Genomic DNA, 52,305 nt, shown 5'->3' with positions numbered 1-52,305 from the left:
ATAATGTTGCCATTTATGATTATAGCAAAGAATCAATATTTATTCCATACCTATTAAGAAATAGTTTTTCTAATAAAATCATCGGAGTCATCATCTTTTGTATCTTCATTTATTTCTTCGGAAAGTTGAAGAAAGATATCTGCCAGATCTTCTTTCTTCTGTTCTGGCGCCATTTCCTCGAATGCTTCTAATATTGATTTTTTTAATTCTTCTAATTCATCCATAACATGACCTCCTGCACCATTAGAATAATACATATTCGGAGAAAATAGGAGCGGTAATATATGGAAATAAAGCAAGTTGAAATCTCATATTCCTTCCATTATAATGAGATGTAGAGTTACAGTCTATATAAGCCAAAGTAATCGGATGATACGTGGATTACGAGATAATTGAAAGATAGAGATATTTAATGATTGGAGAAAGGTTATGAAAAGAAATGGACCAAGGAAGGGCATGTCTAAGACTGTTTTTTTCCTCAGTTGGACTATTTGGCATTTTGTGCTGATGACAGTTGTAGGTTGTGGAGTAAATCTGATGGGAAAGGACTATCTGTCGGTGAACCAGGAGATGACACGTCTTGTGCGTTGGTTTGCGTTTTATGGTGCAACAGTGTTGTCTTACTGGATGTTCATTGCGCTGCCTCTTATCTACGTGATTCATTATGGGGTGAGGAAGAAGTTAAAACCTTTGTTCCGAGTATTCTGGGAGCGCTGGTATCTGTATCTGTTTATAAGATTGTTTTTCGGGATGATGTTATGGATTCTTATGCTGCTTATTTTTAATAAAGTAAGTCCGGGGAGCAGAGGGGGATATTATCTGTATATGGTCTTATACTATTCCACAATAGTGTTTATTGGATTGCTTGTTCTGGAATGGATTTTAGCGATAGGTTTTGCAATTTTGAATTACGTATGTTCATTGCGGAATCGGCCATTGATTGCGCTGGAACATATGCCGGAATTTTGGGAAGGTGAAAATCAAAGAGAAGATGTGAAAGTATCGGATTTCTCTTTGGATAAGGAACAGGAGACGTTTATGCTTTCGGACGATGATCGGAAAAAACGTCCGCTCAGAGCTGTGATTGCATGGGGATTAACTACAGGATTCCTTCTTGTGATGTGGTATATTGTTTTTTATCTTCCACGTGCGGAACAACTGGTTTTCTCAGGGGGGATTATAGGGGCTCTCGTTGCTCTGACTATGATGGCAACTGTTCAGTTGTTTTGTCTGATTGGTACTTTACGGAGAAGGAAAGAACTTTATAAGGTGCATGTATATAGCACGGGAAATGGCTGCGCGGGCGAGGAGGAACAGGATGAGAAATAGAATGATTCGTATTTTTGTCAGTTCCACGTTTCAGGATTTTAAGTCTGAGAGAGATCTGCTGGCGAAAGAAGTGTATCCGGAACTTGAAGAATTGTGTAGGAACAATGGATTCTCCTTTCAGATTATTGACTTGAGATGGGGCGTGTCCCAACAGAATTCAATGGATAATCGCTCTTTACAGATCTGTTTTGACGAGATTGAACGCTGTCGTAAGATTTCTCCTAAGCCGAATTTTCTTGTGCTTTCGGGATGGAGATATGGATGGATTCCACTTCCCTGTTCTATTGCGGAAAAAGAATGGGAGATATTGGTTAATGGATTGTCGGAGGACTCCAGAGAATATAGTCTTCTGAGTAAATGGTACAGGCAGGATTGTAATGACTGGGACAGATTGTATATATTACAACCGAGAACAGGGGAGTATCAACAGGCAGATGTATGGGCGCAGACTGAGAAAGAACTGAAAGAGGTATTATTTGCACTGGCAAAGGAACGGCTTTCGGAGGATTCTCTGGTGCAATATGGGCTGTCGGCAACAGAGCAAGAGATTTATCATGGGTTATTTTGGGCGCAAGATGCGTGCAGTCATACACTTGTCTTGATGCGGGAAGGAGCGCCGGGCGAGTGTCAGGATGAGTCGGATCTTATACCTGCAAAATTCCTTCAGGAGAAGATACGGACATTTTCTGATGGGGAGGTTGCGCCAAAGATACTGCCTTATCGTATAGACGAGGAAATACCGCTTAAAGCGGCAAAGGAATATCTGAAGAATATCATTGAAGAGCAGATTGCTGCGGTTACAGACCTGTCATTGTATGAGCAGGAATGTAATGCGGTGGATGCCGAACTTCGGAAAGTAATGGATACTTATATTCCGGTGTCGGATAACAATGAGCGTTTTCAAGAATTTGTGGAAAAGGACAGGGGGAGAGCCGTTGTAGCAAAAGGACTGTCCGGAAGTGGTAAGACTACGATGCTAAAGTACTGGCATGGGAATCACCGGGAGAATTCAGTGGCGGTGTTTGCAGATGTGCAGCCACAGTGCAGAAGTATTCTACACGCGCTTCGATTCTGTATCAGGCGGTTGACAGAGATGGGATATATCGCCTCGGTAGAGGAAGTGCTTGACTATGATAATTGTCTGGAGTGGTTCGAAAAGCAGTTGAGTCAAGGACGAGGGAAGATGCCGCTGACGGTTATTCTTGATTCTGTGGACCAGATGAGTGATTGGAAGCAACTTCGAAGAAGTATATTCCAAATGAAACTTCCGGAGAATATCACGCTTGTGATCAGCTGTATTTCAGAAGATTCACTTACAGAGTATGATAAACGATTAAGCGTGCCAACCTTTGAGATGCATCTTCTCGGTAAGATGTCTGCAGTACAGATGCTTGAGGCAAAACTTGCGATGATGCACAGGCGTCTGTCGAATACATCGGAAAATGCACAGAAAAGTATCATTGAAAAAATGCTGCCAGAGGAGGTATCACCTCTTTATATTCAATTTCTCGGAAGCCTCTGCTATAAACTTCACAGTTATGACAGACCGGATTTTCCGAAATTTGCAACAATAAAAGAACTTATCCGATATGTGATAGAGCGGCAGAGTGTAGATAATTACCCGGTGCTTTATCAACATACACTAGGATATTTTTTGCTTGCAAAAGATGGATTTAGCGAACAGGAGATTCTTGAGATATTGTCTCTTGACAGACAGGTATGCGATGAGATTAGAAGTCAGACTGAGTGGGATTTTAAAGGGAAAGTACCGTCTGTTCTGTGGGCACGCCTCTATTGTGAGATTGATGATTTTCTGATGGAAGTGGATAGTGGAGGAATCAGGCTGTTTCGATTTAGTCATGTACTGCTTAACGATGTGCTAAGAGAATTTATCGGAGAGGAAACGCTTGCTCAGTTAGCGGGAAATATAAAGCAATTTTTTACAGAGCAGCCACTGACCTACCGGGAGCAAGATGGCAGTCTGCTGGTAAATACACGAAAAATAAATGAATTATATCCGATTCTTTCTTATCTGCAGGATTGGGAGGAGATCGGAGAACTTCTGAAGAATCCTATATATATCGATTGCTATATCCGGTGCGGCATGTATCAAGAGATTCTTGCACAACTTACAAGGCTGAAAAGTACATCCCAGTTTACAACGGCACACAATCGGATATTGAAGATTCTAAAGAAGAATTACATTCTCTTGCAGACCTGGAATGATTGCTTTAGACAACTCATGTGTGGAGAAGGTTTAGCCGAGCCTTCTATATTGGAGGAGGTTGGTCAGAAGTATTTTCTTAAAAGAGAACGTGTTTCTAGAGCAGAAGAGAGTCAGTTGTACGACCAGGCAGTGTTCATACCGGATAGTTCGTCTCGGAAAAAGGCATTAAGAGGTGATGGGATAATAGCGATTTTGTCAGATGGAATGATTCAGATGTTTGACTGGAATAAGGGTGTAATGTTACCTGTCACTTGTGAGGTTGGAGCAGAATACAGTGATATATATTGGGAGGACGATAAACTGGTTGTGCGCGGTGAATATTGTCGTAAGATTCTGTGTTTTGGCGGAGAGGAATTGTATGTAACGGAACAGATGACGTGTGAGTCTGTGTATAATCTTCGAAAAGAAGGCGGACAAGAAGAGGTTGTAAAACATGCCGGCGGAATGTGGGAATCGGATATTGTTTTGTGGCAGGGGAGACCGGTATTTTTTTATTACACGGGGAAAAAGTTGAAAAAAACGGAGTTGTTTTATCCGAATGATATAACTCTGCGAATCTATCTGAATGGTTCGTTGGCTGCTGTGTTGATTGATCTTAGGCGGATTGAGATTGTTGATTTGGACAGGCGGAGAGTTCTTCAGAGTTTTGATCTCGGATGTGTCTCGAATATTGCGTGGTGCCAATCGGGGGAACAGATTCTGGTAAGTCTCGAAGATGATAGGATTCTGGTGCTTTCGGTAGAACTATCTGCAGAAGGAACTGAGTTAACCGGTCCTGATGAAGGTTATGCGGCATATCAGCGTCGTTATAAATATTCATTTTATCAAAAGGAAGCACAGCAGATTGTGTCTGCTTTTTCTGAGCAGATATGGAACGAATCGTTGCCGGTAAAACAGGAAGTGGATAATTGCATTCCGATATTGGCTGCATTTTCTGTGGAGAAAGATTGGGTGGCATATTATTATAATTATTACAATCAAGGAATTGTGCGACTGCATCGATTGTCTGACGGAGAAATTCTTGGAGAAAGCCAGGTAGATATGGTGTTCCAGGCAGATGCCGTAAGAACGGCATTTTACCCGGCATGTAGTGGAAAGAAACTGGTTCTTATATCGAAGGGGCGGGCACATGTCCTTGATATAGGTAAGATGAAGTGGAAAGAAGAGAACGGGGAAGCGATGGCGGGGGAATTGTATCCTGCGCTTCCCAAGGCTGCAGAAGAATTACTTAGGCATCAGTATCCGGAAGAGATAAGAAATTGCTATCCTCCGGAGAGGGGAGAAGATACGCTTTCCGTTGGATTGCCGTGGCGTACTAAAATTATGGAAAAATGCTTGGAAATATGCATGGAGATAGTTGTATCTATATTATCAATTGTTTCTTTGCGTCCATTCCGAAAAATGATTAAGATGAGAAAGAATTCCCTGGTGTGGCAGTTTCGGCAGTTGGAGAATTTGCCGGTTTATGGATTGGGTGGGTTCTATGTCATGCCGAATACATCCAGAGGGCTGCTGCACGTATGTGATTCTGCCGGAAACTGGATTTGCCATGAGCAGTTTGAACGACCGATATGGGCGGTGGATATAGTAAATGATGAAATTCATGTTTTACTTCAGAATTCTTTAGTACCGGTGGTAATGAAACTTGAAAATATTTGATATAATTAGGTTGTTCACGGAGTATAGTAATTTGTTTGTAGTAATATATGGGAAAATGTGAATCATAAGGAGGAGACAAGATATATGATAGGAATTATCGGAGCAATGGAAGAAGAGGTTGCAGCACTGAAGGAAGACATGGACATCCAGGAGACGGTAGAGCAGGCATCCATGGTGTTCTGCAAAGGAACTCTGTGCGGCAAGGACGTAGTAGTAGTAAGAAGCGGAATTGGCAAAGTAAATGCGGGAATCTGTGCACAGATTCTGGTGGACAAGTTCCAGGTAGATACTCTGATCAATACTGGAATTGCAGGTTCTCTTGATGCAAGAATTGATATCGGGGATATGGTAATCTCCACAGATGCGCTGCATCATGACATGGATGCTACGCTATTTGGTGATGCGCTGGGACAGGTGCCGAGAATGGATACGCTGTCATTCCCGGCAGATGAAGCCTTGGTTCAGAAGGCAGTACAGGCGAATGAGAAGGCGAATCCGGATATTCATACATTCACCGGAAGAATTGCAAGCGGCGACCAGTTTATTGCATCAAAAGAAGTGAAAGAAAGGATTGTGAAGAATTTCCACCCATTATGTGTCGAAATGGAAGGGGCAGGAATTGCCCACGCAGCCTACCTGAATAAAGTTTCGTACGTCATAATCCGTGCCATTTCGGACAAAGCTGACAACAGCGCCACCATGGATTACCCGACCTTCGAACGCAAGGCAATCGCCCACAGCGTAAGGCTTATGAAAGAATTGCTGGCAATGATCTAGAGGGATCGCAGAAGAAAATTCTTTCGAATCTGACAGTTTACCCCATCTGTGGATGCGGAATCTGTAGAACGGTTTTTGAGCTCTCCTTTGGAATTTCAGTTATAATTCTAATCAGAAGGAGGGCTTTTTTATGTTAGAAATCATATTGGAAAAGTACGTATTATTCGTACTAATGGGAATCCTGACAGCCATAGGGATTGTGAGTAAATGTATTGTCAATGTCACCTTGAAGAAACTGGTGCGTGCAGCGGGAAATATGAGTAAGAGCAACCATCCGCTGATGCGTCTGGTTCGTGCCAAATTCGAACATGCCAGCATGGTGAGTGACAAGGTGGAGAATGTCAGGGTATTTGTGGACAAGTACTTATATGAGTACAAGGTACTGGGGATGAAACTTCACGGTTGGAGAAGATTAGAGAAGGTGGCGGCTGGCTTATGTCTGCTGGTCGGAGCAGCGGGAGCATTGCTGGAATACAGTGTGAATGGCATGAGTGACATGGTGCTGGAGACTGGGGCTACGGGGGCAGGGCTTGCCATACTGGTTTATCTGGTACATCTGACTACAGATGAGAACTACCGGATGGATGCAGTACAGAATTATATGGTAGATTACCTGGAGAATGTCTGCCGTCACAGATATGAGAAGACCTACCAGAGGGAACTCAAGGTTCTGGCACAGGATAATAATCAGATGGGAGCGGCGGAATTCGGAGCGATGCCGGACGAGCAGTCTGGGGCAGAAGGAGAACTTCGGGCAGAGAGAGTGCAGAAGATAGCGGGAGAGAGTTATGCACAAGGCAGATCGGAGCAGAAGATAGCGGGAGAGAATTATGCACAAGGCAGATCGGAGATGACGAAATCCTATGAATCTGCAAGAGACTATGGTCAGGAAAAAGACCGCGGCGCGGTGGACGAACTGAGTGCGGCCGGAAGATTGTATGCAATGGAGACGGCAAAGGGTGATAAGGAGCCGAAGCCGTCAGACGCGACGGAGATTCCGGGTCAGATACCAGAACCGGAAGTGCCAAGACCAATCCCACAGCAGTCGCCGCAGGTTCTGGCGAAAGCCAAGGATAAGAAGTCCAGAAGAGAGAGGGTGGAAGAAGAGATTGACAAAGATGTGGTCATCCGACGGATACTAGAGGAGTTTATGGCTTGATTAAACCTTCCTGATTTGATAAAATAACAATGTATAGATTTTTACGATGGAAGGAAATAGAAGAGTTATTAAAAAGATTATAATGCGTACAATATACGACAGACTAACAGAGTATAGCAATTCGGATTATTATGGGTTCCACATGCCGGGGCATAAGAGGAATCTTAACATGCTGGGAGGGTCGAAGCCCTATGAGATTGACATCACGGAGATCGAAGGATTCGATGACCTCCATCATGCAGATGGAATTCTTGAAGATGCCCAGAGGCGTGCGGCGAAGGTGTATCATGCGGATGAGACGCATTTTCTCGTAAATGGAAGTACCGTAGGAATCCTAAGTGCTATTGCAGGTGTAACAAACAAAGGAGATACCATACTTGTGGCAAGAAATTGCCACAAGTCTGTGTATCATGCCATATATATGAATGAATTGAAGCCGGTGTATCTGATGCCGGCATTCGATTCAGATGCTCAGCTGAATACAGAGGTTTCTGCGGATGATGTTAGGGAGGCTTTGGAGAAGAATCCGAAGATCCGGGCGGTGGTGATTGTGTCGCCTACCTACGACGGAGTCGTGTCAGATGTAGAAGCCATAGCAGAAGCGGTCCATGAGAAAGGCATTCCCATCATTGTTGATGAAGCCCATGGAGCGCATTTTGGCTTTCATCCGTATTTCCCGGAGAATGCGAATGTGCGGGGCGCGGATATTGTAATCCATAGTCTTCACAAGACGCTGCCATCATTGACACAGACGGCACTTCTTCATATGAATGGAGAGATTGTTCGGCGGGAGAAGGTCAGAAGATACTTGCATATGCTTCAAAGCAGCAGTCCGTCTTATGTGTTGATGGCAAGCATTGATGCTTGTGTGGATATGCTTGAGAACCAGGGAGAAGAGTTGTTCGATCCATATGTGGAGATGCTTAAGAGAACGAGGGATCGGCTGACGAGGCTTCAGTATCTCAGAGTGATTCAGACAGAGCATTTTGACAGGTCGAAGATCGTGATATCTGTGAAGGATACAGATATGGAGAGCGGGCAGTTGTATCGATTGCTGCTTGAGGTGTATCATCTGCAGATGGAGATGGTGGCAGGGACATATGTCCTGGCAATGACATCGGTGGGAGATACGGAAAAAGGCATGGAGCGGCTGGCGGATGCACTGGAAGAGATTGATCTGCGGATTGGGAAGCAGATGCCGGAAGAGAGAAAACTGGGAGGTAAGGCGGCTCGGGAGAGTGCCAGTCGGGCAATCGGTGAGCAGACAATGCAATCCGGAATGCCTCTCGATATGCGAATGCCAATGCCGGAAGTTGTATATAGTATAGCGGATATGGAAAACTTGCCGGATGATGTGGCAGAAAAGCCGGAAGATCATTTGCCAGTGGGAGAGATCAGGAATCTTCCGTGGAAAGACAGTGTAGGATATGTGGCAGCAGAATATGCCTACCTATATCCACCGGGGTGTCCGCTGATCGTGCCGGGAGAAAGAGTGTCACAAGAGACGGCAGATATGTTACAATGGTATTATGATCAGCGATTTGCCATTGAAGGCTTGAGAAAAGAAGGCTATATTGAGGTATGGATACATGGGTAAGATCTACTATATGATGGGAAAAAGTTCGTCGGGGAAGGATACGCTTTTTAAAGAAGTAAAAGAAGCGCTGCCGGAACTTAAGACGATCACACTCTATACAACCCGACCGATCCGGGAAGGAGAACAGGAGGGTGTGGAATACTTTTTCGTATCAGAGGACACATTAAATACATACGAGAAGCAGGGTAAGATTATCGAATTTCGGGCATATGACACTGTACATGGAGTGTGGAAGTATGCTACTATTGATGATGGACAGGTGGATCTTGAGAATGCAGATTACCTTGTGATAGGAACATTGGAGTCCTATGATAAGATAAGGAGATATTATGGCGCGGACAGGCTGGTGCCGATCTATATTGAAGTAGAGGATGGAGAACGGCTGATGCGCGCGCTAAAGCGTGAACAGGAGCAGGAGGCTCCGAAGTACGCAGAACTCTGCAGGAGATTCCTTGCAGATACGAAAGATTTTTCAGAAGAGAATCTTAAGAACTTCGGAATTCAGAAGAGGTTCAAGAATGATGACAGAACACGATGCTTAGAAGAGATTATAGGGGAAATACGACATGGGAAGCTTTAAAGATGTGGTAGGCCACAAAGACATTATTAATTATATCAGAAATGCAGTAAGGGAAGATCAGGTATCTCACGCTTATATACTGAATGGAGACCGGGGAGCAGGGAAGAAACTGCTGGCGAATCTTTTTGCAACGACACTGCTGTGTGAGAAGGGCGGACCGAATCCTTGTAATGAATGTCATTCCTGCAAGCAGGCAGAGAGCGGCAATCATCCGGATATCATTAGAGTGACACATGAGAAGCCGAATTCTATCGGTGTAGATGATATTCGTGAACAAGTGAATAACACGATTATGATAAAGCCTTACCAGGGACCATATAAGATCTATATTATTGATCATGCAGACCTGATGACGCCGCAGGCGCAGAATGCGCTTCTGAAGACGATTGAGGAGCCGCCGGCATATGCAGTGATCATGCTGCTTACCGAGAATGCACAGGTGCTGCTTCCAACGATTAATTCCAGGTGTGTTATGCTGAAACTGCGTTACATCAAGGATACTTTGATCAAGAAATATCTGATGGAGACGATGGAAATCCCGGATTATAAAGCAGATGTGTGTACTGCATTTGCCCAGGGCAATATGGGGCGCGCGATCATGCTGGCGAATTCCGAGCATTTTAACGAGATCCGCGAAGAGGCGGTTCAGTTGTTAAAATACATCCATGAGATGGAATTAAGCGAGATTGTGCAGGCTGTGAATAAGATTACAGTCTATAAATTAGAAATCACAGATTATCTGGATATTATTATGATATGGTATCGGGATGTCTTGTTATATAAAGCAACAAAAGATATTGATAAGGTCGTATTCAAAGACCAGATTAGTTATATTAAGGAACAGGCAAAGAAGAGTTCTTATGAAGGAGTTGAGCAGATCTTAAAGAGCCTTGAGACAGCGAAAGCAAGACTGAAGGCGAATGTTAACTTCGATCTGGTAATGGAACTTTTGTTCCTGACGATAAAGGAGAATTAACAGTATGACAAAAGTTATTGGAGTAAGATTCCGTCCGGCGGGCAAGATCTATTTCTTCGCGCCGGGGAAATACAATATTAAGGCGGGGGACAAAGTAATCGTCGAGACGGCTCGGGGCGTTGAATTCGGTTCGGTCGTTACGGGTCAGAGAGAAGTCGAAGATGATAAGATTACCCAGCCTTTGAAACCGGTCATCCGGATCGCGACTCAGGATGATATCCGTAAAGAGGAGAAGAACCGGGAGAAAGAGAAAGAAGCGTTTGGAATCTGTCTTGAGAAGATTCGCAAGCATGGGCTTGAGATGAAACTGATCGATGCAGAGTATACATTTGACAATAATAAGGTGCTCTTTTACTTTACTGCGGATGGAAGAATTGATTTCCGTGAGTTGGTAAAAGATCTGGCAAGCGTGTTCCGTACCAGGATTGAACTTCGTCAGATTGGTGTAAGAGACGAGACGAAGATCCGGGGAGGAATCGGCATCTGCGGGCGTCCGCTGTGCTGTCATACGTACCTGACGGAATTCGCGCCGGTATCCATTAAGATGGCGAAAGAACAGAATCTGTCCTTGAATCCGTCTAAGATATCGGGTGTGTGTGGAAGACTGATGTGCTGCCTGACGAATGAAGAAGAGACTTACGAGGAACTTAACAGTCACCTGCCATCTAATGGGGATCATGTAACAACACCGGAAGGACTGAAAGGTGATGTGCAGTCTGTGAATGTGTTGCGTCAGCTTGTGAAAGTAATTGTGACTCTGGATAACGATGAGAAGGAGATCCGGGAATATAAAGCTGGTGAACTTAAGTTTAAGCCAAGACGTAAGAAGAAGGATATGAAGTTGTCCAAAGAAGAGATGGCACAGTTGAAGGCATTGGAAGAGAAGAATGGGGCGTCTAAGTTAGATGATGAATAATATGAGTGGAACATTCTTAAAACCCGGGGAACGTTTGGATGATCTTCAGATAAAAGGTTACGAAATTATACAAAGTCCCGGGAGGTTCTGTTTTGGGATGGATGCAGTCCTTCTGTCATCTTATGCGAAGGTGAAGAAGAACGAGAAGGCATTGGATCTTGGGACGGGGACTGGAATTCTCCCGATTCTTCTGGAAGCAAAGAATGAAGGTTTGCATTATACCGGGCTTGAGATCCAGGAAGAAAGCGCCGATATGGCAAGAAGAAGCGTTGCATATAACAGACTTCAGGAAAAGATAGAGATTATAACAGGAGATATCAAAGAGGCAGCAGGAATATTCGGTGCTGCCTCTTTTGAGGTAATTACGACGAATCCACCGTATATGATTGGTGAGCATGGGCTTAAGAATGACAATGAGGCACTGTATATCGCACGGCATGAAGCGTTGTGCACGCTGGATGATATCCTGCGGGAAAGTTCCAGGTTACTGAAGCCAAAAGGGCGACTCTATATGGTTCACAGGCCATTTCGTCTGCCAGAGATACTGGCGAAGATGATGGAATACCGGATTGAGCCCAAGAGGATGCGACTGGTGTATCCTTATGTGGACAAGGAGCCGAACATGGTGCTGATTGAAGGGCTGCGAGGCGGGAAACCCAGAATGACGGTTGAGCCGCCGCTGATTGTGTATCAGAAGAACGGAGAATATACAGAGGAATTGGTAAGAATCTATGAAATGCAACCAGATACAAACTGAATGACAGGATAGTGTCGGATAGTATATAGTGTAATATATCTCCATATACGTGTAAATAGAATATTTTGGTGTGATAGTGCTTATGATAGTAGTATAAAAGATGTCGTAAGGAGTATAGAAATGGACGGACAGAATAATGGCATGAAGCAGCAAGAAGATTCGTATGATCGATGTGTCGTGTGTGGGGAATATACGGATATGCAGAAGGACTGGACCTTGGAAATGAGGGAGCATTATGTGGAAGGGGCAGGACAATTGTGTGGAAAATGTTATCGGGAATTATATAAATAAGGATAATAAAGTAAGTGAAGAGGGAGTCGGCCATTTCCATAGCGACTCCTTCCTACCAGTCAATTTCCTGTTCCATCAACATGAATCATTCTATCCATTTACTCCGCCAAAACAGCGTTTACAAATACTACTGTCGATGAAGGAATATCTTTGATTTTGGTACAAACAGAAAAAGATCTGTTTTTTTCTCATGTAATTTAGTTTAAATAAAAATATTGTTTATCTAGCCATCGTACCAATGATTTGGTACAATAAAAACCTAGAGAAAATATAATAGAAAGACAATACCATAGAAAGGTAAAAGATCATATGTGTGGAATAGTAGGATTTACAAGCAACAATATCAATGTGGCCCCCATCCTTCTAGACGGTCTCTCCAAGTTAGAGTACCGTGGCTATGACTCCGCAGGCATCGCCGTACGGGATGGAAGTTCTGAGCCAAAGATTGTAAAAGCGAAAGGCAGGCTAAGGCTCCTGTCTGAGAAGACGAACGGCGGCGCGGCAGTACCCGGCACCTGCGGTATTGGACATACACGCTGGGCTACCCACGGAGAGCCAAGCGAGACGAATGCCCATCCGCATTGCACGGATGATGGGAACGTAGTTGGTGTCCATAACGGCATCATCGAGAATTATGTAGAACTGAAGGAGAAATTAACTCGAAAGGGATATACTTTTTATAGCCAGACAGATACGGAAGTAGCGATCAAAATGGTCGATTATTATTACAAAAAGTATAATATGGGACCAATCGATGCCATTGCAAAGACTATGGTAAGAGTTCGTGGCTCCTATGCGCTGGCTGTTATGTTTAAGGAATATCCGGGCGAGATATATGTGGCAAGGAAGGATAGTCCGATGATTATCGGCGTAGAAGAAGACGAGACATATGTTGCGTCTGATGTTCCGGCTGTTTTGAAATATACCAGACAGGTTTACTATATTGGCAATTTAGAGATGGCAAAGTTGTCTCCGGGTAATGCCGTGTTCTATAATCTGGATGGAGATGAGATAGAGAAGGAACTTGTGGAGATCAAATGGGATGCAGAAGCGGCTGAAAAGGGCGGATATGAGCATTTCATGATGAAAGAGATCCATGAACAGCCAAAGGCAGTCAAAGATACGATCAATTCTGTGGTAACCGTAGATGAATCATCAGGTGCGCAGATTGATCTGTCTTCAGTCGGGCTTACAGAAGAGGAGATACGTTCTATCTCTAATATCTATATCGTAGCCTGTGGCTCGGCATATCACGTGGGAGTGGCTGCCCAGTATGTCATCGAAGATCTGGTGAAGGTTCCGGTGCGAGTAGAACTGGCATCCGAGTTCCGTTACAGAAAACCGCTTTTGGATAAGAATGGCCTTGTGATCATTATAAGTCAGTCCGGAGAGACCGCAGATAGCCTGGCTGCGCTGCGTGAAGCAAAAGCAAAGGGCATCCGGACGCTTGCAATCGTGAATGTGATAGGCTCTTCTATCGCGCGGGAAGCGGATAATGTCTTCTATACTTTAGCTGGACCGGAGATTGCGGTGGCAACAACCAAAGCGTACAGTACTCAGTTGGTCGCGTCCTATCTGCTGGCGATTCAGTTTGCGTATGTACGCGGAGAACTGAATATGGACAAATATAGAGAACTGATTACGGAATTACAGACCATTCCGGATAAGATCAGCAGGGTTCTGGAAGATAAAGAACGGATTCAGTGGTTTGCAAGCAAATTCTCCAATGCTAAGGATGTGTTCTTTATCGGACGCGGCATTGATTATGCAATCTGCCTGGAAGGTAGCCTTAAGATGAAAGAAATCTCTTATATACATAGTGAGGCATATGCTGCAGGCGAGTTGAAGCACGGGACGATTAGTCTGATTGAAGATGGAACGTTGGTAATCGGAGTGATGACGCAGAGCGAATTATATGAGAAGACGGTGAGCAATCTGGTCGAGGTTAAGAGCCGCGGAGCGTATCTTATGGGATTGGCTCCATATGGCAAATACGAGATTGAGGACACGGCTGATTTTGTAACGTATGTTCCAAGAACAGATGAGCATTTTACGCCAAGCCTGGCAGTGATTCCATTACAGTTGATGGGATATTATATCAGTGTGGCAAGAGGATTGGATGTAGATAAGCCGAGGAATCTGGCGAAGAGCGTTACTGTAGAATAAGAAGTTAGAGTTGTTAATGGATTTTAACAGATGAATTAATGAAGATAAGAGGGAAACGCCATGCCAGGAACACTATACCTATGCGCAACGCCCATCGGCAACCTAGAAGATATGACCTTGCGCTGTATCAGAATATTAAAAGAAGTGGATATCATCGCGGCAGAAGACACCCGCAACAGTATCAAACTCCTGAACCACTTCGAGATCAAGACGCCCATGACCAGTTATCACGAATATAATAAGATAGAAAAGGGACATAAGTTAGTGGAGCGCCTCCGAAATGGAGAGAATATCGCGCTAATTACCGATGCTGGTACGCCGGGAATCTCCGATCCGGGAGAAGAGTTGGTGAAGATGTGCCAGGAGGCGAACGTCCCGGTAACAGCGGTTCCGGGGGCATCAGCCTGTGTCACAGCGCTTACGATATCAGGGCTTCCGACGAGACGTTTTGCATTCGAAGCATTTCTTCCAACGGATAAGAAAGAGCGGCTGGCGATTCTTGAAGAGATGAAGGAAGAGACAAGAACCATGGTGGTCTATGAAGCACCGCACAGACTGGTAAGAACTCTGAAAGTGTTAGGTGAGACGCTGGGCAACCGCCGGATCAGTATCTGCCGGGAACTGACCAAGAAGCATGAGACCGTATTTGCCACTACAATAGAAGAAGCGCTTGATTATTATGAGAAGCAGGAGCCAAAGGGCGAATGCGTAATGGTAATTGAAGGAAAGAGCCGGGAGGAGATTCGTGCCGAGGAGAAGGCTCATTGGGAAGAATTGAGTATTGAGGAGCACATGGCACACTATCTGAATAACGGCATGGAGAAGAAAGAAGCCATGAAGCAGGTGGCGAAGGACAGAGGCGTCAGCAAGCGGGATATTTACCAGGCGCTGCTATAAAATGTATCAGATCGGGAGCCTTGGTCAACTTGTATAGAAAATTGCAAAAAGATTGTTCAACTTGGGCATAGCAGAAATCACGCTTTTTTTATATACTTTTAAACAGAACGAAACGGTATCACAGATACAACATTATAATATTATTGGAGGAAAAGCAAAATGGCAAGTTTATCATTAAGACACATTAACAAAAAATATCCAAATGGATTTGAAGCCGTAAAAGATTTCAACCTTGAGATTGAAGATAAAGAATTTATCATCTTCGTAGGACCTTCAGGATGTGGTAAATCTACAACACTTCGTATGGTAGCTGGTCTGGAAGACATCTCTTCCGGTGAATTATATATCGGTGACAAACTGGTTAACGACGTAGAGCCTAAGGACAGAGATATCGCGATGGTATTCCAGAACTACGCTCTGTATCCACATATGACAGTATATGATAACATGGCATTCGGTCTTAAGTTAAGAAAAGTACCGAAGGATGAGATCGACAAGATGGTTCGTGAAGCAGCTAGAATCCTTGACCTGGAAGCTCTGTTAGATCGTAAGCCAAAGGCTTTATCAGGTGGTCAGAGACAGCGTGTTGCTATGGGACGTGCAATCGTTCGTAGCCCTAAGGTATTCCTTATGGATGAGCCTCTTTCTAACTTGGATGCAAAACTTCGTGGACAGATGCGTGTTGAGATCTCCAGATTACATCAGAGATTAGGTACAACAATCATCTACGTAACACATGACCAGACAGAGGCTATGACACTTGGTACAAGAATCGTAGTTATGAACGCTGGTGTTGTTCAGCAGGTAGATACTCCACAGACACTGTACGATCACCCATGCAACCTGTTCGTAGCAGGATTTATCGGATCTCCACAGATGAACTTTGTTGATGCAACATGTAAGGTAAAAGGCAATGATGTATACCTTGTAGCTGGTCCTTCAGAGATTAAACTTGCTGCTGATAAGGCTAAGAAGTTAATTGAGGGTGGATATGATGGAAAGACAGTTGTTCTTGGTATCCGTCCGGAAGATGTACATGATGAGCCAGAATTCCTTGCTAAGTCTCCTGATACAGTTATCGAAGCAAAGATTCGTGTATACGAGATGCTTGGTGCAGAAGTATTCTTATACTTCGATTATGAAGGCGCTAGTATGACAGCAAGAGTTGAGCCTACTACAGCAGCTAGAACAGGCGACGTAGTTAAATTCGCTCTTGATGCTAACAAGATTCACGTATTTGACAAAGAGACAGAGCAGACAATTACAAACTAGTATTTGTTTAAAAACAGATAATGATAACAAAGAGGTCAGACACTTTCGGGTGCCTGGCCTTTTATATATTATGCCGGAAAGAGAGTTTTTGGTATTTGCTTTTGCATTTCATGGATCAGACGTGGAAAATCAACAGATTATCTGATATAATGAAAAATGGTGTAGCATATATAACAGAACAGGAGGTTATCCATTGTTATCGAATCAAATATTACATAAAGCAGTACAGGATATAAAGAGAATTACAGGTTTGGAATGTGCCATATGGGACATGAAGGGAATCTGTCTTGTAATGACGAGTGAACGAATGGTAAGTTTAGAGTCGGCGGTTGCAGAGTTTCATGCGATATCAGAGGCTAGCCTGCAGCAGATCAAAGGAGATGTGGGAATGTTTCTCGTATATGATGACGAGGAGCCTTGTTACATCCTGGTGCTCAAAGGAGAACTGCCGCAGATGGATATGGCAGGGAAGATGGGCGTAAGCCAGCTGGAGAATCTTTTATTTGCCTATAAGGAGAAGATGGATAAGAACCGATTTATCCAGAATCTGATTCTGGACAATCTGCTGTTAGTGGATGTATATAATCAGGCGAAGAAGATGAAGATACCGGTAGAACTTAAACGAGTGGTGTTCTTGGTTGAATCTAAGAATGAAGGTGAGAACCTGATCCTTGAGACGCTGAAAGGACTGTATGCGACTGGTACGAGGGATTTCGTAACCGCGGTAGATGAAAAGCACGTGATTCTTGTGAAGGCGTTGGAAAGTACGGATGACTATGGGCGTCTGAACCAGATTGCCAGAGAGTTGGTAGATACGCTGAGTATGGAAGCGATGGTAAGCGTGAGGGCTTCTTACGGAACCATTATCAATGAGTTAAAAGATGTATCCAAATCATACAAAGAAGCTGACATGGCGTTGGAGGTAGGAAGAGTCTTCTATGCAGATAAGAATATTCTTGCTTATAACGAGTTGGGAATTGGGCGACTGATTCATCAGTTGCCGGCATCCTTGTGTGATATGTTCCTGAATGAAGTGTTCGAAGGGAATGGGGCGGATCAGTTCGAGGAAGAGGAACTGACAACGGTCTATACATTCTTCGAGAACAACCTGAATATATCCGAGACAGCAAGGCAACTGTATGTGCACCGTAATACGCTGGTGTACAGGCTGGAGAAGATTCAGAAAAGAACAGGACTGGATGTCAGAGTATTTGAAGATGCGTTAACATTTAAAATAGCTATGATGGTAGCAGACCACATGAAATACATGGATAATTAGGAGGAGATCAGACATGATAAAATTATTTGACAACGGTGTCTATCTGTTAAACGGGACAGAGATTGTGGAACATGCAGAAGAAGTAAAGGCGAAGACCGGGCAGGAAGTATCCCCGGCAGAAGCGGCTAAGAATACAATGGCATATAACATTCTCGCAGATCACAATACTTCCGGCAATATGGATAGATTGCAGATTAAGTTCGATAAATTGACATCGCACGATATCACATTCGTGGGCATCATCCAGACAGCCAGAGCATCAGGGCTTGAGAAATTCCCGATTCCTTACGTGTTGACTAACTGCCACAATTCTCTATGCGCAGTAGGTGGAACGATCAACGAGGATGACCACATGTTTGGACTGACTTGTGCGAAGAAATATGGTGGAGTATATGTACCGCCTCATCAGGCAGTCATCCATCAGTTTGCCCGTGAGATGCTTGCAGGCGGCGGTAAGATGATCCTTGGTTCTGACAGCCATACCCGTTATGGTGCGCTTGGTACTATGGCGATGGGAGAAGGCGGACCGGAACTTGTTAAGCAGCTGCTGAATAAGACCTATGATATCAAGATGCCGGGCGTGATTGGAATCTACCTGGATGGCGAGCCGATGAAAGGTGTTGGTCCTCAGGACGTGGCATTGGCGATCATTGGTGCGACATTTGGCAATGGATATGTGAATAATAAAGTCATGGAATTCGTAGGACCAGGCGTTGAGAAGTTAAGTGCTGATTTCCGTATCGGTATTGACGTTATGACAACAGAGACGACCTGTCTGTCATCTATCTGGAAGACGGATGAGAAGATTAAGGAATTCTACGATATCCACGGAAGAGTAGAAGAATATAAAGAATTGAACCCTGGAGCAGTTGCATACTATGACGGTATGGTATATGTGAACCTAAGCGAGATCAAGCCGATGATCGCAATGCCGTTCCATCCGTCTAATGTATACACGATTGATGAGGTGAATGCGAACCTGAAAGATGTGCTTCATGATGTAGAGCAGAAAGCGTTAGTAAGTCTTGACGGAGCAGTGGACTATTCTCTGCAGAGCAAGATTGTAGACGGCAGATTATATGTGGATCAGGGAATCATCGCAGGATGTGCCGGTGGCGGATTCGAGAATATCTGTGCGGCAGCAGACATCATCCGAGGCAAATACATTGGCTTTGATGAGTTTACATTCAGTGTATATCCTGCAAGTACGCCGATCTATATGGAATTAGTGAAGAACGGGGCAGTTGCAGACCTGATGGCAGCAGGAACGATTGTGAAGACGGCATTCTGCGGACCATGCTTTGGCGCGGGAGATACTCCGGCGAATAATGCCTTTTCTATCCGTCACTCTACAAGAAACTTCCCGAACCGTGAAGGTTCCAAGCTGCAGAGCGGACAGATTGCATCCGTTGCGCTTATGGATGCACGTTCTATCGCTGCAACGGCTGCGAACAAGGGATTCCTTACACCGGCAACGGATATGGATGTGGAATACAAGGGACGCAAGTATCACTTCGACCAGAATATCTACGCTAACCGCGTATTTGACAGCAAGGGCGTTGCAGATCCTTCTGTTGAGATTAAGTTTGGACCGAACATCAAAGACTGGCCGGCGATGGCAGCGCTTCCTGAGAATCTGCTGCTGAAGGTGGTATCTGAGATCCATGATCCGGTTACGACGACAGATGAACTGATCCCATCAGGCGAGACTTCTTCTTATCGTTCTAATCCGCTGGGACTGGCAGAGTTCGCATTATCCAGAAAAGACCCGGCTTATGTAGGGCGTGCGAAAGAGGTTCAGAAGGCAGAGAAGGCAATTGAAGCGGGACAGTGCCCATTAGATGTATTAGAAGAATTAAAGCCAGTAATGGCAAAAGTCCGCGAGACTTATCCGGAAGCAGGAGAGGGCAATCTTGGAATCGGAAGTACCATCTTCGCGGTAAAACCAGGCGATGGCTCTGCGAGAGAGCAGGCAGCATCCTGCCAGAAGGTACTCGGAGGATGGGCGAATATTGCGAATGAATATGCAACCAAGAGATACCGCTCCAACCTGATCAACTGGGGTATGCTTCCATTTATTACAGAAGAAAGCCATGAGAACTTAAGTTTCAAGAATGGCGATTATATATTCGTTCCAGAGATTAAGAAAGCGATTGAAGAGAAAGCATCTGATATCAAGGCATATGTGGTAGGCGATGAACTCAAAGAGATTCAGCTGAAACTTGGCGATATGACAGATGCAGAACGTGAGATTATCCTGAAAGGATGCCTGATCAACTACTATAGAGGTTAAAAAGGGGACAGGGCAAATTCAATTGGGGACGGGGGAAATTGAAAAAACCCCCGTCCCCAATGCAACATTTGGGACTTTTTTTGACTCTAATATATAACCTGCTAATTAAATGGTACCATATCTGACAGGGAGGATAAGATATGAGATGCGATGCGAAGACGTTTGCGCAGATGTATGAGGAGGTCTATGTGGACTTATACCGATTCGCCCTATGTATGATGAGAGATCAGCATGAGGCGGAGGATGTGGTCAGCGAAGCGGTGGTGGCGGCTTATGAGAATATCGGCAAACTGCGGAACGCAGATGCGTTCAAAAACTGGATGTTCACAATCCTGTCCAATATCTGCAAGAAGAGATTGAAGAAGGCAGCAAGAGAAGTACATAGTTCTGAAGAAGATACATATTCTCAGATTCCATCGGAGGAGAAGGATATCGGCCTTGCGGTAGATGTGAGGAAGGCATTCTTTCTTCTGGAAGAGGATGAGCAGACGATTATCGGTCTGTCTGTTTTCGGTGGCTATAACAGCCAGGAGATTGGGGAAGCGCTTAAGATGAATCCGAATACGGTACGTTCCAAGAGAAGCCGTGCCTTGCAGAAGATGGAATGTGTACTTAGATGAGTCAAAGGAGGCGGTTGTATGGATAGAAGAGAGCAGGATGTATTAGATCAGATCAGGAAACAGACTGAAGATATCGATGTGCCGGAGAGCCTGAAGCCAGACAATGTAAGCCGGATGCTGGAAGGGAAGAAGCCAAAGAGGCGGATACGCCCATATCAGATCGGTACGCTGGCAGCAGCCTGTGTGGCAGCGATTATCGGAATTGCGGTATGGACAGATGGGAAAATATCAGGGACAGGCGACAATGTGCCGGAATCGGCAGAAAGCGGGATTAGTGAAAGTAAGAAGATAGCCAGTGCGGACAGTTATGAGCAGATATATCAATATATTGAAGAATATCAGAAGGAAACAGAACGTGCGAATAGTGTCGATGGCGGAGTGGCGCTTTTTGGGGAACGTTCAGTAGAAGAAAGTGCTGTGAGTGATATGGGTGCTGCGAGTAATACATCGGGGACAAAGACTGCTTCGGGAGCGGAGTCATTTACATCAGCGGCTCAGGCTGATTCTGCAGCAGTATCAGGAGATTACTCACAGACGAATGTAAGGCAGGAAGGCGTAGATGAAGGAGATGTCGTGAAGACGGATGGCACATACCTGTATGTTCTGGAGGATAATGGTCATGAGATTGGAATTGTCAATACCAGGAATCAGAATCTGGAGAAAGTGGCAGCGATAGATGTAGGAGAGGATTGTTACATCTATGAGTTCTATCTCGCACAGAAGAAATTGGTGGCTGTATGCAGTAGGAACGGAGTTGCTTTTGATGGGATCGATCCGTTGGCAAATGGTTCTTTGAATCTAGAGGCAACTCTCGCGGTTACTTATGATATTCAGGATCCACAGAATCCTGTGGAGGAAGGAAGAGTAAGTCAGAGCGGCAATTATAATTCCTCAAGAATGTCAGATGGCTATCTCTATCTGTTCAGTGAATACTATATGTGGGGAGATATGGATCAGAATGAGCCACGCTCCTATGTACCATTGATCAATGGCGATATTATAAAGGAAAGCAGCATCTATCTGCCGCAGATTTCGAAGGCGTATATGTATGAAGTAATTACCAGTATTGATCCGGATGATCCGGATGAGGTGAAAGACAGTAAAGCAATATTCTCCAAGGGCGGGCAGATATATGTAAGTAATGAAAATATCTATTTCTATGAGACGGAATGGGGCTACAATGATAACTGCGTTACGACCATCCGAAAAGTTGCATATAAAGATGGAGAATTGACGGCAAAAGCCCAGGGGCAGTTCGGTGGCTATCTGAACGATTCGTTCTCTATCGATGAGTATGAGGGGAATCTAAGAGTTGTGACGACGGAAGGAGATACGAATTCGGTATATATGTTGGATAAGGAATTGGAAATCATCGGTTCGATTGAAGATCTGGCAGAAGATGAGAGAGTGTATTCAGCGAGATTCATGGGGGATACGGGATATTTCGTGACCTTCCGTGAGACAGATCCCCTGTTCAGCGTAGATTTGTCGAATCCAAAGAAACCGAAGATCCTGGGTGCGTTGAAGATACCGGGCTTCTCGGAATATCTGCATTTTTACGGAGAAGATAAACTGCTGGGAATCGGCATGAATGTAGATGAGGAGACTATGACAACGGATGGCGTGAAGCTAAGTATGTTTGATATTTCCGACAAGGCGGATGTGAAAGAGGAAGATACTTATATCCTGAAAAATGTATATAGTACAGATGTTTCCTATGATTATAAGGCTGTGCTTGTGGATCAGAGCCGTAATATCATCGGATTTGCCGGATATGCCGGGGGCGGGCAGAATTATTATCTGTTCGAATATGATGAGGATAACGGATTCAACTGTAATATGGAGGAAGAGATCAACGGCAATGGAGGAAGAAGCGCCAGAGGAGTCTATATAGGAGATATCTTATATGTAGTACAGGGAAATATTATCGAGGCGTATAGCCTGAAAGATTATATCAAAGTAGATGATCTGATTCTGTAGTATAGAGAAGACCGGAAGGCAATTGATAATCGTCAATCGTTTTCCGGTCTTTCGCACATATAAAGCATTTGGAATGATATGTTAGTCTCCAATTGGAATATTCCGTAGCCTGGATTTTAAGAGGGGACCAATCATAATGGAAATAATAATCTTAATCGTATCGCCGGGCAGATATGGAATTACGCCGATGGAAAGAGCCGCGATGAATGACTGATCCAACTGGAATGCAAGCCATGCGGTGCCGAAAGCGTAAGCCACAGCAGTAGCAAGGATCATGCCGATTACGATAAGGATGCGGTTATTTGGAAAATAATCTACAAACAGACCGGCTATCATCGTCATGAAGATAAAGCCAATCAGATATCCGCCCGTTGGACCGGCAAGTTTTCCCAGACCTCCGGAGAAGCCGGAAAACACCGGAAGTCCGACTGCTCCAAGCAGGAGGTAGATCAGGAAACTAAAGGTAGCATATTTCCAGCCAAGTATATAGATGCTGATCAAAAGAACCAGATTCGTCAGTGAGATTGGAACCGGACTGACCGGAATCGGGATAGATAAAGGTGCGAAGATGCAGGTAATAGCGGTCATCAGTGCAATCAGAACCAGATGGCGTGTTGATAATCTGTTGGTAGTATCGGATGTTGTAGTATCTTTCATAGTATTTTGCTGCCGTTAACGACAGACTCCTTTCTTGAAATAAATGACATTAGAATATTTATATGGAATGAGTATAAGAGAAAAGTTCCGAAATGTCAACTTATAAAAATAAAATGTTAACAATTAAAATATTTCCTGTTGCGTGAATTTAAAGAAAAAAATATAAAAATCAGAAAATTTACAAAACAATACAAAATTATAAATTAAACAAATAAAAAAGTCAAAAATAGTATTGACAAATACAAATCGCGGTGATATCATATAATCAATCCAAAAAGAAATCCTAAAAACACAAGAGTTCCTGACGAGAAAGGGAATCAGAGGATGTCACATATATAAAACTTAGTATATGGAGATGTTTTCAAAAGTGTAAAGGATGAAAAGAATATATTTCATATGTAGGTGAGATATAGAAGAATTGGAAATAAGATGGAAGGAGGCTTAATCCGTTGGACATTACAATAGAGACAACTCAATATGTTAGTGGTATGGCAAATAAAAGTTCCCATAGAATAAGCCTTAACCATAGAGGATAATAGATAAGCCGGTAAAGTGTATAAAAAGAGAAGTCGGAGAAGAAAGAACCGGGGATTATAAAAAGTATTTGCAGACATATTGAAGAAGATACCATAGAATAGTTTGATAATATTAGACGATGTGTGAAAAACATTACCTAATTTATTAGATTTATCCAAGGAGTATATGAGGCAGTAAGTTATAGAAGGAATAGCTTAATACAATTATAGACAAGAATAAGGCGTTGGCTGTAATTGAAACGGTTATAGATATTAATAACTAAATAGACTGGGTTATATAATTTATTAGGATATTATTAAAGGTAAAAGGGAACGATAGGATCTAGAGAGGACCCTCCGATTAATAAAAGCATATAATAAAATTTAATATAAAATAGCCATTAGAATAATAAAGATTGTAATGGCTATTTTTTTTAGCAAGAATTACTCTGATGGAGAAGAGAATGTGAATATGTCTATGAAAATATGAAAATGACGAATAGATTTGTACAAAAAGACAAAAAAGTTGGACATTTGCGTAAAAAGTAGCGATGTATATTGCCGAAAAATAGGGTTAATATTATTATGTTTTGTAAAAATATTATAAATTTGTGGCTTGTTTGCAAAGATGAGAAAGGAGGATCTAGTAGGAGTAAGACAAATGTGGAGAAATGACATATTAATATGTCAAGAGTAAAGAGGAGGAAAAAATGAGAAAAAGAAGCAAATGGCTATCGGGACTGCTGGCAGCAGCGTTAGTAGTTACTCAGATGGTAACAGCAGTACCCGCAACGGTGTTAGCAGCACCAGAGACAGTTGAAGCAGAACAGCGCGCAGTCACAGAGGTTTGGCGTCAATTCAAAAGCAGTGCTACGAATGACAATGGCAGCAATGCAGCAATTCTGGTCAACACAAACGAAGGAACAGAGGGTATGGAAGCCGGCGAGTTATCATTCGTATTAAAACCGAATGATGTGCAGGGAAATATCAGATTCAATGTAGGTCCTTATATCACAGACAATACCCATTATATGACGATTGGCTATAATGCATCGGGCTGGTTCTATGAGTATAAGGGTGCTGGAAACAACTGGCCTACAATTAACGGGCTTCCAACTCCGCCGACCGCAGGTGAAGCGATGGATATGTCAATTAAGTGGAATGGACTTGACTACACAGTGACAGCAAATGGTCAGAGTGTAAGTTTTGAAATTCCACAGGCTGCATTCGATGGACTGAATACAGGAAAACTTGGGTTCAGAATTGGTTCTTGGAGTGGCACAGTATCCGATATCTTTTTCAAGGATGTCGAGATTAAAGACGGAGAAGGCAATGTAATCGTAGAAAAAGGTGCAGATACCTGGGAACTTCAGACAACAGACAGAGGCGAAGTTTATAATGCTGAAGTAAGAATGTCTAAAGTAACTGTAACGGGTCGTGTAGTAGATGCAGAGGGAACCCCTGTTGAAGGTGCAACTGTAGTTCTTAACGGAGCAGAAGTTGAAACGGATGCAGAAGGCGCTTATACATTCGAAGAAGTTCCAAACGGAAACTATACAGTTTCAGTTACCAAGAGAGGTTACCAGGCAGGAACGGCAGATATCACAATCGAAGAATCTGATATAGAAGTAGACGATATCGTAATGACCAAAGGTTCTGCGATTGAATTTGAGGGAGATGACGCAATTTTCTCTGATCAGATGGAAGCTGCGATTTCTAATACTTTCCCGCAGGTAGTTGGCTATACGATGAAGGGCGGAAGTGTAGACGGCGCAAAATTCTATGGACAGACTGCGGAATTGACACAGCTCAAGGTTAACGGTAAGCTTGTGACACCGGATGTAAAATATACCAAGGATTCCGACAGCAAAGCTACGTATGTAATGACGATTGATGAGCAGGATATCAGTGCAACTGTAACAGCGACATTGGAGGTAGTAGATAATACATTAAGTTTTGATATTACCAAGATTGATGCGGAAGCGGGAACATTTCTGACGGTTGAGATCCCGAATCATAATCTGGTTACTGCAAAAGCAAGTCAGCCGGGCGCTGCATTTGCCGGAGCAAACATGTCTACCAACGTAAGCGTGAATGGTGATACGTATTCAGCAGTAAGTGCACAGGCAGATGGAAAACGCGGATATATGTATGCGTTCGTTTCTACAGAAGAACTGAGTGCGGGATTATGGAGTAACTCAGAAAATAATGTTAATGCTGACTGGCAGAGAGTAACAGCGGTTACAAGCACAGTTGATGGTGTAAAAGAGACTGGTCTTAGCAGTACATACTGGACATATCAGAAGAGCGCAGCTCACAGAATCGAGAATAAAGATTATGAGATGCCATCAACAAAGGTTGTTATTACTGGTGATGAAAACGAGGATGAAGTGATTGACTGGCAGGACGGCGCGATTGGATATCGTACGATCATGAATAATCCGGTAGGATCAGAACTTGTTCCTGATCGTGTGGCATTGCGTATCGCAATGAACTTTAACAGCCATGCACAGAATCCGTTCTTAATGACATACGATAATGCACAGAAAGTATATTTGAATACAGACGGACTTGGACAGAGCATTCTGTTAAAGGGTTACGGAAGTGAAGGACATGACTCGGGTCATCTGAATTATGCAGATATCGGTAAACGTATTGGTGGCGTTGAAGAGATGAAGAAGCTCCTTGCACAGGGTAAAGAGATTGGTGCAACGTTCGGTATCCATGTAAATGCTTCCGAGACATATCCGGAATCTATCTACTTTACAGAAGATCGTCTGAGAAAGAATGCGGACGGAAGCCTGGCATACGGCTGGAACTGGCTGGATCAGGGTGTTAATATCGATGCTGACTATGACCTTAGAAATGGACGTGAGCAGCGTTTCATCGATCTCTGGGAAGAATTAGGCGGAGAAAACAACGATCTTGACTTTATTTATGTCGATGTATGGGGCAACGGACAGTCTGGGGATAATGGAACATGGGCAAGCCGTCAGCTTGCAAAAGAGATCACACAGACATGTGGCTGGAGACTTGGTAGCGAGTGGGGTTATGCGAATGAGTATGATTCTACGTTTCAGCATTGGGCAGCCGACCTGACATATGGTGGGGCGACATTAAAAGGTATCAACAGTTATATCACACGTTTCATCCGTAACCACCAGAAAGATTCATGGGTAGGTGACTATCCGAGCTATGGCGGAGCAGCAGTTGAACCGTTGCTTGGCGGATATGATATGAAAGACTTTGAAGGCTGGCAGGGACGTAATGATTATCTGGGATATATTCAGAATCTGTTTGACGATAACCTTTCAACAAAATTCTTGCAGCATTACAAAGTAATGAAATGGGAAAATGGTGAGCCGACAACTGTAGGTGGAGCGACATGGACACCGGAAATGAAAATTACATTACAGGATGATGCAAAAGCGAATACAATCGTAGTATCAAGAGGATCTAATGATGGTACATCTGCTGAGTACAGAAACAGAACAATGACCTTTAATGACAGAGTCATTCTGGATGGAGAGAAATATCTCATTCCTTGGTTCTGGGATGCTAACGGAAATGAATTATCATCTGATGATCAGAAGTTATACCACTGGAATCAGGCTGGCGGAACATCCACATGGACACTTCCGGACGGATGGGCAGGAGCAGAGATTTACAAACTGACAGAGACAGGCAAGATTGCATGCAATGATATTGCAACAATGTCAGGAAATCAGATTACAATTACTGCAGAAGCATCAGTTCCGTATGTAATTCATAAAAATGGAGTCGGCGAAGGAATCAAGGCTACAGACTTGACATGGAGTGCAGGCGCGCATCTTGTAGATACAGGATTCAACAGTAATACATTGGATTACTGGACAATCGAAGGCGAAAGCGCGGAGATTATTAAGAGTGCGGCAAACAACATGATGTTAAGCCTTGGTGATGAAGGTGGAGAAGTTTCTTTAACACAGACACTTACTGATCTGGAACCAGGCAAAGGCTATGCAGCATATGTTGGTGTAGATAACAGATCTGATGCAAAGGCATATATTGAAGTAACAGTAGATGGAAAAGTAATTTCTAACTATACAGAGAAATCGATTGCTAAGAACTATTTGCAGTCTTATGCACATAATACTAACAATGCAACAATCTCAGATGGTGGAAGTTATTTCCAGAATATGTATGTATTCTTCACGGCTCCTGAGAAGGGTAAAGAAGTAACACTTACATTAAGACGTGAAGCTGGTGCCGGCAAGACATATTTTGACGATGTCAGAGTTGTAAACAATGTATTTGGTGAGACTGAGACGGATGGAAACTTTAATCCGTTTGTAGCGGAGAATAAACTGGAGCAGACATTCGAGGCAGTTCCTCAGGGATTGTTCCCGTTTGTAATTGGTAATATTGAAGGTGTACAGGATAATAGAACTCACCTTTCTGAGAAAAATGAGCCGTATACACAGGCAGGATGGTACGGAGTTAAGAAGTTAGACGATGTTATTGAGGGCAACTGGTCTGTTAAGACGAATGGTCTGTCCGGCTATGGAAGACTTGTATATCAGACGATTCCTCAGAACTTCAGATTTGAAGAAGGTGTGACATATAACATCAGCTTCGACTATGAGATGGGATCAGAGAATACATATGCATTCGTTGTTGGTAACGGAGAATCTAATGGCAGCAACTTTGATGTGTATGAATTAACTGCAACAGATCTTGAAAATGCGAAACCGCAGACCTTTAAGTTCAGGTTGACCGGAGAAGAGGGCAACCAGTCATGGATTGGTATCTACTCTACAGGAACGGCAGCTGATACACAGGGAGCAGCCGGAAATGAAGCAAACTTTGGCGGTTACAAAGATTTCGTCTTAGATAATCTTGTAATTGAGAAGTCAAAAGCACAGAAAGCCGAGTTGGAAGAACTTGTAAGTGCGAACAGTGGAAGATATGAAGTAAACTACTCTACAGAATCATGGGAAGTATTTGCAGCAGCATTAGAAGCAGCAAATGCAGCGCTTGATGATTTTGGAGCAGAGCAGGCAATTGTAGATAAAGCAAAAGAAGATCTGACAAAAGCGGTTGACGGACTGGAGGTAATTGCAGTTACATTATCCGGACAAGTTGTTGATGAGGCAGGTAACGGTCTTGCAGATATCACGATCACAGCAGATAATGATGTGACAACAACAACAGATGGAAATGGTAATTATATTCTTCCGGGCGTAGTATTCGGAGACAGAACTATCGTAGCAGAGAGCAATATCTTCGCAACCAATTCACAGGAGATTACAGTTTCTGCAGAAGAACTTGAAGTAGCACTGAACTTCACAATGACAACAGAGACAACAGCGGTAGAAGGTACAGTAACCGCAGTTGGCGATCCTGTAGAAGGCGCAGTTGTAACAATTGGTGACCAGACAGCAACAACAGATGCTAACGGACATTATGCATTTGAAGCGGTGGTTACAAAGGCTTACACAGTTAGATTCGAGAAAGAAGGATACGACGCTGTAAATAAAGATGTAGTAATCACAAAGGGTGAGGCGGCAGTTGTAAATGCTATGCTTCCACCTCTGACAAGAGATGAGGCAGACTACGAGAATAATTACGATGATGGTGAGAAGACGTGGGACAACCTTGCTGGTAATACATCTAGTACAAAGATTACGATGGCTAACGGTCAGGCACAGATTGAGTTCCCTGGCGGTGGACATGCAAACGTATATGAGACTCAGGCACCGGTATTCAAGAATGGTGTTGTAGAGATGGATATTACATCTGCAAAAGCAGGTACACGTATTGGTATTCTCTTTAGAGCACAGGATATGAACAACCGTGTTTATGTAGGTGTAGGAGATCAGGCAAATCTGTACTTTACAGAGTACTGGGGAACTAAAACAAGTAATTCCTGGTCAAGTATGTCTACTGGCGATACATTTGAAGCGAATAAGACCATGCATCTGAAAGCAGAAATCGTGGATAAGACGATTACTCTCTGGGTAAATGGTAATCAGGTGCTTCAGAATACAATGTCAGGCATGCCGACGAATGCTGGTTACTTTGGTCTTAATACGAGAGCTAACCATACAGTCTATGTAGACAATGTAAAAGTAACATCTTATGACCTGCCGACAGGCGATTTGCAGAATGTTGCAGGACGCGTAGTAGACTTTGATGGCGTGGCAATCGAAGGTGCGAAAGTTGAATTACTGGATAACAATGGTGAAGTAATTAAGACGACAACGACAGATGCTTTAGGAAACTACAAGTTTAAGAATGTTGTAGTCGGCGAATATCAGGTAAGAGTAACAAGTGGAGAATACGTACAGGAAATCCCTGTAACCGTAGAGACTGGCGAAGACTATGTAGTAGTGGAAAAAGCATTTATGGGCAACTATGCTGATAAATCTGATCTGCAGGCACTTATCGTGTATGCGAATGAACAGAAGGAAGATGCAAATTACCAGTATGTGGTTCCGGCTGTGAAGACTTTATTCGAGGCAAGACTTGCAGAAGCAGAGGCAGTAAATGAAAATGAATTTGCAACACAGGAAGAAGCAGATGCAGCATACGAAGCATTGCTGGCGGCGGTCCAGATGTTAGGTTACACTGGAAACAGTGAAGAACTTCAGGTTCTTGTTGATGTTGTGGAAGGAATGGATCTGGATGGTATTTATACAGAGGCAACAGTAAAAGCTGTTCGTGATGCGTTGGATGCGGCTAAAGAGGTTCTCGCTAATGAAAATGCACTTCAGGACGAAATCGATGCGGCGAAGGCAGCATTACAGGAAGCAGTAGATGCACTTGAGAGAATTCCGGTTGATAAGTCTAAGTTAGAAAAACTTGTAGCATCAGCAGCGAAGTATGAGGAAAAGATTGATCAGTATACGCCTGTAACAGCAGAAGCATTTACAGCAGCATTAGAAGGTGCAAGAGAAGTTCTTGCTAATGAAAATGCAACACAGGAAGAAGTTGATGCGGCATATGCAGCACTGCAGAATGCAATCTTTGGCCTGAGAGAAATCCCGAATAAGGATAAACTGGCCGAACTGCTTAAGAAGGCAGAAGGATTAGACCTGACCAAATACACTGCTCAGAGTGTAGGTGTATTGAGAACTGCAATGGCTAAGGCACAGATGGTTCTTGCGAATGAAAACGCAACAGAAGATGATGTGAAAGCAGCAACAGAAGAATTGGAAACGGCTATTGATAAGTTGGAAAAGACAACTGTGAAGCCAAGTACTGATGATAATAAGACAGACAGCAATAAGACGGATACAGATAAAGGTAAGAAAGTGACAAAGACCGGGGATACAGCACCTATAGTAGTATGGGGACTGGTTCTGATTTTGGCATTAGGATGTATAGCATTTGTTTGTGTAAGAAGACGCCGTCAGAGATAATTGCTGGTAAAGAATGAGGAAACTGCCGCAGTTTTGCGGCAGTTTCTTTTTAACAATTTTATTCGTATATTTTGACATTACACATGCCATATGATAAACTTATATAAGTAAAAATGTAAGATAGGGTGTTAAAATCTGAATAAATATTTGAGGTGAGAAGTTTGGATAAATATGAATATCGGGTAAAAACGGAGCAGATGCTCGAACATATGGAAAAAAAGCAATACAAGAAAGCAATGGAGATTGCAGATACGATTGACTGGCGCAGAGTGAAGAATGTATCTATGCTGAATATGGTAAGCGAGATCTATGAATATAATGGGGAGTTTCAGAAGAGCCGCGATATCCTGTTCGTAGCATTTGACCGGGCGCCGGGCAGCAGAAAGATTGTATATCGTCTGGGAACACTGGCATTAAAGATTAATGATATTGAGGAGGCTTCGGATTGTTATGAGGAGTTTGTGAAACTGGCTCCGAAGGATCCGAATCAGTATATTCTGAAGTACAGAATTCTGAAAGCACAGGGTGCGCCGCTGACTGAGCAGATTGATGCGCTGGAAGATTTTAAAAAGGCAGAATATATCGAGAAGTGGGCATATGAACTGGCGAAGTTGTATCATGAGGCTGGAATGACGGCAGAATGTCTGGAAGAGTGTGATGATCTGATTCTGTGGTTTAGTGAAGGCAAGTATGTATATCAGGCGATGGAACTTAAGATGAAGTATAAGCCATTGACTCCGCTTCAGCAGGAAAAATATGATGCACGTCCAGGAGCGCCGAAGAAAGCGCGTACTATTAAGCCTGAGAAAACAGAAGGAGATGTGGCATCTACTCCTATGGCTGCAGTCATTAAAGAGGCTGAGGCGGCAGAAGATGAGGCTGTTCAGGCAGAAAATACTGATGACATTACAGAGAATCTGGAGCAGGATGCACAGGAGACCGAGGCAGAGGAATCTGAAGAAAGTGCTATGGAGACTTCTTTTGAAGAGGAAGCGGATGAGGAAGATACTGTTGTGCCTGAGGAAACGGATGAGCCGAAGAGACATTCTTCTATTACAAGAATTGTAAAGGGTGCGACGCTTCAGGAGGCTCTTGCTAATGGTGTGGCAATTGCAAGCGGTATTAATATAGAAGAGAAGGCAATGAAGGAGAAGGATGAAGCGCTTCGGGTAACTGGTCAGATGCGCATCGAGGAGATCCTTCAGCAGTGGGAAGCAAAGCAGAAGGTAAATGCGGAAGCGATAGAGAAGCAGAAGAAGGAAGACCAGGAAAGAATCCGCAAAGAGCGTGAGGAAGCAGAACGTCGCAGAGAAGAAGAGCGTCTGGAACTTGAGCGTAAGGCAGCAGAGGCAGAGGAAGCACGCAAGGCGGAAGAAGAAGCGGCTCGCATTGCGGCAAAGAAAGCGGCGGAAGAAGCAGAGCGTAAGGCGGCAGAGGAAGCAGCATGGAAGGCGGCACAGGAAGCGGCAAGGCTTAAAGCGGAAGAAGAAGCGGCAAGGATTGCAGCGGAGAAAGCCGCAGCGGAAGAGGCGGCAAGAAAAGCAGCGGAAGAAGAAGCGGCAAGGAAAGCAGCCGAGGAAGAAGCAGCAAGAATCGCAGCGGAGGAAGAAGCAGCAAGAATCGCAGCCGAGAAGGCGGCGGAGGAAGAAGCGGCAAGAATTGCAGCTGAGAAGGCGGCGGAAGAAGAGGCGGCAAGGAAAGCAGCGGAAGAAGAAGCAGCACGGAAAGCGGCAGAAGAAGAGGCGGCAAGAAAAGCCGCAGAAGAAGAGGCGGCAAGAAAAGCAGCGGAAGAAGAAGCGGCAAGAGTCGCAGCGGAAGAAGAGGCGGCAAGAATTGCAGCCGAGAAGGCAGCAGAAGAAGAAGCGGCAAGAAAAGCCGCAGAGGCGGCTCGTAAGGCGGAAGAAGAAGCCGCATTAGCGGACGGAAAGACCCAGAGAATTCCGGATGATATTGTAAGGCTGATGGAGGAACTGGGAAATGATTCTTCAGAATCCGATGATCTGTATGATGCACTGGTACGTACAGCGGATCTGACAATTGACAGAGACCTTATTAATAATATTGTAGGAGACGATTATCAAGATCAGGACGAAGAAGAGGATGATTTTGCAGAGGAAGACTTCGAAGAAGAAGACTTTGATATTGGTGATTTTATCGGTGATTTTGAAGCCGATTTCGAAGAGGAAGATTTTGAAGAAGAGGACTTTGAAGAAGCCGATTTCGAAGAGGAAGATTTCGGGGAAGAAGAGCCTGAGGAAGACTTTGCAGAAGATTTTGAGGAAGACTTTGCAGAGGAAGGTTATGACGATGAGGATTATGAAGAAGCTGATTTTGATGAAGAAGACTTTGAAGAAGCCGATTATGAGGAAGAATACGAAGAAGAAACTGATTCCGAAGAAGATTATGAAGAAGAAGATTTTGAGGAAGAGGCTTATGATGAGGATGACTTCGAAGAGGAGGAATTTGAAGAGGCTGCTGAAGAAGAGGAACTGGAGATAGAAGAACCTTCTGAAGAAGAGATCCAGGAGAGAATTAAGAAGTCCAAAGGTACTGGGGTTCCGTTCGATACAGGGTTTGTCGTAACCGGTCGTTATGACCTGAGTGCTACCAGCGAGATTGGATTAAAGGCGGGACTTACAGAAGAACAGAAGAAACTATTCTCATATTTCGTTCCGGTAAGAGGAATGAGTGAGCAGATTGTAGAAGTGCTTGATAACGACAGAAGAGTTCAGAGAGAAGGCACATCTAAGAGAGGTAACCTTCTGGTTATCGGACGTAAAGGTTCCGGAAAGACGGTGCTTGCGGTTGATATCGTGAAAGCAATCCAGAAGCAGAGGAACTTAAAGCAAGGAAAGGTTGCGATTGTAACTGGTGAGTCTCTGAATAAGAAGGAACTGACGAATATTATCCAGAAACTTCGCGGTGGAGCAATCATCATTGAGAAGGCTGGTAAGTTGAATTCAAGAACCATTAAGGAACTGAATTACCTGATGGAGAAGAAGACGGGCGAACTGCTCTTCGTACTGGAAGATCAGAGAAAGCCTCTGGAGAGAATCCTGAGCGCGAATCCGGATTTCAAGAAGAAGTTTACGTCCAGACTGGAACTTCCGGTATTCATTAATGATGAATTGGTAACCTTCGGTCAGACATATGCAAAAGAGAATGGATACAAATTGGATGAGATGGGAATCCTTGCTCTGTACAGCCGGATCGATGTGATGCAGAGAGAGGATCATGCGGTATCGGTTGCAGAAGTAAAAGAGATTATGGATGAAGCAATCGAACATTCCCAGAAGGCGAATGTAAAACATCTGGCGAGAAGAGTCTTTGGAAGAAGTACGGATGAGTCCGACAGAATTATTCTGAAGGAAGAAGATTTTAAGATTTAGTAAGAATACATTAAGATAAAGGCTTTCTATTTATGAAAAATAAAAGCAGGGTTTTGGCAGGTAAGATTGTCCAAAACCCTTTCTTTTTGGGGAGGACTAAAGTATAATAATGGTATATATCGCAACAGAATGTGAGGGATGATTATATGGCAGAAAAAAAGTTAAAACCATATGAGATCGGTGAATTAGACCAATATCTTTTTGGTCAGGGCAACCATTATGAGATCTATAAAAAACTGGGCGCCCACAAGGTAAAAAGAGGAAAGAAAGAAGGCGTATATTTTGCCGTGTGGGCACCACATGCGCGTTCGGTATCTGTAGTGGGAGACTTCAATGAATGGAACATGGAAGCAAACCCTATGGAGAGGAATGAACCGCTTGGCATATACACATGTTTCATTCCTGGAGTTGAGGAATATGCGCTGTATAAGTATTGTGTTGAGACTTTCAATGGCGAGTACGTCTTTAAAGCTGATCCGTATGGAAATTATGCAGAATTAAGACCGGGAACTGCATCAAAAGTAGCAGATCTTTCTAAGATTAAGTGGACGGATTCCGTATGGATGGAGAAACGTAAGGAATGGAATCATCTGAATCAGCCGATGTCTATCTATGAGGCGCATATAGGCTCATGGAAACGCCATCCGGGTACGGAAGATACAGGATTCTATAATTATCGGGAATTTGCTAAGGAAATCGTAAAATATGTAAAAGATATGGGATACACGCATGTGGAACTTATGGGGATTGCAGAACATCCATTTGACGGTTCCTGGGGATATCAGGTAATCGGACATTTTGCGCCGACTTCCAGATATGGTACGCCGGAGGATTTCGCGTGGATGATTAATTATCTGCATAGGAATAAGATTGGTGTTATCCTGGATTGGGTACCGGCGCATTTCCCAAGAGATATTCATGGGCTGGCTAATTTTGACGGGACGCCTACATATGAGTATGCGGACCCGAAGATGGGCGAGCATCCGGACTGGGGAACCAAGATCTTCGATTATGGCAAGAATGAGGTGCGTAACTTCCTAATCTCCAATGCGCTGTTCTGGGTTGAGCAGTTCCATGTGGATGGATTAAGAGTAGACGCGGTGGCATCTATGCTGTATCTTGATTATGGCAAACAGGACGGACAGTGGATTGCTAATAAATATGGCGGCAATAAGAACTTGGAAGCAATCGATTTCTTCAAACATCTGAATTCGGTTGTACTTGGAAGGAACCCGGGGGCGGTTATGATCGCGGAAGAGTCTACAGCATGGCCGAAGGTTACCGGAAGTGTAGAGGATGATGGTCTTGGATTTAGCCTGAAGTGGAATATGGGATGGATGCATGACTTTACGGAATATATGAAGTTAGATCCATTGTTCAGGAAGGATCACCACAACCAGATGACATTTGCTATGAGTTATGCTCATAGTGAGAATTATGTTCTGGTATTATCTCATGACGAGGTGGTACATCTGAAGTGTTCTATGCTGAATAAGATGCCGGGGCTTGGATTCGATAAGTTCGCGAACCTGAAGGTTGGTTATGCGTTCATGATGGGACACGCAGGTAAGAAATTGCTTTTTATGGGGCAGGAATTCGCACAACTTCGGGAATGGAGTGAAGAAAGAGAATTAGACTGGTATCTGCTGGCTGAGGATGCACATCAGCAGATTCAGAATTGGGTGAGAGATTTGCTTCATTTGTATAAGAAGAATAAGGCTATGTATGAACTGGACGGAAGTTGGGAAGGATTCGAATGGATCAATGCGGATGACGCGGACAGAAGTATCTTTAGTTTTGTAAGACATTCTAAGGATAATAAGAAGAATCTGTTGTTCGTATGTAACTTTACGCCTATGGCGAGAGATGATTACCGTGTGGGTGTACCGAGAAAGAAACAGTATAAACTGGTCATGAATAGTGATGATGCGAAATACGGCGGAACAGGAGCAGAGAGACCTGTTGTCTATAAGGCTGTGAAGCAGGAATGTGATGGAAGACCATTCTCCTTCGACTATCCGTTGCCACCATATGGAGTTGCAATTTTCGAGTTTTAAGGGAAGAAATTGATGTAAAAAATGGGTATGGTATACATTGGAGTGTACCATACCCGTTTTATTGATATTTATTGATGTTTACTGTGTGTTGCCGGTATTGTTATCAATTACGAGACCGCCATCGGTGCTGTCATCTGTGGGTCCGGTGGAATCGGCATTGTCTGTGGTTCCGTCAGTTCCTGTGCTATCATCTGTGAGGTTGCCATCGGTATCATCTGTGAGATCTGTGCCGTCATCTGTGTTGGCATTGTCTTCGGTATCAGCATCTTCCTCATCAGTATTTTCTTCGTCGGTAACGTCTTCCGTGTCGGCATCGTCTTTTTCGTCGCCGCCTCCGAAGATGTTCTTGAAGAATCCTACGACTTTGTCCCAGAAGCCTTCTTCTTCGTCAGAGTTGCTGCCGGAGTTGTTGATTGCATCTAAGGTGCTGTCGATGATCGCATCGGCGCCGAGGAGGTCGTCCTTTGTGTCGTTAATGATGCCGCCGTCGCCGGAGCCGCCGGTAAATACGCTTTTGATAGAATCCCATAAGTTAGAGAAGAATCCGCCGCTCTTGCCGTCTAAGTTATCTAAGGTGTTCTTCAAGGCTTTTACATCGTAGTCATACTGAGAGATATTCTGCATGAGTGATGTGATCTTAGCCATCTGGTCTTCGGTAAGAGTGATGTTATATGTATTGGCTGCATCGTTGATTGCATTCTGAATCTCGCCTTCGTCTGTCAGGTTGTTCTCGATAACATCTTGTTTTACATCGTTCATAAGATCGGTTGCTTCCTGCTGTCCTACGGCGTCTGCAAGTTCCCCGGTTGTTACCAGTTCTTCGGTAGCAGCAGTTTTCTGACCTTCATCTAATGTCTCCCCGCTGGCTTTCTCATAAGCCATCATAATTCCGGTCAGTGCTCCGGTACCGGATACTGCGATCGGTGAAGCTGCAACTACGTTACAGTTCTCAACTCCGGATGTCAGCAGTGTGCTTGCGATCATGGAACTGGTTACGAAAGTAAGGTTTGCAACTTTAACCTGGATGCCGCCCTTTTCGGTCGGTTCTACATAAGCACAGCTGTATGTACGTGTTCCAATCTGTGCTTCAGAGGCAATTCCTTCCATATATTTTCTTTCGTCCGCATTGGTAACCTCGATTGTGGCAACCTCATCGGCAGAAGTCCCAAAATACTCATACATGGATGTCTTCTGTTCTGCTGTTAAGTCGGTACCAAGGGTCACTACCTTGGAACTGTCTGCTTTTGCCACCATAGGCAGGCTAGTACAGGTAAGTGCTGCCGCCAGCATCAGTGGTATTATTTTTTTCATCTTCTTCATAATCATTGGTGTATAATCACCATACCCCCTTTTCAATATCTCTGTGAGATGCCGGCATCCGTCTTCGGATGCCGGCGTATTTTCTTTGATTCTTCCCTAGCATAACATATCCTGTTATATTTGCAAAGAAAATATCCATTAACTATTTCTAAAGATTTTTTGTAGACGCTGTTCAAACAGGTCTTCTTCGATGATTCCCTGCATACTTCCGAGAAATTCTCCCTTCTCTATGAACACGAACGTAGGGACAATATCTGCGTCGTAATCAGCTGCGAGAATGACAGATTCTTCGATCTCTACTTCGTAGAAATTAATTCTGCCACGGTATTTTTCTTCAAGTTCTTCTACGATAGGTTTCATCATGGCACATTTTCCGCACCACACAGCATAGAACATGACAACAACGGGAAGCGGACTGTGCTTTGTCTCGGTTGCAAAGTTTTTCGCCGTTAAGTGTAACATAGTTTTCAACCTTTCTCATTCAATCCTTAAGATCAGCACTTGGGATTCAATATGTGACATACCTCATCCATTGATTTTTTCAGGCAGATTAGCCTCTTGTGCAAACCTTTCCGGTGATAAGTGAATTCACATAATCTTTGCTTGATATTCTTTTTTCCACGTCGTCCCATATGCTTACATCCAGACATAAGTTCTTCTATATTAATGTATGCAGGATCTAAAGAACTGTTACGATATAGTATATCAGATGAATAGCGATTATCGTTTCCTTCCGGCAATTAGTTTACAGATTGGGTTGCCCATAGAAGAGAATTTTTCTTCGTACTCCGTCATAACATTTCCCTGGTTTAACGTTGTGTCTTTGTGAAGATCATAAGTACATGCCGTGATTTCGAATGTATCAGAGCCGTTTAATTCTTCTACGGAGAAATCAAAGAGCGGGCGGTTGTCTGTCTTGAATTCGACAGTTCCGTCTGCCGTCAGGATCTTGTAGTAGCGCTGGAAGAACTCACGGGATGTAAGCCGTCTTCTGGCATGCCTTGCTTTCGGCCATGGATCGGAGAAGTTCAGATAGATGCGGGATACTTCTTCTGGTGCGAATACATCAGCAATATCACGGGCGTCCATGCAGATAAAACGGATATTATCAGGTACGCCCGGGGAATCCATTGCCTGTAGTTTCTCGACAGCCCTTAGAAGGACGCTGGAGTATCGTTCGATTCCGATGTAATTCATCTGTGGATTGCGTCTGGCAAGGGTGAGCAGGAATTGTCCTTTGCCCATGCCGATCTCTATGTGAATAGGATTGGCATTGCCGAACACATCTTGCCATGCTCCTTTGTACTTGGTTTCGTTCTTAACAACTTTTTCGCATTCATTCAGTACGCCTTCGGCGCGGGGTATATTTCTAAGCCGCATGTGCGTTTCCTCCCTGTTTTCAAGCATTTTGTGCTTGTTCTAGTTTATAATGCGTGTGGGGAAATGTCAATTGATTCTAAAGATGTGAAAAAAATAACAAATTTAAGCGTTTTTGGTAAAATTTACTATGGAATTTTTTAATAATAAGAGTATTATTATAACATGAAAAAAGTATATAGGAATGGAGGCGGCTTATGGACTCTATTGTTGGAAGATTGGCGGATATTGAGACTACGGCTGAAGCGATTGTAGAACATGCTCAGGCCCAGAAGAGTGAGATAGAGAAGAAGGTTCAGGCGAAGCGAGATCGGTTCGACCAGGAACTGGAGGAAGAGACGCAGAAGAAACTGCAGGAGATCAGACAGGAAGCGGATGCTAAGATGGAGCGGATATTGGCAGGTCAGCGTGATAAGAACCGATCAACAATTGACGGTCTTAAGAAAGAATTTGAAAAGAATCATAATGATTATGCCCGGGAGATCTTAGCGCATATCATAGAGGTGTAGAACATGGGAAATGTTATGTCATACAGTGGGATTGTCACGAAGGTGCGGGCGATGCAGGCGAAACTTCTTACGGAGAGAGATTTTGAGAGTATCGCCGGTCTTACGAGCGTGCCGGAAGTGATTGAATATCTAAAGGGGAAGCCTGCGTATGCACAGTGTCTGAATCAGATGGATACATCCCTGTATCATAGAGGGAATGTGGAAAAAGTGATGTATCAGTCGTTGTTCGATGATTATACGAGGATATTCCGGTTTGCAGGGATGGAGCAGAAGAAGTTCCTGAAGATCTATTGGAAACGGTATGAGATCGATCTGATCAATTACTGCCTGCGGATTGTATTCAATCATTATGATAAGCCGTTTGATCTTGATTATAAGAAGGCATATTTTGACAAGTATTCTCAGATATCCATTGACAAACTGATTACATCGAGGAATATTGAAGAACTGGTGGATAATCTGAAGGGTACGGAATATTATGCTCCTTTACAGAAGTTGAAAGATTCGGAAGGGGCAACGCTGTTCGATTATGATCTAACACTGGATCTGTATTATTTCTCTACGATGTGGAGGAAGAACAAGCGCCTTCTTAAGGGGAAGGAACTGGAATTGTATACCAGGGACTGTGGCACGAAGATTGACCTTCTAAATATACAGTGGATCTATCGTGCGAAGAAGTATTATCATATGCTGCCGCCGGATATCTATTCCATTACGATTCCGATTAATTACAGGTTAAGCGTGGATCGTTTTAAAGCGTTGGTGGAGGCTCCCACGGTGGAGGAATTCGAACGGCAGTTAGGGACAACGTATTATGCCAGAAAACTGGGTGATATGGAAGGAAAGACTCTGGAACGGATGTACAAAGAGTGTCTGGAGAGGCTATATCTGGGGGACAGGCGGCGTGACCCTTATTCGATAGCAACGATTAATACGTATTTATTCTTGAAAGAAGAAGAACTAGATAAATTAACGACGGCTCTTGAATGTATCCGTTACGGCTTATCTAGGGGAGAGACGTTAGGATACTTAGGAGGTGTGATTCAATGATTGTAAAGATGAAGTTTTTGAGCATCAGTGGTCCGAGAACGGATATTGACCGGGTGTGCGACAAGTACTTGTCTAAGTATGAGATGCAGCTTGAGAATGCGATTACCGAATTGAAGACGACGGATAATCTGATGCCATTTGCGGAAGTGAATCCGTATAAAGAGCCGCTTCAGAAGGCGGAGCAGTTCGCAGCACTTCTGCCGGCGGGGAATATGAAGATCGATACATCCATGAACTGTGAAGAGATGGTTGCATTGATCCGTGATCTGAACCATGACTATCTGGAACTGCAGGAGAAGAAAGAACTGCTTGGCAAGAAGGCTTTGGAAGTTAAGGAGAAATTAAAAGTGCTGGAGCCATTCAGCCCTCTGGAACTGGATCTTCACAAGGCGCTGAGATATAAATATATGAAGATTCGATTTGGAAGAATCGGTGTGGATTATTATAAGAAACTGGAGAAGTATCTGTTCGAAGACCTGAATGCAGTATTCATGGAAGGAACAAGGAACGAGAATTATGTCTATGGGTGCTACTTCGTGTCGAATGCGGAGGCAAGCAAGGTAGACTCTGTGTTCAATTCTCTGCATTTTGAGAAGATTGCTATCCCGGATGAATATATCGGAACTCCGGCAGCAGCGTGTGAAAACCTTAAGAAAGAGATTGGGGAGACGGAAGATCAGATCAGAGAGATTGGTCAGGAGGTTGAGAACCTAATGACCAGCAAAGCGGCGAAGATACTGGGCACAAGGAAGAGGCTAGAGGAATTGTCGAATAACTTCGATGTCCGTAAGATGGCGGCAAGGACTGATGTTGGAGATAACAAGGAAGATTATTACATTCTTTGTGGATGGATGGGGGAAGAAGATGTAGCGGCATTTCTCAAGGAAACAGAGAATGACGACAGAGTATTCGTTGTGGTGGAAGAAGACAGAGAGAAGTTCTTCGGTGACCCTCCGACGAAGTTAAAGAACCCGAGGTTCTTCAAGCCGTTCGAGATGTTTATAAGGATGTATGGACTTCCGGCTCATAATGAACTGGACCCTACGGTCTTTGTGGCGCTGACTTATACATTCATCTTCGGTGCGATGTTCGGAGATGTGGGGCAGGGATTGTGCCTGTTCGTGATTGGCGGCCTGCTCTATCTTAAGAAGAAGATGAATCTGGCGGGAATTATATCGATTGCAGGTATTTTCTCAACGTTTTTCGGGTTCATGTTCGGAAGTGTATTCGGCTTCGAAGATGTGTTGCCGGCGATATGGCTAAGGCCGGTGGAAGCGATGATGAATCTGCCGATGATCGGTCAGTTGAATACCGTATTTGTCGTTGCAATCGCATTTGGTATGGCGCTTAATATCCTGGCGATGATCTTCCAGATTATCAATGCTGTGAAAGCGCACGATACAGGGAATATCTGGTTTGCTACCAATGGAGTGGCAGGACTTGTGTTCTATGGATTCCTTGTATTGACGATTGTGTTATATATGACCGGACATAAGGTGCCGGGCAATATTATGATGGTAATATTCCTGGGAATTCCGATTCTGATGTTCGTATTCAAGGAGCCCCTTACCAATATGGTGGAGCGTAAGAATAAGAAGATGGAAGAAGGCAAGGTGATGTTCCTAGTGCAGGGCTTCTTCGAATTATTCGAGACGTTGCTTAGTTATTTTTCCAATACGCTTTCTTATGTGCGTATCGGAGCATTCGCAGTCAGCCATGCGGCGATCATGGAAGTTGTGCTGATGCTTTCAGGAGCGCAGGCGGGCAATCCAAACTGGATCGGCGTAGTGATCGGTAATCTTATCGTGTGCCTGCTGGAGGGACTGATCGTTGGAATCCAGGTGCTTCGTCTGGAATATTACGAGATGTTCAGCAGGTTCTATAAAGGCAGCGGACGGGAATTTAAGCCGTTCAACAATCATAGTAAAGAACTGTAAGAGTTCATATACGAGGAGGAAATAATCATGACATTAACAGTGAAATTATTACTTATTGTAACTTTGGTACTTAGCATTATCATTCCATTCGGATATTATCTGCTTGGAGAGAAGTCGAAGAAACGTTATAAGAGAGCGATCGGAGCCAATGCTTTCTTCTATTTTGGAGCATTTGCTATTGCGGCAATCATGATGTTCGCAGGAGAGCCTGTTCAGGCTGCGGACGCTGCTTCTAATGTGGCTTCGAATGCTACAGGTCTTGGCTACCTTGCTGCTGCACTGTCCACCGGTTTGTCCTGTGTCGGCGGCGGTATTGCCGTTGCGAGTGCTGCAAGCGCTGCTCTTGGAGCAATCAGTGAGGACTCCAGCGCGCTTGGTAAGTCTCTGATCTTCGTAGGTCTTGCGGAAGGTGTTTGTCTGTACGGACTGATCATCTCCTTCATGATCTTAGGTAATCTGTAAGATGAAGATGTATCTGATTAGTGATAATATCGACACACTGACAGGAATGAGACTGGCAGGAGTAGATGGAGTCGTGGTTCATGAAAGAGAGGAACTTCGGGAAGCCATTGAAAACGCTATGAATGATAAATCGGTGGGAATTATTCTGCTTACGGAGAAGTTCGGCAGGGAATTCCCGGATCTGATTGATGAGATCAAACTGGAGCGGACGATGCCGCTTCTGATCGAGATTCCTGACAGACACGGAACCGGACGTAAGAAAGATTTTATCACATCCTATGTAAATGAGGCGATTGGTCTTAAGTTGTAGAATAGAGATTATAGAATAGGGACCTGTTTAAGGTAAGAAGAAGGTGACACACTTGACATTAGAAGAGAAGATATCACATCTTAAGGATGCCGCTATGGAAGAAGCAAGGGCAGAGGCGAATGCGATTATGAAGCAGCATGAGGATGCGCTGATGGGCGTGTTCGAACAGCATCGTACAGAAGAGATTCGTCAGTCTGAGACCCGTGTGAAGGCAGAGCGTGTCCATGCGAACCAGCAGCTTAATATGGCAATGTCCAAGGCGCAGCTGGAACTGAAGAGGGAATTGAGTAAGACTCAGAATGAATTGAAGAAAGATCTGTTCCGGGAAGTGGAGGAACTGTTGCAGGAATATATGAAGACAGAAGAGTATAGGAGCCTTCTGGTGGAATATATAAGGAAAGCGGCAAAATTCGCTGACGGAGCGGCTATGACAATCTATATTAATCCTACGGATGCTGATAAGAAGGAGTATCTGGAGGAATATACGGGCATGATGCTGACGGTGAGCAAGGAAGACTTTATCGGAGGCGTGCGTGCCGTGATCAGGGAGAAGAATATCCTGATTGACCATGCGTTTAAGGGCGCACTGGAGAATGAATATCAGAAGTTCTCGTTCAAGGGAGGTGCGCAGATTGAGTAATGTAGTGACTGGAGAGATCTATGGAATTAATGGACCTGTCATCTATCTGAAGGGCAAGACCAAGTTCAAGATGGCAGAGATGGTACATGTAGGGAAAGAAAAACTGGTAGGCGAGGTTATTTCTCTGGATAAGGATCTGACAACGGTGCAGGTGTATGAAGAGACGTCCGGGCTTCGTCCGGGAGAAGTGGTAGAGTCTACGGGGGCTGCGGTATCTGTAGCATTGGCGCCGGGGATCTTGAATAATATCTTTGATGGAATCGAGCGTCCGCTGGAGAGGATTGCGGATACCGGCGGGGCATTCATTACCCGTGGTGTCAGCGTGGATTCGCTGGATATGCAGAAGTTGTGGGAGACGCATATTACCGTAAGCGTAGGAGATGCCGTCCAGGGTGGATGCGTGATTGCGGAAGTGCCGGAGACACGTGCAATCATGCACAAATGTATGGTGCCTCCGGATGTGGAGGGAACGGTTGTGTCTGTAGTTCCGGACGGAGAATATACGATTAATGATGTACTGGTGACGCTGGAACTGGCAGACGGCAGCAGGAAGGATCTGACTATGACGCAGAGATGGCCGATCCGTGTGCCAAGACCGGTGACACAGAGGTATCCGGCAAGCGTGCCGCTGATTACCGGACAGCGTATCTTAGATACCATGTTCCCAATTGCAAAGGGAGGTACGGCAGCGATTCCCGGAGGATTCGGAACCGGAAAGACCATGACTCAGCATCAGATTGCAAAATGGGCAGATGCGGATATCATCATCTACATCGGATGCGGAGAGCGTGGAAATGAGATGACGCAGGTTCTGGAAGAATTCTCAGAACTGGTTGATCCAAGAAGCGGAAACCCGCTGATGGATCGGACTGCGTTGATTGCAAATACTTCGAATATGCCGGTTGCTGCCCGTGAAGCGTCTATCTACACGGGACTTACGCTGGCTGAATATTATAGAGACATGGGATATGATGTGGCGATCATGGCGGACTCTACTTCCAGATGGGCAGAGGCGCTTCGTGAGTTGTCAGGACGTCTGGAGGAGATGCCGGCAGAAGAAGGCTTTCCGGCATATCTGGCATCCAGGCTCTCAGCGTTCTATGAGAGGGCGGGTATGATGCAGACGTTGAATGGCGAGACGGGATCTGTGTCAATTATCGGTGCGGTATCCCCGCAAGGCGGAGATTTCTCAGAGCCGGTAACACAGAATACGAAGCGATTCGTAAGATGCTTCTGGGGACTGGATAAGTCTCTGGCGTATTCCAGACATTTCCCAGCAATTCACTGGCTGAGCAGTTATAGTGAATATCTGAATGACTTAAGTGGATGGTATACGGATCATGTATCCCCGAAGTTCATAGATTACAGGAATCGTATGATGGCGCTTCTGAATCAGGAGAGCAGCCTGATGGAGATTGTAAAACTGATCGGTGGCGACGTACTGCCGGATGATCAGAAACTGGTGCTGGAGATTGCGAAAGTAATCCGGCTTGGATTCCTGCAGCAGAATGCATTCCACAAGGATGATACTTGTGTATCAATGGAGAAGCAGTTCAAGATGATGGATGTGATTTTATATCTGTATAAGACCTCCAGAAAACTTGTGGCTATGGGAATGCCGATGTCTGTGCTGAAATCGGAAGGAATCTTCGAGAAAGTCATTGCGATTAAGTATGACGTGCCGAATGATAATCTGCAGCTTTTAGATCTGTATAAAAAAGATATCGATGATTTCTACAACAGAGTCATCGAGAAAAATGCGTAAAGGAGGGACCGTATATGGCAATTGAATATCTTGGACTTAGTAATATTAACGGACCTCTGGTTGTGCTGGAAGGCTTGCAGGATGCTTTCTATGATGAGATCGTGGAGTTCGTCGTGGAAGGCAATACCAGGAAGATGGGACGTATCATTGAGTTATATGAGGATAAAGCGATTATACAGGTATTTGAAGGGACGGAGAATATGTCTCTTGAGAATACGCATACCAAATTAACCGGACATCCGATGGAGGTTGCGGTATCTCCGGAGGTGCTGGGACGTACATTCAACGGAGTGGGAGAGCCGATTGACGGACTGGGACCAATCACGGCTGTGGATCGAAGAGATGTCAATGGTCTGCCGTTGAATCCGGTTAGACGAGAGTATCCGAGAAACTATATTCGTACGGGAATCTCTGCAATCGATGGATTAACGACACTGATCCGTGGACAGAAACTTCCGATCTTCTCCGGAAATGGATTGCCGCATGACCAGTTGGCGGCGCAGATTGTAAAGCAGGCATCTCTGGGAGATGATGCAGAAGGAGAGTTCGCAGTTGTGTTCGGCGCTATGGGTGTTAAGCATGATGTGGCAGAGTTCTTTCGTAAGACATTCGAAGAAAGCGGCGTATCTGATCATGTATGTATGTTCCTGAATCTGGCGAATGACCCGGTAGTGGAACGTTTGATCACACCAAAGGTTGCGCTGACGGTGGCAGAATATCTGGCATTTGAATGTAACATGCATATTTTGGTTATTCTGACGGATATGACTTCATTCGCCGAGGCGATGCGTGAGGTGTCTTCTTCTAAAGGTGAGATTCCTTCCAGAAAGGGATATCCGGGATACTTATATAGTGAATTGGCAACGCTCTATGAGCGTGCGGGAATTGTAAGCAGTGCGACCGGATCGGTAACCCAGCTTCCGATTCTGACCATGCCGAATGATGATATTACACATCCGATTCCTGACTTGACAGGGTATATTACGGAGGGGCAGGTAGTTCTTGATCGTAACCTGCATGGGCAGGCAGTCTATCCGCCGATCAGTATCCTGCCGTCACTGTCGCGTCTGATGAAGGATGGTATTGGAGCAGGGTATACCCGTGAGGATCATCAGGATCTGGCGAACCAGTTATTCTCTGCTTATGCGAAGGTAGGAGAGGCAAGGAATCTGGCATCGGTTATCGGTGAGGATGAACTGTCTCCGCTGGATAAGCGGTATCTGAAGTTCGGCGAGGAATTCGAGAGACGGTATATCGGACAGGGACCGACAGAGAATAGGACGATTCAGGATACGCTGGATCTTGGATGGGAACTGTTGGGACTTCTGCCGAAGGAGGAACTGGATCGTATTGATACGAAACTGATAGAGAAGTACTATCCACGTGAAGCAGACTAGCCGCGGCAGAGCAGACAGGGATGCTAGCATCCATGGCTGGTCTGGCATGGCTAGGGGCGACGTGACCGAGCGGCGAAGCCGCGAGGTCCCGGAGCCAGGGCGTAAGCCCGTCTGCTGGGCAGCGGCGAAGATTAGAAAGGATGTTGATATATGGATCCGAGAGAATTTCCTACCAAAGGGAACTTGATGCTTGCGAAGAATTCTCTTGCGTTGGCACATCAGGGATATGACCTGATGGATAAGAAGCGGAATATTCTTTTAAAAGAGTTAATGAGTCTAATCGATGAGGCGAAAGACATACAGGAAGAGATTGATACGACTTTTACCAGGGCTTATGCATGTCTGCAGCGTGCGAATATCGAACAGGGAATCAGCAAGGTTCAGGAGTTGGCATTCACCGTTCCGATAGAAGATTCTATCCGTATTCAGACCAGAAGTATCATGGGAACGGAGATTCCGCATATTAAGTATGATGATAAGCAGAATGATCTGACCTATGCGTTTGGCACGACACATGAGTCTATGGATATTGTCAGGGAGGCTTTCCGAGAGGTGAAAGATCTGACGATTAAGTTGGCTGAGGTGGAGAATGCGGCTTACCGGCTGGCGGCTAATATTAAGAAGACGCAGAAGAGAGCCAATGCGCTTAAGAATATTACGATTCCGATGTATAGTAATCTGGTGTATACGATTAATAATGCGTTGGAGGAGAAGGAGAGAGAGGAATTCACCAGGCTGAAGGTGATTAAGAGGATGCAGGCTAAGTGAGGGAATCTTGTTGAGTAAATGTATGATTGGGAAGTGGTCGGCGCAGGGGTGAGCCACCCATGGCTCACCCCTGCGCTTGGCGTTTCTGAATGACAGCATATTCTCAATGCATGTCGGTCTACAAATAATATATGATTATACATGTGATGTTGTGGATGTATCAATGGCTTAAACTAACAGATAAGGACGGTCTTCCCTTCAAAAGCAAAACCGTATTTTCGTATTCTGTCGGCAGGAATCCCGCGTGCTTCGAGATCCGCCTGGTAATTCATTTTTTCAATCTGTGTAAGTGCATTGATGGCGGTATCCTTTAAAGTTGGTTCATCTTCTGAATCATGGACTTTGAATTCTAATATTATGCCGTCATCGTGAGGGTTCTTTGGTTCTAGTACTACATCATATCTTCCGAAGCCGCTTTCGCGGTTAGAACGAATAATGTATCGTTCTTCGAGATCTACAATGAGTCCGAGAACAAAACCATGGTAAAAGCGTTCCGGTTCGGATGTACCGGAAGGATGTTTGCCTGTATCAAAGAAACTGAATGTGGACAGAGCCACTTTATTCATAAAAGCATTCATCGCTTTTATATCACCCAAAAGAAGTGCTGTAATGAAATCATTATAATGATTATCATATTCGGAGAACCAGTCATGAATGATATTTTCAAACATAATTCGGACTTCTCTATTGGTGAGGGTCAGTACATAGTTGGTGCGTCCGGTTCGTTCTATAAATTCTGTATTTTCTGCTTTTAGATATCCACTTGCGAGCAGCAGACTCCAAACAGAACTGTCTTTGACGGATAATTGATTATAGACAATCTGTTCATCAATCTGTACGGTAAGAGGTTCGTCCAGAAGGAGTTTTTCAAAATCCTGTTTAATGATTTTATTGCTTTCGCGCAGAAGTTTGCTGATTAAACTGTTGGAACTGGTATTAGCCCAATAGGTGTCTACCCTTTGTTTGTCAAGGTAATTGATAATGGACCAGGGGTTGTATATGTCATGTTTTCTTCCGAATATAAAACCATCATACCAGGATTTCACAAGTTCTTTGCTGGAGGAAAGACCGTATTCTTCCAGTGCGGTATAAACTTCCGATTCTGTAAAACCGAAAGAATCCTCGTATTTTGTAGAGGTTGTTGTAATAACCTCCAGATTGTTCAGGTCGGAGAAGACTGATTCTTTGCTGACGCGAGTAATTCCGGTTAAGATAGCGCGTTCCAAATAAGGATTGGTTTTAAATGCTGCGTTAAACAGGCTTCTTGTGAAAGAAACTAGTTCTTCCCAATATCCATTCACATAGGCTTCCTGCATGGGAGTATCATATTCATCCAATAGGATAATTACTTTTTGACCATAATATCTAGAAAGAAAATCAGACATTTTGTGGATAGCCATAGTTGCCACGACTTCATTCATATCTGAGGTAACACTATGAAAATACGTCTTTTCTTCCGCGGTAAGCAAATCACCTTCCAGAAGGAAAATATTCTTGCTATATAGATCGGTTAGAATCTGATTGATGCGCTGTTTTGTCATCTGGAAATCAGGTTCTTTGACGTTAGCAAAAGTAAGGCTGATAACGGGATAAGTTCCTTGAAGATGACGGTAACTTTCTTCTTTCCATACGTCCAGACCTTGGAATAAGTCTGCTCGTCCGGCATATTTTACCGAGAAAAACTGTTCCACCATGCTCATGGTAAGAGTCTTGCCGAATCGCCGTGGACGTGTTATCAGGGTCGCAATGTCATCTGATTGCCACCATTCACGGATGAATCGAGTTTTATCTATATAAAAATTATCTTTTTTTCTGATGGTCTCGAAATCTTGATGTCCGATGCCGATTGTCCGTGCCATAAGTCTGTCCACCTCTTTCTGTAGAAATACTCATTATGATAAGTATAACATTTCCGGGTATGTTTTACGATTGTTTTCATACTTGCTTTAATAACTCCACTTCTATTAATGTTTGTCTGAATTATAGCATGTACAGTTATGAAAGTCATCCTTTTGGCAACTATAAATTTCTGACATATTTCGACAATCTGTGGCGGAAAGGAATATAGTATTTAAACTTTTAATATTTCTTTATAATTATCCTTTCGTATATACAACAGACTTGTTTCACTGTGTAAAAGACGGGAAAAAATTGACAGCATGAGAAAGTAGCTATAGTAATAAAAATACCACAGAGTATTAAAAACGCTCCAATGTATCCTTTTAATGACAAATGTTCTCCCAAGAAAAAGAATGAAAAAATAGCAGAAAACACAGGTTCTAAAGACATCATGAGTCCGGTATGTTCAGGTGTTGTATGCCGCTGCGCAACTGGCTGCATCACAAACCCGAAAGCACTGCAAAATAACGCCAGTCCTAAAGTTGCCCACCACTGTGCAGTAGTTTTGGGCAATAAGGAAGATTTAAAAATAAAACTGGCAATCCAAGCATAAATACTGACAAATCCCAATTGCCATATGCCGATTAATAGTCCGTCAAACAACAACGAAATTTTGAACAGACCGTAGCAAATATTAATCATGTTATATCAGGAGTTATACGCATCGGCACATTTACCAGTGTATCGGTACAATGGCTTCCCAAAATCATACGTTCCTTTCAAACGAAATATCCATTGGTAAAGTTTGAACTTCTTGATGGAACTTACGCAAATATAACTGATTGGATTACACAGGGGAAAATAGACTGTGGTTTTCTGACAGCACCGATTCCGGAAGAACTGTCATTCATACCGTTAATGAAAGACCCTATGATGGTATTAATGTGTAAAAACCACCCCTTGGCAATACGGTTATATTTACCATAGGGGTGCTGGCAGTCCGTTGCCGTGTTGAGGCGAATTGGGGACGGGGGAAATTGAAAAAACCCCCGTCCCCAATTCGATTTGCCGTGTCCCTTTTTGAAATCTCCCGTGTCCCTTTTTCGATTTGCCGTGTCCCCGATTGAATCGGCCGGAGGGGCTATTATTTAAAGATTAATTTCGATTTTAAACAAGTCAGAAGGAATATAATGTTTACTTGAAATTAGTATATTTTGGTCATTATCGTATATGGTTTCTTGAATGAGTAAAAAAGAATTGCTATTGGATAAAGTATATGTTGAAGCTGTAAAATTACCGGCGGTTGAATGAGAGCAGATCCGTCTGCAGCAATTCATGTTTTTATAACATTGACATTCAAGATAATTAAGTAATTGATCTGAGTTATTCAGGTCAATTTGTTTTTCTCCGATTAATTCAATTGGAAGAAAACTTAAAGAATATGCTAAGGGAGTTTCGCCATGTTTATACCAACGATCAACAATTACAACAGCAGGAGTATATTGTTTTAATGAATCTGCAATCGATTTGGTTGGAGGTTCTATGCGAAATTCAAGTTCTACAGAATCTAAAGTTTCTGTGCAATATGAATAGACAGGGTGAAGTAACGTGTCAGTATCTGGTTCTTCTATATAATCTTCGGATTGATTAGAGACAAAATGTCCAATTCCTTGTACATTTTTTGTTAATCCATCTTCCTGTAATAATGCTAATGCCTTTCTTAAAGTCATCCGGCTTACATTCATCTGTGCGGAAAGTGCAGTCTCGGAAGGGAGCTGTGAGCCCGCTGGATAGGTTCCATTTTGGATGAGTTCATATAATTGATCATAAACTTTTACGTGTTTCAATTTTTTTGTCTTTGATTTGTCTAAATTTTGAGCCATATCACCCTGCGGATGATCCGATTGTGGAAACATTCTTCCAGCCATTCCCGGCTGCGTGGCTTCCGTATCCGTTCATTTGTGCCCAGATACCGCTGAAGTGGTGTCTGTCCCGTTACTGAATGGATGGTGGTATTATGTTTCCGGATATACTCCATGAGCATACGGTTGAACTCTTCCAGCGACTGTATCTGGGACAGATCGATGCCGTACAGCCAGCGCTCTTTCAATGTCCGGAAATTCCTCTCTACTTTG

General features: G+C 43.9%; 38 protein-coding genes and 1 pseudogene. 30 read left to right on the top strand and 9 right to left on the bottom strand.

Annotated features, from left to right (window positions below; genetic code table 11):
• Nucleotides 1-53: 53 nt before the first annotated feature.
• Nucleotides 54-224, bottom strand: coding sequence for a hypothetical protein (locus tag ACQRBN_RS12255; RefSeq protein WP_427739280.1), 171 nt, complete (start codon nt 222-224; stop codon nt 54-56).
• 205 nt (nt 225-429) lie between these two features.
• Here ACQRBN_RS12255 and ACQRBN_RS12250 point away from each other — a divergent pair, with 205 nt between their 5' ends.
• The 17 genes from ACQRBN_RS12250 (at nt 430) to ACQRBN_RS12170 (ending at nt 22,775) form a co-directional block, all read left to right on the top strand.
• Complete coding sequence (locus ACQRBN_RS12250) at nt 430-1,329, top strand: hypothetical protein (protein WP_427739279.1); 900 nt, start codon at nt 430-432, stop codon at nt 1,327-1,329.
• A complete protein-coding gene (locus ACQRBN_RS12245) occupies nt 1,319-5,215 on the top strand; it encodes a DUF4062 domain-containing protein (protein ID WP_427739278.1) in 3,897 nt (1,298 codons plus the stop codon). The genes ACQRBN_RS12250 and ACQRBN_RS12245 overlap by 11 nt, the downstream gene beginning before the upstream one ends.
• 84 nt (nt 5,216-5,299) lie before the next feature.
• Nucleotides 5,300-5,992, top strand: coding sequence for a 5'-methylthioadenosine/adenosylhomocysteine nucleosidase (locus tag ACQRBN_RS12240; RefSeq protein WP_427739277.1), 693 nt, complete (start codon nt 5,300-5,302; stop codon nt 5,990-5,992).
• Between the two features lie 130 nt (nt 5,993-6,122).
• Nucleotides 6,123-7,151 carry a hypothetical protein gene (locus ACQRBN_RS12235; protein ID WP_427739276.1) on the top strand — a complete coding sequence of 343 codons (1,029 nt, stop codon included), beginning with the start codon at nt 6,123-6,125 and terminating at the stop codon, nt 7,149-7,151.
• 82 nt (nt 7,152-7,233) lie between these two features.
• Nucleotides 7,234-8,748: an aminotransferase class I/II-fold pyridoxal phosphate-dependent enzyme gene (locus ACQRBN_RS12230; RefSeq protein ID WP_427739275.1), complete on the top strand. Its 1,515-nt coding sequence runs from the start codon at nt 7,234-7,236 to the stop codon at nt 8,746-8,748.
• Entirely contained in the window at nt 8,741-9,328 is a 588-nt protein-coding gene (locus ACQRBN_RS12225) for a guanylate kinase (protein ID WP_427739274.1), read from the top strand. The genes ACQRBN_RS12230 and ACQRBN_RS12225 overlap by 8 nt, the downstream gene beginning before the upstream one ends.
• Nucleotides 9,315-10,304, top strand: a complete 990-nt coding sequence (gene holB / locus ACQRBN_RS12220) for a DNA polymerase III subunit delta' (protein ID WP_427739273.1) — start codon at nt 9,315-9,317, stop codon at nt 10,302-10,304. The genes ACQRBN_RS12225 and holB overlap by 14 nt, the downstream gene beginning before the upstream one ends.
• Before the next feature lie 4 nt (nt 10,305-10,308).
• The gene (locus ACQRBN_RS12215) at nt 10,309-11,220 is read left to right on the top strand and encodes a PSP1 domain-containing protein (RefSeq protein WP_427739272.1); all 912 of its coding nucleotides are present in this window, start codon (nt 10,309-10,311) and stop codon (nt 11,218-11,220) included.
• Nucleotides 11,210-11,977: a tRNA1(Val) (adenine(37)-N6)-methyltransferase gene (locus tag ACQRBN_RS12210; protein WP_427739271.1), complete on the top strand. Its 768-nt coding sequence runs from the start codon at nt 11,210-11,212 to the stop codon at nt 11,975-11,977. The genes ACQRBN_RS12215 and ACQRBN_RS12210 overlap by 11 nt, the downstream gene beginning before the upstream one ends.
• Nucleotides 11,978-12,097: 120 nt before the next feature.
• Entirely contained in the window at nt 12,098-12,268 is a 171-nt protein-coding gene (locus tag ACQRBN_RS12205; RefSeq protein ID WP_427739270.1) for a hypothetical protein, read from the top strand.
• A 309-nt stretch (nt 12,269-12,577) separates the two neighbouring features.
• On the top strand, nt 12,578-14,434 hold the full coding sequence (gene glmS / locus ACQRBN_RS12200) for a glutamine--fructose-6-phosphate transaminase (isomerizing) (protein ID WP_427739269.1): 1,857 nt from the start codon (nt 12,578-12,580) through the stop codon (nt 14,432-14,434).
• A gap of 60 nt (nt 14,435-14,494) precedes the next feature.
• A complete protein-coding gene (rsmI, locus tag ACQRBN_RS12195) occupies nt 14,495-15,331 on the top strand; it encodes a 16S rRNA (cytidine(1402)-2'-O)-methyltransferase (protein ID WP_427739268.1) in 837 nt (278 codons plus the stop codon).
• A 159-nt stretch (nt 15,332-15,490) separates the two neighbouring features.
• Nucleotides 15,491-16,603 (top strand): ABC transporter ATP-binding protein, encoded by a 1,113-nt coding sequence (locus ACQRBN_RS12190; protein ID WP_427739266.1) that lies wholly within the window; start codon nt 15,491-15,493, stop codon nt 16,601-16,603.
• A gap of 193 nt (nt 16,604-16,796) precedes the next feature.
• Nucleotides 16,797-17,882 (top strand): PucR family transcriptional regulator, encoded by a 1,086-nt coding sequence (locus ACQRBN_RS12185; RefSeq protein ID WP_427739265.1) that lies wholly within the window; start codon nt 16,797-16,799, stop codon nt 17,880-17,882.
• Between the two features lie 13 nt (nt 17,883-17,895).
• A complete protein-coding gene (locus ACQRBN_RS12180; protein WP_427739264.1) occupies nt 17,896-20,175 on the top strand; it encodes a hydratase in 2,280 nt (759 codons plus the stop codon).
• Between the two features lie 140 nt (nt 20,176-20,315).
• Nucleotides 20,316-20,795, top strand: a complete 480-nt coding sequence (locus tag ACQRBN_RS12175) for an RNA polymerase sigma factor (protein ID WP_427739263.1) — start codon at nt 20,316-20,318, stop codon at nt 20,793-20,795.
• Nucleotides 20,796-20,813: 18 nt separating this feature from the next.
• The gene (locus tag ACQRBN_RS12170) at nt 20,814-22,775 is read left to right on the top strand and encodes a beta-propeller domain-containing protein (RefSeq protein ID WP_427739262.1); all 1,962 of its coding nucleotides are present in this window, start codon (nt 20,814-20,816) and stop codon (nt 22,773-22,775) included.
• Between the two features lie 81 nt (nt 22,776-22,856).
• On the opposite strand, the gene ACQRBN_RS12165 is transcribed toward ACQRBN_RS12170, so the two are convergent.
• Nucleotides 22,857-23,432, bottom strand: coding sequence for a biotin transporter BioY (locus ACQRBN_RS12165; protein WP_427739261.1), 576 nt, complete (start codon nt 23,430-23,432; stop codon nt 22,857-22,859).
• A gap of 1,225 nt (nt 23,433-24,657) precedes the next feature.
• Between ACQRBN_RS12165 and ACQRBN_RS12160 the strand changes: the two genes are divergently transcribed.
• The 3 genes from ACQRBN_RS12160 to glgB all read left to right on the top strand — a co-directional run bounded on the left by ACQRBN_RS12160 (nt 24,658) and on the right by glgB (nt 36,796).
• Nucleotides 24,658-31,350: an endo-alpha-N-acetylgalactosaminidase family protein gene (locus tag ACQRBN_RS12160; RefSeq protein WP_427739260.1), complete on the top strand. Its 6,693-nt coding sequence runs from the start codon at nt 24,658-24,660 to the stop codon at nt 31,348-31,350.
• A 197-nt stretch (nt 31,351-31,547) separates the two neighbouring features.
• Nucleotides 31,548-34,739, top strand: a complete 3,192-nt coding sequence (locus ACQRBN_RS12155) for a hypothetical protein (RefSeq protein WP_427739282.1) — start codon at nt 31,548-31,550, stop codon at nt 34,737-34,739.
• 146 nt (nt 34,740-34,885) lie between these two features.
• Nucleotides 34,886-36,796, top strand: a complete 1,911-nt coding sequence (gene glgB, locus ACQRBN_RS12150; RefSeq protein ID WP_427739259.1) for a 1,4-alpha-glucan branching protein GlgB — start codon at nt 34,886-34,888, stop codon at nt 36,794-36,796.
• A gap of 78 nt (nt 36,797-36,874) precedes the next feature.
• Here glgB and ACQRBN_RS12145 read toward each other — a convergent pair whose 3' ends face one another.
• From ACQRBN_RS12145 to trmB, 3 genes are all read right to left on the bottom strand, one after another.
• A complete protein-coding gene (locus ACQRBN_RS12145) occupies nt 36,875-38,122 on the bottom strand; it encodes a DUF1002 domain-containing protein (protein ID WP_427739257.1) in 1,248 nt (415 codons plus the stop codon).
• Between the two features lie 132 nt (nt 38,123-38,254).
• Nucleotides 38,255-38,578 carry a thioredoxin family protein gene (locus tag ACQRBN_RS12140; protein ID WP_427739256.1) on the bottom strand — a complete coding sequence of 108 codons (324 nt, stop codon included), beginning with the start codon at nt 38,576-38,578 and terminating at the stop codon, nt 38,255-38,257.
• A 258-nt stretch (nt 38,579-38,836) separates the two neighbouring features.
• On the bottom strand, nt 38,837-39,496 hold the full coding sequence (trmB, locus tag ACQRBN_RS12135) for a tRNA (guanosine(46)-N7)-methyltransferase TrmB (protein WP_427739255.1): 660 nt from the start codon (nt 39,494-39,496) through the stop codon (nt 38,837-38,839).
• A 194-nt stretch (nt 39,497-39,690) separates the two neighbouring features.
• On the opposite strand from trmB, the gene ACQRBN_RS12130 reads away from it, so the two are divergent.
• From ACQRBN_RS12130 to ACQRBN_RS12090, 9 genes are all read left to right on the top strand, one after another.
• Nucleotides 39,691-40,002: a hypothetical protein gene (locus tag ACQRBN_RS12130; protein ID WP_427739254.1), complete on the top strand. Its 312-nt coding sequence runs from the start codon at nt 39,691-39,693 to the stop codon at nt 40,000-40,002.
• A 3-nt stretch (nt 40,003-40,005) separates the two neighbouring features.
• Nucleotides 40,006-41,052: a V0D/AC39 family V-type ATPase subunit gene (locus ACQRBN_RS12125; protein ID WP_427739253.1), complete on the top strand. Its 1,047-nt coding sequence runs from the start codon at nt 40,006-40,008 to the stop codon at nt 41,050-41,052.
• Complete coding sequence (locus ACQRBN_RS12120) at nt 41,049-42,989, top strand: V-type ATP synthase subunit I (RefSeq protein ID WP_427739251.1); 1,941 nt, start codon at nt 41,049-41,051, stop codon at nt 42,987-42,989. Before ACQRBN_RS12125 ends, ACQRBN_RS12120 begins: the two co-directional genes overlap by 4 nt.
• Before the next feature lie 27 nt (nt 42,990-43,016).
• Nucleotides 43,017-43,451: an ATP synthase subunit C gene (locus ACQRBN_RS12115; protein WP_427739250.1), complete on the top strand. Its 435-nt coding sequence runs from the start codon at nt 43,017-43,019 to the stop codon at nt 43,449-43,451.
• Between the two features lies 1 nt (nt 43,452).
• Entirely contained in the window at nt 43,453-43,761 is a 309-nt protein-coding gene (locus ACQRBN_RS12110) for a V-type ATP synthase subunit F (protein ID WP_427739249.1), read from the top strand.
• Nucleotides 43,762-43,813: 52 nt separating this feature from the next.
• Nucleotides 43,814-44,401, top strand: coding sequence for a V-type ATP synthase subunit E (locus tag ACQRBN_RS12105; protein ID WP_427739247.1), 588 nt, complete (start codon nt 43,814-43,816; stop codon nt 44,399-44,401).
• The gene (locus ACQRBN_RS12100) at nt 44,355-46,166 is read left to right on the top strand and encodes a V-type ATP synthase subunit A (RefSeq protein ID WP_427739246.1); all 1,812 of its coding nucleotides are present in this window, start codon (nt 44,355-44,357) and stop codon (nt 46,164-46,166) included. The genes ACQRBN_RS12105 and ACQRBN_RS12100 overlap by 47 nt, the downstream gene beginning before the upstream one ends.
• Before the next feature lie 14 nt (nt 46,167-46,180).
• Complete coding sequence (locus tag ACQRBN_RS12095; RefSeq protein ID WP_427739245.1) at nt 46,181-47,563, top strand: V-type ATP synthase subunit B; 1,383 nt, start codon at nt 46,181-46,183, stop codon at nt 47,561-47,563.
• 150 nt (nt 47,564-47,713) lie between these two features.
• The gene (locus ACQRBN_RS12090) at nt 47,714-48,331 is read left to right on the top strand and encodes a V-type ATP synthase subunit D (RefSeq protein WP_427739244.1); all 618 of its coding nucleotides are present in this window, start codon (nt 47,714-47,716) and stop codon (nt 48,329-48,331) included.
• A gap of 173 nt (nt 48,332-48,504) precedes the next feature.
• Here the strand turns inward: ACQRBN_RS12090 and ACQRBN_RS12085 are convergent, their stop codons facing one another.
• Both ACQRBN_RS12085 and ACQRBN_RS12080 read right to left on the bottom strand, forming a co-directional pair.
• Entirely contained in the window at nt 48,505-50,190 is a 1,686-nt protein-coding gene (locus tag ACQRBN_RS12085; RefSeq protein ID WP_427739243.1) for an AAA family ATPase, read from the bottom strand.
• 220 nt (nt 50,191-50,410) lie between these two features.
• A complete protein-coding gene (locus ACQRBN_RS12080) occupies nt 50,411-50,872 on the bottom strand; it encodes a DMT family transporter (protein ID WP_427739241.1) in 462 nt (153 codons plus the stop codon).
• Here ACQRBN_RS12080 and ACQRBN_RS12075 point away from each other — a divergent pair.
• Complete coding sequence (locus ACQRBN_RS12075) at nt 50,864-51,157, top strand: LysR family transcriptional regulator substrate-binding protein (RefSeq protein ID WP_427739281.1); 294 nt, start codon at nt 50,864-50,866, stop codon at nt 51,155-51,157. The genes ACQRBN_RS12080 and ACQRBN_RS12075 overlap by 9 nt on opposite strands.
• A 161-nt stretch (nt 51,158-51,318) precedes the next feature.
• Here ACQRBN_RS12075 and ACQRBN_RS12070 read toward each other — a convergent pair whose 3' ends face one another.
• Together ACQRBN_RS12070 and ACQRBN_RS12065 are read right to left on the bottom strand one after the other, a co-directional pair.
• Complete coding sequence (locus ACQRBN_RS12070) at nt 51,319-52,053, bottom strand: GntR family transcriptional regulator (RefSeq protein WP_427739240.1); 735 nt, start codon at nt 52,051-52,053, stop codon at nt 51,319-51,321.
• Nucleotides 52,038-52,305: pseudogene (locus ACQRBN_RS12065) on the bottom strand (DDE-type integrase/transposase/recombinase); the annotation flags it as partial. The gene ACQRBN_RS12070 and the pseudogene ACQRBN_RS12065, both read right to left, overlap by 16 nt.

Source organism: Bariatricus sp. SGI.154 (assembly GCF_050313795.1).
Taxonomy (GTDB): domain Bacteria; phylum Bacillota; class Clostridia; order Lachnospirales; family Lachnospiraceae; genus CAMBRQ01.
This window is presented reverse-complemented; position numbering and strand designations above follow the sequence as displayed.

Excerpts from the sequence above, each read along its gene's own strand:
- ACQRBN_RS12230 (WP_427739275.1), top strand. The coding sequence starts at position 7,234 with ATGCGTACAATATACGACAGACTAACAGAGTATAGCAATTCGGATTAT.
- ACQRBN_RS12250 (WP_427739279.1), top strand. The coding sequence starts at position 430 with ATGAAAAGAAATGGACCAAGGAAGGGCATGTCTAAGACTGTTTTTTTC.
- ACQRBN_RS12070 (WP_427739240.1), bottom strand. The coding sequence starts at position 52,053 with ATGGCTCAAAATTTAGACAAATCAAAGACAAAAAAATTGAAACACGTA.
- ACQRBN_RS12115 (WP_427739250.1), top strand. The coding sequence starts at position 43,017 with ATGACATTAACAGTGAAATTATTACTTATTGTAACTTTGGTACTTAGC.
- ACQRBN_RS12240 (WP_427739277.1), top strand. The coding sequence starts at position 5,300 with ATGATAGGAATTATCGGAGCAATGGAAGAAGAGGTTGCAGCACTGAAG.
- ACQRBN_RS12140 (WP_427739256.1), bottom strand. The coding sequence starts at position 38,578 with ATGTTACACTTAACGGCGAAAAACTTTGCAACCGAGACAAAGCACAGT.
- glgB (WP_427739259.1), top strand. The coding sequence starts at position 34,886 with ATGGCAGAAAAAAAGTTAAAACCATATGAGATCGGTGAATTAGACCAA.
- ACQRBN_RS12210 (WP_427739271.1), top strand. The coding sequence starts at position 11,210 with ATGATGAATAATATGAGTGGAACATTCTTAAAACCCGGGGAACGTTTG.
- ACQRBN_RS12120 (WP_427739251.1), top strand. The coding sequence starts at position 41,049 with ATGATTGTAAAGATGAAGTTTTTGAGCATCAGTGGTCCGAGAACGGAT.
- ACQRBN_RS12125 (WP_427739253.1), top strand. The coding sequence starts at position 40,006 with ATGGGAAATGTTATGTCATACAGTGGGATTGTCACGAAGGTGCGGGCG.
- ACQRBN_RS12180 (WP_427739264.1), top strand. The coding sequence starts at position 17,896 with ATGATAAAATTATTTGACAACGGTGTCTATCTGTTAAACGGGACAGAG.
- ACQRBN_RS12245 (WP_427739278.1), top strand. The coding sequence starts at position 1,319 with ATGAGAAATAGAATGATTCGTATTTTTGTCAGTTCCACGTTTCAGGAT.
- ACQRBN_RS12235 (WP_427739276.1), top strand. The coding sequence starts at position 6,123 with ATGTTAGAAATCATATTGGAAAAGTACGTATTATTCGTACTAATGGGA.
- ACQRBN_RS12080 (WP_427739241.1), bottom strand. The coding sequence starts at position 50,872 with ATGATTAATATTTGCTACGGTCTGTTCAAAATTTCGTTGTTGTTTGAC.
- ACQRBN_RS12155 (WP_427739282.1), top strand. The coding sequence starts at position 31,548 with ATGCTCGAACATATGGAAAAAAAGCAATACAAGAAAGCAATGGAGATT.
- ACQRBN_RS12145 (WP_427739257.1), bottom strand. The coding sequence starts at position 38,122 with ATGATTATGAAGAAGATGAAAAAAATAATACCACTGATGCTGGCGGCA.
- ACQRBN_RS12175 (WP_427739263.1), top strand. The coding sequence starts at position 20,316 with ATGAGATGCGATGCGAAGACGTTTGCGCAGATGTATGAGGAGGTCTAT.
- ACQRBN_RS12160 (WP_427739260.1), top strand. The coding sequence starts at position 24,658 with ATGAGAAAAAGAAGCAAATGGCTATCGGGACTGCTGGCAGCAGCGTTA.
- ACQRBN_RS12110 (WP_427739249.1), top strand. The coding sequence starts at position 43,453 with ATGAAGATGTATCTGATTAGTGATAATATCGACACACTGACAGGAATG.
- ACQRBN_RS12165 (WP_427739261.1), bottom strand. The coding sequence starts at position 23,432 with ATGAAAGATACTACAACATCCGATACTACCAACAGATTATCAACACGC.
- ACQRBN_RS12100 (WP_427739246.1), top strand. The coding sequence starts at position 44,355 with ATGAATATCAGAAGTTCTCGTTCAAGGGAGGTGCGCAGATTGAGTAAT.
- ACQRBN_RS12205 (WP_427739270.1), top strand. The coding sequence starts at position 12,098 with ATGGACGGACAGAATAATGGCATGAAGCAGCAAGAAGATTCGTATGAT.
- glmS (WP_427739269.1), top strand. The coding sequence starts at position 12,578 with ATGTGTGGAATAGTAGGATTTACAAGCAACAATATCAATGTGGCCCCC.
- ACQRBN_RS12255 (WP_427739280.1), bottom strand. The coding sequence starts at position 224 with ATGGATGAATTAGAAGAATTAAAAAAATCAATATTAGAAGCATTCGAG.
- ACQRBN_RS12190 (WP_427739266.1), top strand. The coding sequence starts at position 15,491 with ATGGCAAGTTTATCATTAAGACACATTAACAAAAAATATCCAAATGGA.
- ACQRBN_RS12095 (WP_427739245.1), top strand. The coding sequence starts at position 46,181 with ATGGCAATTGAATATCTTGGACTTAGTAATATTAACGGACCTCTGGTT.
- ACQRBN_RS12090 (WP_427739244.1), top strand. The coding sequence starts at position 47,714 with ATGGATCCGAGAGAATTTCCTACCAAAGGGAACTTGATGCTTGCGAAG.
- rsmI (WP_427739268.1), top strand. The coding sequence starts at position 14,495 with ATGCCAGGAACACTATACCTATGCGCAACGCCCATCGGCAACCTAGAA.
- holB (WP_427739273.1), top strand. The coding sequence starts at position 9,315 with ATGGGAAGCTTTAAAGATGTGGTAGGCCACAAAGACATTATTAATTAT.
- ACQRBN_RS12130 (WP_427739254.1), top strand. The coding sequence starts at position 39,691 with ATGGACTCTATTGTTGGAAGATTGGCGGATATTGAGACTACGGCTGAA.
- ACQRBN_RS12170 (WP_427739262.1), top strand. The coding sequence starts at position 20,814 with ATGGATAGAAGAGAGCAGGATGTATTAGATCAGATCAGGAAACAGACT.
- ACQRBN_RS12225 (WP_427739274.1), top strand. The coding sequence starts at position 8,741 with ATGGGTAAGATCTACTATATGATGGGAAAAAGTTCGTCGGGGAAGGAT.
- ACQRBN_RS12215 (WP_427739272.1), top strand. The coding sequence starts at position 10,309 with ATGACAAAAGTTATTGGAGTAAGATTCCGTCCGGCGGGCAAGATCTAT.
- trmB (WP_427739255.1), bottom strand. The coding sequence starts at position 39,496 with ATGCGGCTTAGAAATATACCCCGCGCCGAAGGCGTACTGAATGAATGC.
- ACQRBN_RS12085 (WP_427739243.1), bottom strand. The coding sequence starts at position 50,190 with ATGGCACGGACAATCGGCATCGGACATCAAGATTTCGAGACCATCAGA.